Genomic DNA, 57,671 nt, shown 5'->3' on the forward strand with positions numbered 1-57,671 from the left:
ATTTTGATTGAACACTTCTATTGTCTGGTCTTTATAAGTAACATTCAATACTTTTTCACAAGTCACTTCACCGACAACATCAGCTTCAATGGAATATTTGGCCAAATATTCCTTGATATATTCGCATTTATCCTCAGATGCGGTGAATACAAATCCGGAACCGGGATATGACTTAAGCCAGTCATTCCAGGCCATGTTCTCATTTTTAGGAATGTCTTCAAGATTTACATCAGCACCTTTTCCGGAAGTTTCGAGAAGCATTTCAAGGGTTCCGAGAATTCCCGGATTTGAAATGTCCTTACCGGATTTTATATAGTCATGTTCTGCAAGGTACTGGACTGCTGTAATCTGGTCCTGCACCAGCTGGGCATCCTTGTCATATGTGGTATCCCAGTTAAGTGCAAACATTTCATGAGGCTTGCCGTCCAGATCAATAGCTACGATAACCTTATCGCCCACTTCAGCACCGAAACTGGTGATTATCTTATCTTTCTGTGCAATACCGACGATTGCCACACCTAATGAGTCGCATTCGGCATCGGGATGCAGGTGTCCTCCAACCATCGGAACTCCGAACTTGAGACATCCGTCCTTGATTCCGCTAAGCAGATCTTCGTATATCTCATCGTTGTTAATTGACATTATGTTGACCATTGCCAATGGTTTTCCTCCCATGGCCGCAATGTCATTGACATTTACAAGAACTGAACAGTAGCCTGCCCAATAGGGATTGACATTCATGATCTGACCCCATATTCCGTCTGCAGCCACTAAAATGACCTGATTGTTTCCGATGTCAATTGCAGATGCGTCATCACCGATGTCAATTATTACATCGCCTGAAACATTATAAGCGTCACTTAAAAGATTAACAACATTATCAATGGAGCTTTTACGTGAAACCCCTTCAAATTCCTGCACTTCTTTTATTAGTTTTTCAAAGTCTAAAATAAACTCCACATCCTTAAATCTTATTAATTGTATATTTAATATTTCTATTATTTATGATTTCGACTATTTTGCTTTCAACCTCATCGATTGAAGTGAAATTCTCGGATATCTTTTCATTATTGAACAGTTCCTTTTGAATAATATTGCCGATGATATCATCGTTTCCGCTTTCAACTTCGAAAATTACGGAATTCTTTGATTTGAAACCCTCTTCAACAACCTTATCCAGATCACCGTCAGTGATTCCTATGATTGGAATGTTGAATCTGTATAATATATCCGATGATATTAATGTCGTGTCGTCACCTATCGTTATGACCAGCGAAGAATCCCTGAACTGGTAGACGTCCTCCCCTGCATGGTCAAGAAAAGCCACCTTGAAGTTTTCGGATTTTGCGTTATCAAGCACTCTTGGAGTTACCTTTGCCTTTCTTAAAAGACCAGTCTTTACGATGGCCTCATTTAAATTGACATATCCCAGTTTTTCAACGCCATGAGGCTTTATCTCACCGCCGATGATTTCTGAGATATGATTGTCTTTAGAGACTAATGTTAACTTATCTGATGTGGCCCTGCCGATTACGACACTGTTGACCATTATATTTTCTCCGGGACTTACCCCGTGGATTGTACGTCTGGTCTGGCCCTTTTCATCATCTCTGATATGTTTTTCATAGATTTCATCAGGCGTTACCATATTTAAATTCAGATTATCAGCAAACTCTTCGGCCAGACTGCTTTTGACTGCCCAGTTAATGACGCTTCCGTCAGCCTCGCCGGGACGTTCAATCTGGATTATTGGTATGGAGTTTTGAGAAATCTTGTTTTTATAGTGACTGTAAACCTTATATCCGAAGACCTGACCAGTAGTGGATGATTTTCCATAATTCAGAAGAAATATGATATCCACTTTATCATCATGGAATATTTTAAGCGAATCGCTTGGAACCAGCTTTTTTGAAATGTCAATGATATTTTCTAAGGATTTGTCGATGACGGCAGTTCTGCCCATTGTTCCGCCAAGCCTTACGGAAACTTCCCCATATTCTCTGATTAGGTCAATAAGCTTTAATGCATGGCCTGAGTCTATGATGTTCGGGCCGTGAACCACAATTCCGATTTTCATCTTTCCACCCTGATTCTTTTTTTGAATATTTCAGATCCGCACACGTCACAGTCATCAAAAGGATATTCCTCGCCAAACTCCTTTTTGCAGCCCTGACAAACTTTCTTCCAGTTGTAGATTTCCTTAATTCCCTCTGTTATGATACCGGAATAGGGAATATCCATAATTTTTAAGGTATTCTGGATGGTGTAATCATCGCTTATGACCTTGACTGACTTTCCTTCATCTTTAAGCATCAGTGCAAGAGCGATTATCTTTTTATCCGGCACAGATAACCTTAAGACATCACCTGATTTTGAAATTGACTCTTCTGTTTTATCCAAATATTCCTTTGTTACATCCTGAACGATTAAAATTCCATCATCCACTGCACTGTCATAGGCAAGTCGGGATTCGAAATCCTTAATTTCAGCAGTGATTTCAGGAACAGTATAATTATTTTTAGATGTCGGTTTAAAGCCGTTGATGAATGCTGATGCATCTAAAATATAGTAAATTTCCATGAGTATACCTTTGATTTAGAAATTTAAAATACTTTTTGATGAATTTATTTTATTAAATACAACATCAATAATAGGAAAATATTAAGACATATCGCCATATACTTCCATTAATGCTTTTTGGTCTTCAGCAGATCCTCCACCAATTATCTTGCCTGTTGCACTATCATATTGAGTATCCCCAATCCAATAATATCCTTGACCGGAATTCCATTCATCCATATGTTGCTGAGCATATTCCCTTGAAACATATTTGCTATCACTACCAGATTGCTGTGAACCGCCATCATTATTTACAACATCTTCACTGTTTACTTTATCTACATCCACAGAGGAAGAAGTATTATTGATTTCAGTGACCGGCTTGTCATTATTTTGTTGACTTATTAACATGAACCCACCAATAGCAATAACAACAAATATTATTACTAAAGCAAGTATTATTTTATTATAATTCATAATCACACACCATGTTATTACATTGTGTATTATTTATATTTTCAACAAAATATATTATTTTCTGACATACTAAAATATGCCATAATTAATTTGATTATATTTATCAACTAGATTATGCATTAGAATTTCAAATGAACTCATAACTGAAACAAAGATTTAATATGCAGAAAAAATCATTATAATATTAATGGCCTATTTTAATAACAAAAAAGATAACAATAATATAATTTATTCATTAAATTTTCTAAAATTTTTAGCAGTTTTTGGAGTTATATGCATACATTGCAGCATATTTCCCACTGTACAGTACAAAGGTCTGGTCATTGACGCACTTGCAAGATTTTCAGTGCCTGCCTTTTTCCTTATATCCGGATTTTTTAGCTATTATGACGATAATTCCATTGCATTGCACAAATATAAAACAAGAATGGTCAAATTAATTAAATTATTTATTATTGCCAATATCGTGTATTTTCTCTTTGAATTTTATACCGTTTACTTTGGGAACTTAACCGCATTAATACTGGAGAAATTTACTTTATATGATATATTTTATTATTTTACTTATGACGTTTCACCATTTGGAACCCATCTGTGGTTCATATTCGCTTTAATCTATTGTTATCTGCTATTTTATATTTTGACTAAATTTTGCGTTAAACCTAAGATATTGTACAAATTTATCCCCATATTAATAGCTGCTACATTGTTTATGTCTGAGTTTTGTAAACTGATAGGAATGACATTTCCACTGGAATATTATAGAAACTTCCTATTTATGGGATTGCCTTTTTTCACAATAGGCTATTATATCCATGACAATGAAAGTAATTTAAATAAATTATCAAACACCTCGGCAATCATTCTGGCTTTTTCAGGTATTTTACTGACCATTTTAGAAGTGTCTTTTGTTGGAATGTCCGAGATATTTGTGGGAACAGTAATATTTATAACATTTGTATTTATATGGTGCGTTAAAAATCCGAACAGATTATATTTCAGAATTACTGATTTTATTGGCGGTAAACTGTTCACTTCAATGTATATTTTACATGTTTTGGTAATAATGATTCTGGCCGAAACGATTCAGACACCCTCATTCATCGCCTGCTCAGTATTGACTGTGTTAATATCAACTCTTATCTATCTCATTAATACTAAACTTAACATAAAGTTTTAAATTGGGTTGTCTAGTTGAAAAGTCTTCACCATCTACTGAATTTTTTATATTCAGATATTTTCCATCTTTTTAACTCTGTACAAAGAAAAAAACAACATTTTTCCTTTAAATTTTTTTTAATTGAAAATAAATTACCCAAATCACAACCACATCAAACCTGCACCAAAATAAACCCAATTAAAAAATCCAAAATAATTTTTGATGAATTTTCAGGAAATGTTAAGGGAAATTTCAGCAAATCTTCATGGAAATTATAGTGAATATTAAGTGAATCTTCAGCAAATATTCATGGAATATTCACCAAATTTTCAGTGAATATTCATAGAACTTTCAGGAAATATTAGGGCAATGTTCATGAAATTTTCATATATTTATTTAAACATTTGAAAAAAAATTATTTACATGAACATATTTCAATAACTCATGAAAAGTTATGGGACATAGAAAAATTTAATGCTGTGATGAAAATGATGATAGATGAAAACTACATTGACAAGGACATATTATTTATAGTAAATTCAGAAATCCGACTGCAGATATTAACGGAGCTTAAAAATGAACCCCAAACGGTAAGAGAGCTAGTTGACAGGACCAATATGGCATACAGTTCCGTATCAAATAACCTGAGCAAACTGGAGTACAAAAACCATGTGATTAAGGAGGACAGAATCTACACAATCAATCCGATGACCCGAATATACTTTGACCAGATTATGGAATTCAAGAAAAGCATAGACGTGGTACAAAATTTTAATAACTTCTGGTACAAACATGATATTACCTATATTAACATCAATTTAATAGAAGATATTACTAAGTTATACAAATCTAAACTAATAGAAACTAACCCGATTGACATATACAAGACACATAATAACATCAAAAAGAATCTGGAAAAATCCCGAAACGTTAAAGGAATTCTTCCATACATCCATCCGGAATATCCGAAATTAATGGAAAAGATTTTGAAAAGTAACGGCAAAATTGAGCTGATTATGGAAAAAAGCATATATCGGGGACTTATCTCACAGATAGATGAAAAAGTAAAAAGGCAGGCCAAGAAAGAGGGAAGATTGAAAATTCATGTTCTGAAAGAAAATTTAGAGATTTATCTGCTGATTTGTGATAATAAAATGAATCTGGGACTGTTTAAAAACGACGGAAGTTATGATCAAAACAGGATATTGACTTCAGATACGCATGAGTCCATCAATTGGGCTAATAGTCTGTTTGATACAATCAAAGAAAAAGTGATTTAAATGGCAGCCAAAAACATGAACGAAACACGGGAATTCAAAAACGTCAAGTATCTGCTGACCTCATCTATGCGCACTTTAATTCTGGTTGTACTCTATAACAACAACAAAACCCTCAATGAAATAAGAGACGAACTGCAAAAGCCTTCAGCAACAATATTGCATGGACTAAAAGAACTTGAGGAAAACAATCTGATTAAAAAGGACAAAAAGGAGTACTCTCTTACTTCAAACGGATATCTTCTTTCGACAAACATAATAAAACTGATAAACAACTGGTATTCCATTGAAACACACAAGGATTTCTGGAATAGCCACGACCTGAGTGGCATTCCAGAAGAATATCTGAATAAGCTGTATCTCTTGAAAGATGCTGAATTAGTTTCATCCACAACCAGTGACTTATCCAATGCATTCAATACATACATACAACTGCTCAGGACTTCAGCAAGCATTAAAATGATTCTGCCGATATACTCTGAAAATCATTTTAAATACATCATAAAGCTACTGAAAAGCGACAGCATACAACATCTGACAATACTGATTAACAAGAAAATACTTAGAACCATGAGAAAAAGCAGATATTTGAAAAAGACAATACTGAAAAACAGGAAAGTGACAGTGCTCGACATGGACAGGAATCCGAAAATATTTCTGACATATTCAGAGGAATTCATGACATTGACATTGTTTTTTAAGGATAAGCACTACGATGATTCCCAAATGATAGTTGACAGAAGCGAAAACTCTATACGATGGGCGAAAGGACTATTTAATTATTACATGGAAGATTCCAATGACAGACAATAACAATAAACTGAAAATACTATTATTTCAAAAGAAAGGCGGTAAAACTTCAGCAAGAATAATCGAACAGCTACTGATTAGGCCATATAATCCTAATCAGATTGCAGAATTGCTGGATATCAGCTACAACACAGCATACTATCATATGCAAATTCTGCAAAAATACCATTTCATTGAAAAAAAGAACGACGAATACGGTTCATTCTATGAAGCGACCGAAGCTTTATTAAAGGAAAGCGAATCCTTTTTTAAGTTGAAAGAACTTATATAAGAAACAATTAATAATGGATTTAACTTGGTGATTGAATGGAAAGTAAAACAACAAAAGAGCATCAGAGCGCATCTTCAAAAGACATAACTTGTGGAATCATTACATTAAGCGATAGCAGAAGCAAAAAGGAAGATTTATCCGGAGATTATCTTGAAGAGGAAATAAATAAAAGATATACCTTAAAATCAAGACTTGTAATCAAAGATGAAGCAGAGCCTTTGACAGAAGCTATTGAGAAAATGGTTGATGAAAATATTGATGTCATCCTAACTAATGGCGGTACAGGCCTTAGCATGAGAGATATTACAGTCGAAACCGTTGAAAAGTTATTTGACAAAAAAATCGATGGTTTTGGAGAAATATTCAGACATGAATCCTATCTAGAAATAGGTTCAGGTGCTCTTCTTTCACGGGCAACAGCAGGTGTCTATAAAAAGTGTTGCATATTTTCCATGCCAGGATCACCTAACGCAGTTAAAACCGCAACAAAAATAATAATTGATGAACTGCCACATATCGTTCATCATGCGCAAAAATAAAATTATTGATGGATTTATATCCATCATTTCTTTTTTTAATGAAATCAGAACTCATCAACTTTAATTAAAGGTTCTAAAGCAATACCTTCTTCTTCGAATGCTTCAATAGCCCCTTCCTGTCTGTCGACAACAACGAAAGCCCTTGTTACATTACCCCCATTATCCTGAATTGCCTTAATGGCTTTAAGAAGAGACCCTCCGGTGGTTGTTACGTCCTCAACGACAATTACATTGTCTCCGGAGTTCAGCTCACCTTCAATCAATTTAGATGTTCCGTATCCTTTCTTTTCCTTACGAATCATCAGCAATGGAGTTTTGCTTTCAAGAGAAACTGCTGTTGCGATAGGAACAGCACCCAGAGCCGGACCTGCAACCTTATCGATTCCGTCTTCGGCAATCATCTCAGTAATCAACTTGGCGATTGTAGATAGAATTTCAGGTTCCGTTATGGCCTTTTTCATGTTAATGTAGTAATCGCTCTTCTTACCTGAAGATAATGTGAAATCACCTTTAAGGAAAACCTCATTGTCCTTCAGCAGTTGAATCAAATAGTCTTTAGATGGCATTATATATCATCATCGCTTTTAAGTAATACTTTATCTCCAATAGCTTTTACAAGCTCTACCGGAATAACATTTTCACTGTCACGGATTTGCTCTGAAATTCCGGTTTTTTTAATTACCAAATCAGTAATTTCAAAACTGTCCTCATCAAAAATCAGTTCGGAAACTTTACCAATAATTTTTGCATTCGCATCAAGAATTTCCTTGTTAAATAATTCTTTAGTTCTCATAAAAAATCACCTTATGTTATCAGTATTATATTTGAATTTTGAATTTAAAAAAGTTTAGTTTTAAAAAATCAGGCTAAAAAGTCATTAATCCAGTAGGACAGTAACTTATCAACTGTGTTTCCGACACAATTTTTTAAAAGATTTGTTGATTGCGCATAAGCAATTTCCTTTTCGATAATGCCTTTATCAACATCATCCATCAGGTTAAGGATTGCTGATGTTACGGCAATATTTTCCTGAATTTTGGAATCAAATTTTAGCTGGCGAATGAAGTTATGTTTATCTTGATTTAAGCTATCATAAAATTCATTGATGTCCAACTTGTACCTGTTTAATAATACCAAAACATGAGATTGTGAACGTGGTGTAATCCAAACTTGTTTTTTAATTGCTACATGTATAGACTCAATGATAGTTTTAGCAATTACTTCACCTAACTTGGAATGTTTTCCGGCATTCCCAAGGATATTGTCCGAATCCATATTTGATGAGATTATCAGTCCGTCAGTGCCTGTTCCTGTTGCAAAAGAATTGGAAAACTGGGACGGAATCTTCAGTCTGTTCAGGGCAACGGTTTTGGCCTCACATGCAGTCATAAACGCCTCAACCAAAGTTGAATCATCAAGCTTTGAATTGATAAGCAAAATCGTGTTGATAGTTCCCGGATGAAACTCGCCGTTTTCCTCATAATATGATGCATCATCACCTGCACATGTTGCATTTACACGGACTCCCGCAGTGGTTAATGCAGTGACTTCAAGTTTTTTATATTTTTTTGTGACAATGGAAAGGTTTTTCATCCTTGCCAGCGTGACAATACCACTTGATTTGGCAGAATCAAACTTAAGTTGTCCGCATAGCTTTTCAAGATAGTCTTTCAGGTCATGATCTTCAAGATAATCAATATTTTCCTGTGAGAGATGATGATTGAATACGAATTTCAGGTCATTTCGAATCCCACCATTGAGAAGAGATGTGGAAATGGTGTTTCGATTATTATTAAATTTAACAAAAATAGAATCTTTCAGATAATAAACTTCATCTGAAGTTGAAGTCTTAAAAATAAGTCTGTTGTTGTACATAAAAAAGAGAAAAAAAGATGTAAATTAGATTTACATCATTGGAGGCATACCGCCCATACCTGGGTCCATAGCCATATCGTCTGCTCCACCAGTGGAAGCAATTACGTCATCGATTCTTAAAATCATTTCAGCTGCTTCGGATGCAGATTGGATAGCTTGTTTTTTGACACGTTTTGGTTCAATTACTCCAGCTTCTTTCATATCTGCTACTTCACCAGTGAATACATCTAATCCCATGTAAGCGCTGTCTTCTTGAGCAGCTCTTAAATCTACTAAGGAGTCGATGCTGTCTAAACCTGCGTTTTCAGCTAAGGTTTTAGGTACGATTTCTAAAGCTTCTGCAAATGCATTTACAGCTAATTGTTCTCTGCCAGAAATGGATTCTGCGTAATCTTTGAGTTTTTTAGCCATAGCGATTTCAGGAGCACCTCCACCAGCTACAACTTGGTCATCTTCTACAGTAGCTGCCACTACACCGATTGCGTCTTCAATAGCTCTTACGATTTCGTCAACGATGTGTTTGGTACTTCCTCTTACGAATAAGGTTACTGCTTTAGCTGAGTCACATTCTTCGACAAAGATCATGTCTTCACCGGAGATTTTTCTTTCTTCAACGATACCAGCATGACCTAAATCATCAGCGGATAAATCATCTAAGTTGGTTACTACAGTAGCACCGGTAGCTCTGGATAATTTTTCGATATCGGATTTTTTGACTCTTCTTACAGCCATAATGCCTGATTTAGCTAAGTAGTGTTGTGCTAAGTCATCAATACCTTTTTGTGCGAATAATACGTTAGCTCCAGCATCAGCAACTTTTTGAACCATTTCTTTAATCATGTTTTCTTCACGTTCAATGAAAGCTTGCATTTGAGCAGGATCAGTTATTCTGATTTCAGCATCAGTTTCAGTCTCTTTAACTTCTAAAGGAGAGTTAACGAGAGCGATTTTTGCATCATTAATTTCAGATGGCATACCTGGATGTACTTTTTCTTTGTCAATGATAACTCCTTCAACTAAGCTGGATTCTTCGACAACAGCACCGTCTTTTTTCTCGATTTTAATATTGTCAATGTCAACATCTTTGTCATCAGCAACTTTTTGAACAGCTTCAACGATTAATTTTGCTAATGGTTCACGTGCTGCTTCGGTTCCTTTACCAGTCATAGCAGTCATAGCTACTTTAGTTAAGGTTTCAGTGTCAATGTCATCGATTGCAATTTGGTCTAAGATTTCCTGAGCTTTTTCAGCTGCTTTTCTGTATCCCATTGCAATGATGGTTGGGTGAATGTCTGAGTCTAATAAGCTTTCTGATTTTTTCAATAATTCACCAGCAATGATAACTGCAGTAGTAGTTCCGTCTCCAACTTCGTCTTCTTGGGTTTTTGCTACTTCTACAAGCATTTTTGCTGCAGGATGTTCAATATCCATTTCTTTTAAAATAGTTACTCCATCGTTAGTTACAACAATGTCTCCGAGACCATCCACTAACATTTTGTCCATTCCTTTTGGACCTAAAGTAGTTCTCACAGTTTCAGCTAATACTTTACCAGCTAAAATGTTATTTCTTTGTGCGTCTCTACCGATGGATCTGTTAGTTCCTTCAGGTAAAATAAAAATTGGTTGTCCACCTTGTGCCATTTAATCACCTTTTATTAATTTTTATAAATAATTAGATCAGTTTAACAATCAACATGAAAATAAGTTATAGTGTTGAATAAACCTTTCTACATATAAAATGAGTTTGAGGTTATATAAATACTTTGCTATTTAGTGAATTTTTGTAAGAAAAAGATAGGCAATATTGAATTTGGATAAAATGGAATGGAAAAAAAGTAATAGATAATGAATTATCTATGTTCTTTTTTCTCAAATCTGAAAGGAGGTGTCCTTTCAATAGTTTCAAAGGATTCCTGTTCCTCCTGAAGCTCATTGAAGAATGCATTAATTTCTTCCAATCTTTTGATTTTATCGTTTTTACGGATTAACTCATTTTGGAGATTAATATATTCCTCACGGGAAACAGTCTGATCCCTCAGGTATTTGAGCTCATTGTCTTTTGCAACAATTTCATTCTGAAGCTGATTTTGCAAATCGACATATTCAGATTTAGGAACGCTTTGCTCTTTGAGATATTTCAATTCACTGTCACGTACGGAAATTTCACTTTCCAGGTAGTTCTGAAGACTTACATACTCTTCACGAGGAATTGAATTTTCTTTTAATGCATTGATTTCCTTGTCCATTGCAGCAACTTCATTTTCAAGCAATTCCTTAAGATTAAGGTAATCCTGTCTAGGGATGCTTTGCTGTTTCAATTGAGTGATTTGAGCATCCATAGCTGCAATTTCATTTTCAAATTGAGTCTGTAAATTTTCATAATCCTGTTTTGGGATAGTTTGCTGTTTTAACAGAATCATTTCATTATCAATAGCGGTTATCTCATTATCCTTTTGCTGGAGTTCTCTGTTTTTGAACTCGATTTGTTTTTCGAGCTCCATGATTTCCTGCTGAGCGCCAGCATCATTTTCTAATTTGATAACCTGAATCTTATAATCATCAATAGTTCTTGAAAGACTGTTGATTTGAGCATCTTTTTCAGCGATACTTCTGTATGACTGGTTTAATCTTTCGTTTACTTCAGACAACTCATTTTTCTTATAATCTCTTAACTGTTCTGCAAAATAAGTCTTAATTTCATCTAAAGAATTGTTAACGTAATCAAGCTCATAAATCCTGTCTTCCTGATTTTTGATTAACAGATCTTTTTCATCGAGTTGTCCCCGAAGCTGATTCAGTTCTTCTTCAGCTTTAAATTTAATAACAGAAACTTCTTTTTCTTTGTCAACAATATCCTGTTCAAGTTCTCGTATCCGTGAAGCAGAGTTATCGTTTGCTTTTTCTACTTCAAGCTGTGTTAAATCGAATTTAAGTTTATTGAGCTCTAATAAACAAGATCTGACTAAAGATTGTAAAGCATCTTTTTCAGCATCTATTCCATTTTCCATTTCTATCCCTTAACTTAAAATTTATCTCAATATTGAAATTTGCATATGATTAATTTTTAAATTTAAAAATTATGTTATACCATACACTATAATTATCTAATATTAAATATTGTTGTCATACTATTTAAATTAAACCCTTAAATTAACTAAAAATAGAAACAAAAAAGATATAGAAACCAGTAGAAAAATATAGAAAAAAATAGAAAAAATAAAAAAAATAAATGAGTTAAATCAGAGTATTTTCTCATTAATTAACTCTGCATTTAACACTGATGCTCCAGCAGCACCACGAATAGTATTATGTCCAACAAGAACATATTTTAAACTGTTATCAAAAGCTTGGTCTTTTCTTAATCTGCCAACACTAACGGACATACCATTACCGGCATTTCTATCCATTCTTGGCTGAGGCCTGTCCATTTCCTCTTTGATAATTACAGGATTTTCCGGAGCTGAGAATAAATTTAATTCTTGAGGCAATGCTTTGAAATTTGCCATTTTATCTTTCACATCAGCAATGTCAAAGTCATCATCCAACTCAATAAATACTGCCTCGGTATGGCCATCAATAACGGGAACCCTATGACATGAAGCACTTAATTTGAAATTTGCATCAGTAACTTTTTCACCGTCAAAAGAGCCCAATAAGTGTAAAGTTTCAGATTCCATCTTTTCTTCTTCACTGCCAATATAAGGAACAAGATTATCGACAATAGCCATTGAAGGAACACCATTATAGCCTGCACCAGATACTGCCTGCATGGTTGAAACCCTAATTGAATTAATATTGAAGTTATCGACAATAGGTTTCAATGTCAGGGTTAAAGCGATAGTTGAACAGTTAGGATTGGTTACAATGAATCCGTCCCAGTTATTCTCTTTCTGTTGAGCATCAATCATGTCCAAGTACTCAGGATTTACTTCAGGAATCACTAAAGGAATATTCTTTTTCATCCTGTGAGCACTAGCATTACTTGCAACAACATAATCTTTTGCAAAGTCCTTTTCCACTTTTGCTGCAAATTCAGTTGGAAGAGATGAAAATACAATGTCCACATCATTATCCATATCTTCAGGATTTGTTTCACATACAACAATATCTTTTACCTCTTCAGGCATTGCATCATTAAGATACCATGTAGTTGCATCCTCATACCTTTTGCCTGCAGAACGGCTTGATGCCGCAAGAGCAGTGATTTCAAAATCAGGATGATTGGCTAACAATTGGATGAATCTCTGACCAACCATACCTGTTGCACCAAGTACACCAACATTTACCATAAAAAACACCTATTCTAAACCTAAAACATCATTCATACTGCTGACAACACCTTTTTCAGCAGCAGGAGCATATCTGATAGCTCTGATTACACCGGCAATGAAAACTTCTCTTGTATGAGCCTGGTGTTTAACTTCCAGTCTTTCACCGTCACCAACAAACATTACAGTATGGTCACCGACAATATCTCCACCACGGATTGCGTGAACACCTATCTCTTCAGGAGTTCTTTTGCCGACAAGACCTTTTCTTCCATAGACCCCAACCTCTTCAGGATCACGGTTGAGAGACTCGGCAATCACTTCAAATGCAGTCATTGCAGTTCCGGACGGAGCATCTTTTTTCTGATTGTGGTGAGCTTCAATAATCTCAATATCAAAATCATATAATAAAGGAGCCAGTTTCTTTAAGGTGTTGAAAAATACGTTTACACCAATAGCCATGTTTGATGAAATGACTGCACCGACTTTATTGTCTTCAACGTTTTTAATGTTTGATGCCATCTGTTCGTCAGTGAATCCTGTGGTACCTACAACAATATTAACTCCACAGGAAGTGGCAGTTTTGATTGTTTCAACTGCAGCAGGAGCAATGGTAAAATCAACCAAAACATCAGGTTTTGCTGATTTTAAAGTTTCTTCCAAGTTTTCGGAACCGGTGATTTCAACACCTAATTCGCCTATGCCTGCCTGAATACCTGCATCTTTTCCAGCTAACGGAGTGTTTGGCATTTCAATGGCTGCTACAACTTCCATATCTTCTTGTTCTGTAACTTTTTTAATAATACCGGAGCCCATTCTTCCAGCAGCTCCAGTCACTGCTACTTTAATCATTTAAACACCTTAAATTAAATTTGAATCTTTTAAAGCTTTTTTAAGTATTTCTACATTTTCCTCTTTCATTGGAGCTAAAGGATCCCTTAATGGTCCTGAAGGAAGGCCCATGATATTCATTGCGGTTTTTACAGGAACAGGATTACTTTCAATGAATAATGCTCTGATTAATTCCAACATTTCATAGTGAAGCTCCAATGCACGGCCATAATCGTCATTTAAAATACTGTCAACCATTAAGACCATTCTTTTAGCGTCAACGTTAGCTGAAGCACTGATTACACCGGTTCCTCCGACAGCCATAATAGGCAGGGTCAGGGAGTCTTCACCGGATAATATGTTAAAGTCATCTTCAAGGCCTTCGTGTGTAAGAGCTCTGTAAATATCAGAAACTTTGTCAACACTTCCGCTTGCTTCTTTAACAGCATCAATATTGTCTATTTTTGCAAGTTCAACAATAGTTTCAACATCCATATTAACTCCGGTACGGGAAGGCACATTATAAGCAATAATCGGAATGTCTGCACTTTCAGCCAGAATTCTATAATGGTTAACCATACCGTGCTGCTGCGGTTTGTTATAATAAGGAGTGATGACCAAAGCAGCGTCACAGTCAACATCTGCAGCATATTTTGTCAAATCCAAAGCTTCAGATGTGGCATTACTGCCCGTACCTGCAATAGTTTCCACTCTACCGTCAACTTCATCAACTAAAATATCAATTATTCTTCTGTGGTCTTCATGAGATACTGTAGCTGATTCCCCAGTAGTTCCGGCACCAACCAAACCTGTTACGCCCTGATCAATCAGATAATTGATATTTGACCTAAAACCTTCTTCATCTATTTCCCTATTTTTATCGAAAGGAGTTACCATCGCAACGTAAGTTCCTTCAAAATTCATTCTAAAACCTCATTGAGTAAGTCATAAGCTTTTTTCGCATCTTTAACATCAACATAAATAACAATAGCTGTCTGGGATGAAGCTATTTCTATAATATTAATATTATTTATCCTTAACGGCTCCGTAATAGCCGAAATAATTCCAGGAGTTTCGTCGGTGAAATCCGGACTTACAATTGTAATCATTGAAGCATCGGAACCTAAGGATAGTGAACTGAAAACATCATCTTCAACCACTAAAGTGTGCAATATAGGATATGCTTTTTCAGAATCTTCTTTTTCTACAAATACCGTCATTGAGTTTTGCCCGGCCAAAATGCCAAGAATATTTATATTATTTTCTGCAAGGCATGAAGTCACTTTAGCCAAAAGACCTGCTTTTTTAAGCATTCCGTCTCCGACTATGGCTATAATAGAAATAGGATTCTTATGTAAAGATATGTGTTTTGTCATATCTCCTTCAAAAGGGCCTGTAATACGGGTACCTTTTGCATTTAAATCGCCGTGGGCAAAATTGATAATCTTAGCACTTATTAATGGATCTTTATATTTCAATGCATGAGGATGTAAAACCTGCGCTCCATGAGTAGCCAAATCCCTCATTTCCTCAACAGTGATTTCATCCAATAACTCTGCACTTTCTATTTTATTAGGATCTGTTGACATTACGCCGTCCACATCTGTAACGATAACTACATCACTGGCATCCAAACAGTGTCCGATTAAAAATGCTGATATGTCACTTCCGCCACGTCCCAGTGTAGTGATTTCACCGCTAGGTCCTTTTCCTAAAAATCCGCAGATAACAGGAATGATTCCTTGATTTAAAAGGTCCTGTATTCCGCTGAACTTCTCGTTTGTAGTGGCGAAGTCTATTTTTGCTTCCAAAGAATTGGAATCAGTCATGATTGGCCATATTGGGTTATATGGATCAATATATTCTGATTTAACACCTAAAGATTCAACAGTTGCTGAGAATAATCTTGCACTAGTTAATTCACCCATAGCCATTATTTCTGCCTTCTGCTTGTCAGTTAAAGTTTCGCCAATAGCTGCATTGGATAAATCAATTAATTCGTCGGTAGTCTTGTTTACTGCGGAAACTACAACTACTACCTGTTTGCCTTTCATATACTCATTTACTACGGACTGCGCCGCTTTTTTAATTCTGGAGCCATCTCCTACCGATGTGCCACCAAATTTTGCTACTATTAAATCCATTAATATTCACACCTATTTCTAAAGAATATTTTATATTTTCATTAAAATTTTTGATTATTCAAAAATACGATATATATCTTTATTAAAAGACATTAATAAACTTTTAAAAAGAATTGTAAAAAATTATTTTGAAAATTTATAAAAAATAGTTAAAAAAGAATAAGGAAAATTAATCTTATTCTTGAGTTTGTTCTAATCTGACAAGTCTGGTAACGTAACCAGCAATTTTATTTCTTAAATGTTTAGTACTTACAGTTGAGTATTCTGATACTAATTTTTTGTTTTCTTCAAAATCAGTAGTGAAAACACCTTTGTGAGTTTCTATAAGTTCTCTTGCTAAACGTTTAACAAATGAAGTTCTAATATTACCCATCAACATTCCTCCTCAATATTTCGTTTTGCTCATTTTTACTTAATATAGTTAGCATATTTACGATTTGATCAATAATTGTTGCGTCAATATCGTTTTCTTCAGACAACCTCTCGATTTTTGCATATATTGCATCTTCCCTTTTTTTATCATAAATTGGCATGCCCAAATAATCTTTTGCAAGTGCAATATCCTTTGCAATTGAAGTTCTCTGGCAAATTAAATTAAATATCTCATTATCAATCTCATCAATGCGATTTCTAGATTCTAATAAAAGATTTTCAGCATCTTCCTTATTTTCAAAAGAAATTATCTCATTTTCCTTAGTCAAAAAATCACCAAAATCTGATAATAATGATAATAATATAATTTATAATAATCATAGTATATAAACTATGGCATAAATCATGAAATAATGGAAATTTATAACATGTTATAAAAATAAACAGCCATCGTTATCAACATGGGTCTCTATTACATTTCCTTCCAATGTACTCCAAGCATCCTTAATGTCATCACATGATGATTCGTCACATACCGCCACAAAAGATGAACCGGTACCTGAAAGGCCTGATGCAATTGCACCTGACTGAAGCGCATCAATTGCAATGGCTGAATCAAAGCCTAAAGCTGATGCATAAATCAGACCGTTTAAATTAAGGGCTTTAAAATAATCCCTGTTTTTAGCAAAATCAAAAGCAGTTTCAACAAGAGGAGCCATAATGCGCATACGGTTGACATCACTGTCTCCGGATTTTGAATGGAAATTCGGCATGTAAACCAATATCTTATGGTCATCCATCTTTTCCCTGATGATAAACTCCCTGTTTTTATTGTCAGTCACGACAACGCCGCCGAAATAAGATGCTGTTGCATCGTCAAAAGATCCAGTTATGGTAACTCCTGCCTCGATTGAAGCATCAATTGCCAGATTAATTATTTCCATATCAGTCAAAGGATTTAAGTCAAATTCCTCACTGATTATTTTTGATGTGACGGCAACAATCGCATTGGAAGAGGCACTGCTGCTTGAAAGGCCTGAAGCCATAGGCAAGCTGGACTCGGTTGTTAATTTCAAACCGAAATCATTATTATCGACACCATATCTTTCAAAAACCTTATTTACACATAAATCCATCAAATCAGTGCTTGCCCCAACATCGTTAGAGCATTCAATTCCTTCACTTATCGTTTTGGCTTCGCATCTGATATCAAGTCCTATTCCGAATGCGGATCCGAAACCTGTTGCTATAGCATTAATTATTGTGGCTGAACCAGGACATCTAATTTTTTTAATCATTATTTTACCTCATCATAAGGAATTTCAACATTGCTGAAGTCAGCAGCTCTTTTTCTCGCATTTGAAGATAATTTCTGTCTAAATTCATCATCTCCAATGATCTTGTCAATGGATTGAGCCAAGCTGGAAGCGTCATTCGGGTCAATAAGCAATCCGACATCATCAGTTATGATTTCGGATATTCCTCCAACGTCACTTCCGATAACTGCCTTTTCACATGCCAATGCCTCAATCAGCACCAGGCCAAAGCTTTCTGAAAATGACGGCAGCACCAGCACGTCACATCCCGGAATGATATTTTCAACATCACTTCGAGACCCTAAAAATCGGACATCTGAAATATTTTCATTTGCAACCTTATTTTCCAGATCTTTTTTAAGCGGACCGTCACCGACAACAACCACTTCATAATCGGTTTTTGATAGTTTTTTTGCTTCCAAAATCAGATTGACATTTTTACGTTTGATAATATTTCCGACAAACAGAACAATAGGTTTTCCATTGCTTTCAAGCAGATTCTTATTTTCACCGGAAAACTTATCTATGTCGACGGAATTCCAGTAAAGCCTTGTTTTTGACTCGATTCCCTTGACACCTGTAGCCAATATTTCATTTTTCAGGGCGTTGCTGACTGCAAAAACAACATCCGCCTTTTTCAATACATTATTGATAAACGGCCTCATAAATGACTGTTTCTTATACATTTCAAACATGTCTGAACCGTGGGCAGTCACATATGTCTTTATCTTATGTTTTTTGCCGACATCACATGCCGCAGCACCTGCAGGAAATAGATAATGGCCATGTATGATGTCAATATCAACTTCCTTTACCAGCTTTTCAAGTGCTTTTCCGGCATTTCTTTTAAACATCAGCCCCCTGATTCCGGGAATGTTAAGACCTGTCGTTCCTATGACGTGAATTCCATCAATATCCGCCAAATCAGAATGGGGATAAGTGATTACATAAACCTCATGTCCCTGTCTGACAAGCTCCTTGGATAACGTATGAATATGAACACCTACACCTCCAACATGAGGTGGAAATTGACCAACCATAGCTATTTTCATATAAATCCTTCCATATTGTCATTCAAATAATTTCCTTCCATATCAACCAGAATAACGTCAAGTTCCAGTTCAAAACGCTGCTGGCAACGCTGCTTTATTGCAAGAGCAATGCTGTTTGCAACATCCTTTTGAAGATTGATTTCACTTAATATATCAAGCATATCATCAGTCGTTGCCGAATCATACAATGCAAGCAGAACATCCCTGTGGGCCCCGCAAAGAGCGGCATGAGTTATCATTATTTCGCGTCTGCCGTCAGCAACCGCATGTTTGGTGTTGAATATTCCTCCGGCGATTTTAATCAGCTTTCCGATGTGTCCGAAAAAGGTGAACCTGTCTATTCCACGTTTTTTGGCCTCTTCAAACATGAATCCCACATAGTTGCCTGTCTGAATGACCTGCTGCTTGGATATTGGCAGTCTCTTTAAGGCCAATTTTTCACCAATATTACCCGGAACAAAGACCAAATCATTCAGGTTTGAAGCAATTGCAACATCAATTTGAGTTACAATGGAATTCTTATATGCTTCGCTGGACATTGACCTTGCAATACCTGTAGTTCCCAAAACGGAAATACCGTCAACAATACCTAATTTGGGATTCATTGTCTTTTTGGCAATTTCACGACCTTTTGGGATTGAAATTGTGACCTTTGCAGACTTGCCTTCAGGAATTTTGTCTTGAAGGTTCTTTTTAATCATCTTGCGCGGAACGGGATTGATTGCATGCTGCCCGACAGGTATCTGAAGACCGGGTTTTGTAATTACTCCAACACCTTCCCCACCGGTGATTATAACCTTTTGCGAATCAAAATCAATCAGTTCGACATGAGCCACTATAGCCAGATTAACCGTTACGTCAGGATCATGATATGGATTTTTATGGGCAACGGCACAGGCGGAATTGGAAGATAACTTGCGACATTCATCTATTATAATGTCTAATGTTTTTTTAGGAGTTTCAACCTTAACACAGGCAATATCCGGTGAGTCCAAAATGGCGTCAATAGCAGCAAGAGAACAGGCTGTAGCTACAGTGCCTGTTGTGACACCAGTATAATTATCATCAGTCATTTTTACAAAAATAAAAAAAGAGAGAATCTATAATAAAGATTCTAATTTTTCGATTAATTCACTGTCACTAGGTGCACCAATAAATTCAACATTTCCGTCAATGACAACAGTTGGTACTGCCATAATCTGGTATTGTCTGGCTCTGTCGATGTTATCAGGATCATTAGCATTGACGATTTCAACATCAATCTGGTCACCTAATTTGGCTTTAGCACTTTCTGCAGCAGCAACTGCAGCAGGACAATGTGGACATGAATCTGTTTTAAAAACTTCTATTTTAATTGCCATATTATCAAACACCTATAATTATATTTTTGTGAATATTTTATATATTCATACTATTTAATTGTTAAGGTTACTGGTCAAATGCTCTCTCATAATATATTAATATATAAAAAAACAATATTTAATTGATTAAAATGGAAAATTTACCTGAAGATATTAAAAAAATAATTAACAGTGCTTACCCATACATAGAAGAGTTCAACCCGGCACAGAAAGCCGTCATTGAATCCGGATATCTTGATGACAAATCAAATTATATAATTTGTATTCCAACAGCAAGCGGTAAAACAGTTTTAGGAGTATTGCCTGCTTTAAAAACCATTTTAAACGGAGGAAAAGCAGTTTATGCCGCACCGTTACTATCCATTCAGAATGAGAAAGTGCAGGAATTCAAAGCTTTTGAAGAGCATGGAATCAGCGTTGGAAAACACCCGTCAAGCTCCGATTTGTCAGTGATGGTCTTTGAGTCATTTGATGCCCTAACACGTTTTTCATGGGACACTCTTCGTGACGTGGACACACTGATTATTGACGAGTTTCACATGATTGGTGAGTACAGCAGAGGACCAACACTTGAAGCGGCAATCACAAGAGCCAAAATAATCAATCCCTCAATGAGAATAATAGCCCTTTCCGCTACGCTGAGAAACATTGAAGAGATTGAAGGATGGCTTGAAGGAAAATGTGTGGAACACGATTACAGGCCGGTGCCACTGAACAAAGAGGTTCTGGACGCTGAAATGTTCAATACCAAAAACAAAAATGATGTTATCGTTAAAATTGTTGAAAAAGCAATGCAGGACAATTCACAGGCACTGTCATTTGTTTCAACCAGACGATTTACTGAAAGTCTGGCCACATATGTCGCTAAAAAGATTAACAAGAAGCTTTCAAAAGAACAGAAAAAGAGATTTAAGGAAGTTGCAAACCAGTTGCTTGAAGTTCCCAAAAAGAAAGGGTCACTTCCGACAACAACCTGTGTGAAACTGGCCGAAGCTGCGGAAAAGGGTGTTGCATTTCACCATGCAGGCCTTTTCAATGAGCAAAAGGAGATTATTGAAGATGAATTCAGAAAAGGAAACATACTGATGATTAGTGCAACTCCAAGTTTAATGTATGGAGTTAATCTACCTTCAAAATCCGTGGCAATAAGAGACACAACCCGCTGGACAAGCAACGGACCTCAGCCAATACCTGTTTTTGATTATGAGCAGATGTCCGGTCGTGCAGGAAGGCCTCAATATGACGATGTGGGCTATTCCTATCTTGTCGCCAAGACTTCGGATGAAGCCATTAACCTGCAGGACTATTACATTAATGGAGAAATCGAACTTACCAATTCCAAACTGATTGACAACAAGGACGCTATTCTAAAACAGATTATAGCTCAGATTGCATCAACACTATCCAGAGATTTGGATGAGCTGGTTGATTTCTTTGGAAAAACATTATACGGTTATCAGATGAGCAACAACCCGTCAATGTCACTGTTTGCAGCGGACAGCCTGAAATGGGAAATTGAACAGGATTTGCAATTCCTAATCCAAAACGGAATAATAAGGGCGACTCCGGAAGGACTTAAAACAACTGACTTCGGTAATCTTATAGCAAAATCAAATTATGCCGTAGAGACCGCAGTTAAAATCAAGGAATATATTTCAACATCAGACACTTTCAATATTCCGGAATTTATCTATGCATTAGCTCAGACTCCAGACCTGCCTTTAATATCATTTAAAGGAAGAAAAAGCAAGGATCCTGTGCGTGACAAAATGTCTGAAGTTGGCCTTTTTGCAGTTGACATCGGAAATGCCGAAGCCACAACAGTGTCACTGATTGAATGGATTGACGAGAGAAACGAGTTTGAAATTGAAAACAAGTACAGCGTTTATTCCGCATCAACCAGAAGATCCGCTTATGAGGCTTCAAGACTTATACGTTTCGCCAAAAATACATCCGAGATATTGGGAGACTATTCCAACCTGAAAGATTACGATTACCTATCAGCAAGATTGTATTATGGCGTTAAAGAAGACATTATTCCTCTTGTTGTCGGCGTTAAGCGTCTTGGAAGAAAACGTGCGAGAAACATTGTGGAAATCTTTGGCCATAATTTAAAATCAGTCAGCGAAAAAGAGCTGCAAAAAATCGATGGTATCGGTGAAACATTATCCAAAAAAATAAAACAGTTTACAGAGAATTATTGAAGAGGAGGATTATCCTCCACCTTCTGCAACATTGGAATCCATTTGCATGTTTTCCATATTTGCTGCTTTTTCTTTTAAATCCTCAATATCAAGTTCACGACCAGTTGGAGTGAATTTGACTTTGATATCTTTTTCATCTAAAACTTCAACTAATTTGGATTTGTACCATAAATTAGTCTTGTCAATTAAAACCCAACCGACTTCATCTTCAGTCTTGATGTCAAGAACTTTTCCGATAGTTCCTGTATCAACGTAACGGACATAATCATCGGTTGAAATTTCCTTATCACGAGCATCGAATGCCATGATATTACTCCTGAATCTATTCTTCTTCTACTTCGATGGTAACTTGTTCAGCTTCTTCAGCTTCTTCTTCTACTTCTTCTTCAATTTCAGTGTTTAAGAGAATGTAGTCACCAATGGTTTCAATGCTGTCGAAGTCAACTTCGATGGAATCGTTGGATAAGATACCTTTTTGTAATGAGATAATGAGAGTGGTAACTTTACCGGTTTCAACATCGATTTCTACATCGTCAACTTTACCTACAGCTTTTACTTTTTTATCTAATACGGTAATACCGAATAATTGTTTTGCACGCATTTTATCGCCTCAAAAAATTTAATTATAATAAATATTAATAACATCACGCATATATAAAATTAACTATTATATAATAAATATAGGTGAACAATAAATGAAAAATGCATGTCGAATTATTATCAATGATATTATTGAAGGTAGAATATCCACTCGACGTGATTTGGAAGTTAAAAAAAGGCAGCTTTGCCGTGAACTGAAATTATCAAGATTTATGAGCAACGCAGACATTCTTGAATATGCAACAGAAGAGGAAAAGGAGCTTGTTTCAGATACCCTGAAGAAAAAGCCGACAAGAACCAAATCCGGCGTTGCCATAGTTGCAGTGATGTGCCATCCCCACAAATGTCCTCATGGACGATGTCTGTACTGTCCTGAAAGCGACATAGCCCCTCCAAGCTATACTGGTGAAGAGCCAGCGGCATTGAGGGGAAGAATGTTTGAGTATCATCCTTATGTTCAATGTTTCAATAGACTGTCCCAGCTTAAAAAGATAGGTCATCCTATAGACAAGGTTGAACTGATTATCATGGGCGGAACATTTCCTTCAAGAGACTTATGTTATCAGGAATGGTTTGTATCACAGTGCCTTAAGGCAATGACCGATTTCGGACTGATTCTTGAAAACAATGCCGAATTTGAAATAGACAAACCTTTAATCAGAGAATTTGAAAAAGACATTCTTAAGACATATCCTCCAAGCGATTATGTTCTCATTGACGATGTTCAGCTTGCAAATGAAAATTCAAAAGTCAGATGCGTTGGAATGACTTTTGAGACACGTCCGGATTATTGTAAAAAAGATCATATCAACAGAATGCTTGATTTCGGAGTTACAAGAGTTGAACTGGGAGTTCAGACACTATCCGATGAATTATACACAAAAGTCAAAAGAGGACATACGATAGCGGACGTCATTGAATCAAATCAGCTGTTAAGAGATTCAGCAATCAAAGTGGCCATGCATATGATGCCCGGATTATTCGTGGGCCAGAAAGAGGATTTGAAAATGTTCAAACAGCTGTTCAGCGACGACAACTTCAAACCTGACATGCTCAAGATTTATCCGTGTCTTGTTACTGAAGGAAGCGAACTGTACGATATGTGGAAAGAGGGAATTTACAGTCCGTATACTGATGAGGAAGCCGTTGAGCTCATTGTTGAAATCAAAAAAATTCTTCCGAAATGGGTCAGGACAATGCGTATCCAAAGGGATATTCCTTCCACGCTGATTGAAGCGGGCGTTCAAAAGTCCAACCTCGGAGAGCTGGTCTACAATAAACTGGAAGAGCACAACATCAATTGCCAGTGCATACGCTGCCGTGAAATCGGACATAAAAAAACTTCAAGGAATTACACGCTGGAAGATTTCAAATTATTCAAGGAATCATACAATGCATGTGGTGGTGAAGAAACTTTCATTTCGATTGAGGATATAAATGAAGAAAGTATTGCAGGATTTTTAAGATTCAGAATACCTTCTGAAAATACATTCAGACCAGAAATTACCGATAAGACAGCTCTTATTCGTGAACTTCACGTTTACGGAAATATGATTCAGATAGGAGACAAGAATCCGTCAATAGGACAGCACACAGGCTTTGGTGAAAGACTGCTTAGAGAAGCTGAAAACTTGGCTATTGACAATGACAAAGATGAAATTGCCATTATCAGCGGTATCGGTTCAAGAAATTACTATCGTAAATTCGGATATGAAAGAAAAGGACCATATATGGCAAAAAAATTAATATAAAAATTCAAGACAAAAGTTATATATAGTTTCATTCGTATATTAACTAACAAATAAATAAATAGAGTGGTAATATGTACAGAGTAAAAAATTCAAAACACCTGGCAAGTGTTATTAATTATACAAATTTAAATAACATGATTAGTGAAGCTGAAATGAAGGAATTTCTGATGCAGGCTCGGGAAATGAACTTCAATGCAGTCACAATTAATCCCACATACGTTCCATTGGCCAGTGAAATATTGGCTGATTGCGATACGAAAGTGGGTAGTGTTGTTGGATTTCCATTAGGATGTGAAAATACAGAATCCAAAATTGCTGAAGCTACTTCATTGATTGAAAATGGAGCAGACGAAATCAACGCTGTAATCAACTTAAATCATGTTGCAAGCGAAAAATATGATTTGATAGAAGAGGAAACCAGATCATTGAAAGAAGCAATCGGAGATATAACATTAAAGATGATTATTGAAAGCAAAATCCTCGAGGATGAACAGAAGGCAAATATTGTCATAAGGCTTGAAAATGCAGGCGTTGACTATATCAAGACATCAACAGGATTTGTAACACCAAACCACATTTATGAAATAGTAAATGACATCAATATTTTCCTGAAATATGCTCCTAAAACAAAAATAGAAGTCTATGATGGTATTGACATTTGGAAATTAACCCATCAGGTATTAACTGCAGGTGCAGACATTGTCGCATCAAATAATGCTTATGAAATCGTTTCCAAATACAAAGAACTAAGAGAAAACACACAAATCAAACCAAAACCAATAACTCTAGGCAGATAAGTTGGAAAAAAACCGTCACCATATATTTTTTAAAAAATAATCTGATTTTAAAATAAGTTATGAAAAATAAGAAAATTAGTAATGCCATGGGCCGGACTTGAACCAGCGACATCTAGATCTTCAGTCTAGCGTTCTCCCATCTGAACTACCATGGCACATGGACCGAACGAGATTCGAACTCGTGATCTCCTCCACGTCAAAGAGGAATCATACCCCTAGACCACCGGTCCTGCACAACATAATATAATTTATTGAAAGTAATATATAAAACTTTGCAATAAGCAGAACCTAAAAAAATAAAAATAATTGACCAAGAAAATGGCCAATAGATTTTATATAACGAGTAAAAAGCCTATTTGATAGCTAATTTGATATCTTCAGCTTTTACAGTTTTTCTACCAGCGTGGCGTGCGAAATTAACTGCTTTTTTAGCGATTTCGTCACCTTTTTCTTCTAATGCTTCAGCTAATGCAATTTTAGCTTCATCACTAATTCTTTGAGCTCCAGCATTTTTTAAGATACGACCTACTGGTGCGATTGGTAATTCACTCATTATTTCACCTCCAATTAAAAGATAGTACAACATAATATATAAATGTTTTGATAAAAAGCCCTAATTTTCACTTATATATTAACCATAAAGCTATTAACAAATAGTTTTAAATTTACAAAAATATTACTATAAAAAATTAATCTTTAAAGACAAAAATTATATAAAAATATAGAAAAAAAGAATTTAGAAAAAACTAAAAAACAAACTATTCTACAATCCCCTTTAGATAAGTTGCCGTAGCATCAGTTATTTTTACACGAATAAACTCACCCAAATTAACATCATCAACAATAACTGGAATATATGAATCTGTTTTGGCTATAAATCCTCCTTTAGAACCTACTTCAACAACCAGCGCATTCTGATAGGAATTCAATAGTTCTTGGTTTTCAGACTGAGTTATTTCGCTCTTAATTTCGGATAAAAATTTTGAACGTTCTTTCATGACTTGGCGGGGAATTTCTTCAAGTGATGATGAGATAGCACCTTTCCTGTGCTGATATTTTGATAAATGAATAAGACTCGGTCCCACATTTTCAAGCAGTTCAACAGTTTTTGAAAAATCATCATCGGTTTCAGTCGGATAACCTACAATGATATCTGTTGCCAAAGTCAAACCAGGAATTTCACTTTTGAATTTATTTACTATTTCAAGATACTGATCTACGTTATGTCCACGTCTCATCTCTTTGAGTACCTTATCACTACCACTTTGTATCGGCAAATGAATGAAATCATATACCTTAGGTAATTTAATCGCATCGATTATATCATCAACATCACTTAAAATGTTTTTAGGATGCATCATTCCAACACGGACACGAAAATCTCCTTCCAGATTGGCCACTTCTTTAATTAAATCAGACAGTTTTTCACCAGTGTCCCGGCCGAAAGCTGCAGTGTCCTGTGCTGTGAGCTGAATTTCACATGCACCATTTTCAATAGCCTGCCTTGCTTCCTCAACGATATCAGCAATAGGATAGCTGTTTAAAGGACCACGGGCAAAACGAGTACAGCAAAATGTGCAGGCTCCCAAACAGCCTTCACAAATTTGAATGATATGGATTAGACTATCGTCAGTTACTTTTGCAACACCGACCTTGCTTTCTTTAGACAAACCGTATTCACGTACAATTTCACCACAGTAAGTCTGTTCTACAACATCAGCTGTTTTATTTAACTGATGAGGTCCGATCCAGCTGCAATTAGGCCCAATCTTATCTAGCTTTTCAGGATCTATTTCCACCATACATCCTCCGACAATAATTTTCTTCTCAGGGAATTTTTCCTGAAGCTGCTGGATTTTATATACGACCTTGTTTTCAGTCGGCAATTTAACATAACATGTGTTTACGATAATAACATCCGCCTCATCGATATTATCAACCAAATCAATGTTATTTTCATTTAAAACACCAGCCATTATCTGGCCATCTGCCTTGTTAAATGTGCATCCATATGATTCAATATATACTTTCATAAAATAAGTCTCACAAGTTTATGTTTTTTTGAAAATGTTTTTAGTTAAATCATAATCATAATTATTGAATTTAACAGGTTTTGAATAGACTCTTTTTATTACTCCAGCTTTAGCAAATCCTGAAGTGAGCTTTCTTTCGTTGGTTTTGATTACATGAACTTTAACAATATGATTTTCAATCTTTACTACATCGCCCGGAGCGATTTCAAAGTCCCTTTCCAAATCCAGCTTGTATGAATCAACTTTTCCATGCAAGTCAACTGAAAATCCGATACGGGCTGGAATTTCAACTGATGTTGCCCAGATTGTTTCAACATTTTCAAGCAGTGCCTTGTTTACTCTTGTATCATTCACTTCAATGCTTGTGACTTCAACCTGACCTAAATCGGACAGTAAAACATCACCTACTTTAAGTTCATCGCTTGGTGACAATTCAATTGAAGTTTTATGTGATTTGTTCTGTTCTGATATGATAAGTCTATAATCTTTAGGTTTTTGAGCGGAAACAACATCCTTAAAAACGTGACCACAGTCAAAACATTTTAAAAGATATTCTTCCATGAATTTCTTTTTTGATTCCTTCTGTTTTGAATTTAATATTTCAATTTCATCAGAACCGCAAATTGGACATTCCATATTATGCCTCCTTAAAAAAAATTTAGGGGTCTGAATTTTTGACCCTATTGAACTCAATGATTTGAGCTTATTTTTTTAATTTTTCATATAAATTTTGATTGCCTTTTGATAGTACAAAAGGATGTTTATTTTTATTAAAAATTAGAGTCAATATCATCGTAATATATAAATATTAGTTCATACATACATTATATTGGTGAAACAATGATGCATGGACTTAATTTTGATGAAACTGACTCTAATTATATATTATTGAATGAAATATTTAATATTATTGGTTCTCGTGAATCTAAACAAATAATGGCTAGAAATGGTCTTAAACCATTAAATAAAGTTATTTCTTTGTTTAAAACTGTTATTGTTGCTGCTTATTTTGAATGTAGTATTTCTTTTGTTGTTGATGAGTTGAAATGTAAATCTGAACTCAGAGAAGGTTTGAATTTTGATATTGTTTTGGAAGCACAGGAAATTTATGATAGATTATCTAGATTAAATCCAGAACAATTGGAAAATACTGTTAATAGTATTTTGAATAATCTTAGAAATGATTATCGTCGTGGTAGAAGAATTTTTATTATTGATGCTACTCCTGGAGACTTAAATATTAATTTTAGTGGTAAAAAAATTTCTAAAGAATCATTGGAAGAAAAAGATTATGCATGGGCTTGGGGAACATCAATTGGGTTTTATATAGGCTACAAAATCACATTAGTCCTGGATTACAGGACTAAAATGCCAGTTTACTTTATGATAGATAGAGGTTCACCAAATGACACTACCATGGTTAGTAAAATACTTCCAGTATTGCAAAGAAAAAGAATTATACGTAGAGGAGACTATATTTTGATGGATAGAGGTTATTACGCCTATGAAAACTATAAAATTGCATTGCAGAAATATCACATAATTCCATTAATTTTAACAAGATCCAAATTCAACAAAGAAAAGCTTAAAAGCATGTTAAACTATCCACTACATTTATTCCATGCAAAATCCAACTTAAAAAAAGTTAAAAAAGCATATTATAAATTAATAACTGAATTTTTAGAAAAAATAGATGAAAGAAAGAAAATTAAATATCATCGAGGATTCATTGAAGATTTCTTCAAATTACTCAAAGAAGGATTGGGATTTAAACAATTAAACAGATATACATTAGATTCAATGTCAAAATACACCTCAATAGTTGTACTATTAGCAGGCATAATCACATATTTGAGAATTAATTCAAAAACCGATTTTCAGAAGTTCTCAGAAGGGAAATTTTTCTAGACCCCTAAAAAATTATTCTTTGAGATAATGATTTACCAAACCACCATCTTCCAAAATGTTTAACATGAATTCTTTGAATGGTTCGAAACTTGCCTCTTCTCCTGAAGTTTCATTGACTAAACGTCCTTCAGATAAGTCAATTTTAATAATATCTCCATCTTTAGCTTCAATATCACTTACAATAACAGGCAAACCTATGTTAATTGAATTCCTATAGAAAATTCTTGCAAATGACTTAGCTATGATTGCACTTACTCCCGCAGTTTTAATGGCGACAGGTGCCTGTTCACGGGAAGACCCGCATCCGAAATTGTCACCTGCAACTATAACATCACCTTTTTGAACATTTTTGGTGAAATCCGGCCTTTCCCCTTCAAGAACATGGTCCGCCAAATCCTGAGGATTGAATGTTCTTAAGTATCTGCCGGGAATTATAACATCAGTATCTATATTTTCACCGAAAGTCCAAGTTTTTCCAGAAATAATATCCATAATAATCACTATTTTTTAAGAATATGGCCATGATTTTGAGCTTTGGTTGTGATAACTATCCCATCATCGCCAACATAATCTTTAATTTCATCAACTATATGTTTGTTGGTTTCATCATAGAATGAATAAACAGTCGGTCCGAAAGAACTCATTCCCACAGCATATGCTCCTATTTCAGTTAGTTTAGCCATTAATTTTTTAATGTTATCTGATTGTAGTTTAACTTCAATGTTTTTAAATCCAATTGTTTGTATCTTGTTTATTATGTTTCCAAAGCAAGGTAAATCTTTTTCCAATAAAAACGGAATCATATTCATAAATATCAAATGAGAATAAAGTTCCACTTCCTTTTTGTCAATCGGACAATACTCCTGGAAAATATTGACTTCTTTCTGTCCGTTTACACTGACATCAGACTTTAATATAACTAATAATACACCCCATTCTTCAGGGAATTCATAACGGCCAAATAGCTGAGGAGGACTGGCTTTTGAAGCAGAAGAAGGTAAAAAAGAGGATTTTTCTTTTCTGCTGTGCCCACCATCAACAATAAAACCTCCATGGTCAAAGGCAAATACGCCGATACCGGATGTTCCTCCACGGCCGGTGATTTTTCCTAATGAAATACCATTGGATTCCTGACCGATATGTTCAGTGATAAGTTTTCCTGTGGATAAGGCTATCTGAGTTCCTGACCCCAAACCTGAATGGGGAAGATATGCCCTGTCAACCCTGAAATAAAATCCTTCATCCACATCATAATAATCAATGACCTTTTGGGCTGCAGAGGTGATTTTCTTTATGCATTCGTTTCTTATAGTATCATTGAAGTTAAAGTTTTCATTAAAGTCAATTGTTATTCCTTTTTCAGCGCTTTCACCATATAACAGAAAGTTTGGATCTTTTATAGTGAGCCCAATTCCTCCATCTAACCTACCATATGAACCGTTCATATCAATAAGTCCCAAATGGAGTCTTGAAGGTGATTTGATGTACATAAAGTTAACCTCTAAGAAATGAATTATTCTTTAGATTTTTTTAATGCAGTTGAGAATTCCTCTTCAACGCCTTCACGATACATTGAATTGTATGTACAGAACGGGATGATTCTGCCGTCCGGGGTTGCATAATGAATAACACATTTTTTAACCCTGTCTTCATCGAAATTAAATGGATCCATGAAGTGCATGCATGAAATAAGCATTGAATCTTTTGAAAAGTCACCTAATGCATCATATGATCTTTTAGTAAATACGTTGAGCAAAATTTTCTTAATATCCAAATTTTCAGGAGTCTCATTAGTGTCAACCAATTTAGGAAGAGCTTTGGTTGCGCTGGCAATGACTCTTTTTCTGATTCCAAAACCGCCTTCATTCAATCTGTCTGTCAATTCGGTTAATTTTTCAAATAATCCGTCAACATCAATGAATCTGGTAATTGGAATTAACTTGTCTTTTCCAGGCCCTTCAGTTTTGTCCCTGAATACGTAAGTAGCTATACCACAATGCTGGTGGCAGTTAAGGGTAACACTTGGCTTTTCACCATCAAGTGCACCGATAAAATTAGCGATAGGTTCAACTGAAGATGGAGGATAGAAATCAGAGGTTTTAACTTCACCGTCAGTCTGCTCTTCAATGATTTTGACAAAATCCGGAATGGTAATTCTCTGGTCTTCCACCTGATCGGCAGGTGTTCTTCCTGCAAATGAAACCGGCTGGAAGTTGACTCCATAAATATTTTCATTATGGTCAAATGCAAACTTGATTATTTCTCCGACTTGGTGGTCATTAACTCCTTTGATTAATGTAGGAACCAATACAACACCCAAATCAGCTTTTCTACAGTTTTCAATTGCATCCAATTTATATTTGAGCAAATCTCTTCCTCTATTGTTGATATATGGTTCCGGAGTGACACCGTCAAATGCAAGATAGACTGTGTTTAAACCGGCATCCTTCAATTCTTGAGCCAGATTCTCTTTCATTGCTAACTTTAAACCGTTTGTAGCAATTTGAACATGGGTGAAACCTTCTTCCTTAGCCATTTTAACTAATTCTACAATGTCTTTTCTTACAGTAGGCTCTCCACCTGCATATTGAATAGCTGGAGTTGGATTAGGTTTCAAGTTTCTTAAGTTTTTAAGCATTTGCCTTATTTCATCTTGAGTAGGTTCGAATAAGCGTCCTGAGGCTGCTGCGTTTGCAAAACAAACCGGACATCTTAAATTACACCTATTGGTTACATCAATTAATCCTAATACAGTAGATGTTTCATGCTTGGAACAAAGTCCACAGTTAGATGGACAGGCAGCAACGCCATCCACGCAAGGATTTTCTACTGAAGTAATTGACGGTTCATAATTATTTACTCTATTATAAATTTCATCATCACTCCAATAAGTATTGATAAACTCCCCATGCTCGTCGCAGGTTTTCTTAATGAAAACTTTTCCCTCTTCATCATAGACTTCCGCATCGAGAGGTTTACCGCACTCTGGACATAAACTTTTTGTATCTTTTATTTTCAAAAAATCACCTTACTAACATACTACATTAGTACAAACAAAAACATAATATAATTATTATAGTTAATTTAATATTTAAAGTTATTTAAAATATATATACTTTAATGATTATAGACTATATTAATAAGAAATTAAAATGGAGCAAAAATTAAATGAATCTTGACTTTTCGATGCTAGCTATAATGTGTGTCACAATCCTGTACTTCCTGCTTCCAGCATATATATCCAACAGTGGCGGATTAATATTCGGCGGCGGTATTCCTGTTGATTTCGGGAAAAGCGATTCAAACGGGAACAGATGGATTGGAGACGGTGTAACATGGAGAGGTCTGATTGGAGGAACTCTTTTAGGAACATTAGTTGGTGCAATACAGGGATACTTCGGACCTGACTTATTAACATTATACGGAGAATATATCGTTACTCCTATTGCTGTTGGTGTTTTAAACGGTGTCTTAATCGGATTTTTACTTGCCTTCGGAGCACTGGTCGGTGATGCTGCAGGCAGTTTCATAAAAAGAAGACTGGGAATCGGACGTGGAAAACCAGCACCAATACTTGATCAGATTGATTTTTTAGTGGTTGCACTGCTATTTGCTTCATTAGTCGTTAATTTTACATTAGAATTTATAGTGATAGCTATTATATTAACAATGATAATTCATTTGATAGCCAATACCGGAGCATATCTGCTTGGAATAAAAGACGTGTGGTATTAGGCATGCCCGGATTTTCCACCTAACAAATCATCATCTTTACCGCTATATCCTACTGTTTTTTGAGACTTGAAAGCTTCACTTTTAGCAGAAACTGCAAGTTCATCTGCCATATTATTGAATCTGTCTGATGAATGGCCTTTGACTTTAATGAAATTGAGAATGCATGACTTATTTTTAATTTCAGACATTAATTTCCAGATTGCTTTGATGATTTCAAGGTTTTCAATTGGCTTGTTTCCTTTTCTTTTCCACCCGTTTTTCTGCCAATTGATACCCCATTTAGTAAATATATCAATGCAGTAAGATGAATCTGAGCATATTTCAATGACATCTTCGGCATTTGCTTTTGACAGAAAATCCTTCATGGAAGCATATATTGCATATAGCTCCATTTCATTGTTTGTTGTTAGGGGACATCCTCCTGATTGATTTAAGCTTTTTTTGCCATCAATCAGCAAAACGAAAGCCCAACCACCAGCTTCACGAAGATATTTGCCGTTTTTGTGAATCATAGTGGCTGCGCCATCAGTATAATAAGTGAATTTTGACATATTAATCCAGGTATTTTTCCATCATTACAGCTGTTCCGACAGCAGGCGCTACAACACATTCCTCATCAGTCAGAATATCACCCATAGACTTAACTTCCAAACCCAAAAGTTCAGCTGCAGGTTTATCCAGAATGTCTTTTCCTAAACCTGTTGTTACAATCAAATCAAGGTTCTGGGTTTCATGAACCTGTTTCAGGCTATCTGCAATCTGTTCGATTTGTTTTTGATGAATGAATTCAGACATCTCAACAATATCTTCTTCTGATAACATTTCCAAATCAGCGCAGACGACACGTGCAATACGTTTGGCGCAATCTGTCTTGGATTTGGACTCTCCGTCGAAAGTGTCGCAGACATAATCATCTTGTGAAATCAAGTCAAGAACTGTGTAAACATCAGCTGTCTGTGCGAACAGTTCGCTGGCCACGCGATACTCTTTACCGTTTAGCTCAACCTTATCCAAAAAGCTGGCCAGATTGGTTCTCAATGTTCCTGTATATACCAGTTCACCTGTTGCTGATCTGTCAAAGTCTGATTTGCCGATAGCACATTCCTTTCCATCTTTAATAGGAATAATGTCTGTTGTTGTACTTCCGGTATCAATGAAAATGCAATTGTCAGAAATCAATGTTGCAATTTGGGCTGTAGCTATCCAATTTGCCGCAGCTGCCTTTAAAGGAGTCTCTTCTATTTCGCTTTTAGACATCATTCCATCAATACCGACATATGCTATCGGGCATGAAAAAGTGTCCTCACATTTTTTAACAACATCCAAAACTCCGTCTTTTTTGGTGTCATAAGCGTCGACAAGCTCGGCGGTCATTGATATTCCCATAGCATCGATTTCAGATACCTGGCAGATGTTTTCAATCAATTCAACCAGAACCCGTGACAAGTCATCGTTATTACTCCACATAGGAAGGTATGCAAAGTCAACTTCAATATTTTTAATTTCACCGTCTTCAAAATCAATTACCGCCAAATCGGTATTTGCTCCACCTATGTCAAAACCTGCAATTTTCATTTAAATTCTCCTAATATCCAGATTGTTTCCCTGTTTTTTAAATTCCACTTCACCGTCAAGAGAAACATCAATTTCTTCAATGTTTCCTTCAATAATCGTTTTTGCTATGTTGAAATTAGCTATTTTCCTAAGTCCCACATAAGGAGTCGTGAATCTTGAGTTAACTTCAAGCAAATAAACAGGATGTATATCCTTTTCATCGGAACTGATTATCAAATCAACACCTACAAAACCGTTTAAGCCTTCAACAGATTCACATGCTTTTTTAGCAATTTCAAATGCATCTCGCTTATATTCACTTTTAAAAGGAAGTTTTCCACCAATATATGTTCCCTTATCATTTTTAAGTTCAACGAACTGTTTGTTTAGGCTGATTGGAGTTGCTTTGCCGTTATGACAAATCAGACTGACGCTGACATCACTTCCTTCAATGAATTCCTGAACTATTATTCTGGATTCCGGTGGAAATATCTCTTCCAAATCATAGCTTAAATCATTAATGTCTTCGATTATGACAATATCTTCACAGTCCACACCGATTAATGGCTTTATTATTAACTTGAGTGGAGTCAACGGATCTTCTGCCTGCCATTTTTCATGCAGGTTTGTGATAGCCCTTTTCCAGTATCCTTTTGAGTCTATTTTAAAGCGGAAAGTTCTTGGTTGGGGAACATCATTTGAAATACTTTCATATGTTAATGATTTATCGGACGAAATGAGGCACGCTTCGCTTGATGAAGTGTAAATGAAGACATTATTTTCCTCTAAAATTTTAGTGATATTATATAAATTATTGTTATTTTCCGCTGCAATGAAAATAGCCTTATCAAAATTGCAGGCGTTATCCTTTAACCAGGAAATAATGTCAGTTTCAATCAATATAGGATTAACATTATCATATTTAGACACAATACTTCCATAGGATTCATTCAAAACAACATCAAGATTGTAATCGCTTAAGTCTTCAATTAATCCAAACAGCATTGCTTCCGCTTCTGAAATTATGCATTTATCCTTTTCACCGGAAGCAGTGAAATATTCAAATAACAAAATTGAATCATTCGTAGACATCATAAGTAACACACATCTCGTTTAAGTTTAAATCATCTGCAGGGAAGCGCATTTTTTCTCCATCAAACACCATATGAATTAATGCATTGTTTTTGTCTTCAAAGTCTTTGACTGTTATATCCTCATCAATTAATGCCATTTTTCTTTCAAATGACGTCATGATGTCTTCCGGAGCTTCAATGTTGAGAAGTCCTTTATCATAGTAATCCTGGATTGCATCGACAGTCTGTTCTGCAGAGTTTCCCTGTCCATAAGGGTTTGGTGCATTTCTCATTTTTTCAGCGAATTCATCATCATTCAATATTTTGTTTGCATTTTCCAAAATTACATCCTTATCTGAACCGACAAGTATGTTTCCCCCTGCAGTTACGGTTTCCGGCCTTTCAGTATTGTATCTTAATGTCAATGCAGGAACATCCAGGGTAATCGCTTCTTCCTGAAGACCTCCGGAATCAGTTAAAATCAAGGTTGATTTAGCAGTCAGCTGCAAGAAATCCAGATAGCCTAAAGGCTTAATGATATGAACGTGATCCAAGTCATTGAGCTCATCAAAGAGGCCAAAGTTCTGTAATGTGTTTTTGGTTCTCGGATGTATCGGGAAGATAATATTCATCTGGTTAAGCTCTTTTAAAGCTTCGATGATGTTAGTTACACGGGTTTTATCATCAACATTTTCGGCCCTGTGCATTGTTAATGTTAAGATATTGTCCATATTGTCAATGTCTAAGTTAGCAAGAGATTCTTCTTCAAATCCTCTTTTTTTAGCTATTTCCAAATGTCTGAAACATGCATCGACAACAGTGTTTCCTGTAATGAACAGGTTTTTTCTTGAAAATCCCTCAGCCAAAAGATTTATAGCTGATTCTTCTGTTGGGATAAAATACATTGTGGATGTCACATCGCAGGCTCTGCGGTTAACCTCTTCAGGCATTGTCATGTCAAATGATCTGAGTCCGGCTTCAACATGTCCAACAGCAATGTGGAGTTTGGAAGCAACAAGTGCTCCTGCAAGAACAGCATTGGTATCTCCCTGAACTAAAACGATATCAGGTTTTTCATCCATTAATACTTCTTCAATACCTTTCATCATCAGTCCAGTCTGTTTACCATGAGAACCTGACCCTACATGAATGTTATAATCCGGAGCAGGAATTTCAAGATCTCTAAAGAAGTTATCAGACATTTCCTTATCATAATGCTGACCAGTGTGAAGAAGACACAAATCAATATCACGATTGACAATTTCATCTATTATTGGGGCCATCTTAATAATTTCCGGCCTCGTTCCAAGTACAACAGCTATCTTCATAATATCACTTAACTATAATATTTCATATTTCAAATAATTAAAAATTTTTGTTGAAAAACAAATTATTATAAAAATATATTTATTTATGATGAATTCATTAACTAAAAACAAGTGATTTACATGAAATTAATTGCAATCAATGGAAGTCCGCGTAAGAACTGGAACACAGATAGTCTTTTAAAGGAAGTGATTGATGGAGCATCATCTGCAGGTGCTGAAACAGAAATGATTTATTTATATAACCTTGATTTTAAAGGATGCAAAGGATGTATGGCATGTAAAATCAAGAACGGGAAAAGTTTAGGAAGATGCAATAAAAAGGATGATTTGAAAGAGGTTTTGGATAAGGTTCATGAAGCAGATGTTTTGGTTTTAGGCTCTCCAATCTACTGGCATGACGTGACCGGCGTGATGCGTTGCTTTATTGAGAGATTATTTTTCCAATATCTCAATTATGATGATCATGATTCCCCACTAAGCACTCCAAAAAGAACGGCAATGATTTATACCATGAATATGCCTTCTGAATTACATGAAGAGAATAAATATGAGACATTGATATTTAAAAAATATGAAAACCTGATGAAAGAATTTTTCGGGCACTGCGAGACATTATACACCACACAGACATTATTTGTCAAAAACTATGAAAAATACCATTTAGGCGTCTTTGATGAAGAATTTATGAAAGAAAGACATGAAACTCATTTTTCAAAGATAACAGAAAAAGCCTATGAGTTAGGTGTTAACCTAATAGAAATGAGTGATAGGAAGTAAAAACAAACCTGTCAGGCATATTATAATAAATGTGAAAATGTAGATTTCATCAATTTCTATTTCTTTAATTTTTGTATTGATTATTAAAGGCAGTAAAGCTATTATCGGAAGGAAATATCTTGATTGGACACCTAAAATAGTGCTGCTTCCCAGCGGACTCCATGTCAGGTAGAAAATAATATTAATTCCGACATACGTTATTAAAAATATCAGCGCTAAAATAATTCTTTCTTTTTTTCTTAATTCGATGTCTATTTTATAGAATAGTGAAAATACCAAATAAAATATTACATACATGAAGTTAATCAGTTTTATTCCTTTATATCCGGTATAATGGAAAAAATTGGCTTTCAGCAGGAACAAATCAGGAATTGAAACCACCATGTCCTTGATTAATGTGAATATTATCAAAGGATTGGAGAATATGAATCTGGTCTGGCCAACAAATGACACATTAGTCGTGGATGACGTGTTATACGTCTGAATGGCCGTTGTTGTAAATAATGATGAAAACAGTGACCCCACGCTCAATACCGCCAATACAACCATTGCAATTATAGCCACAATACTTATCTTTTTAAGTTTTTCATCTTCAAAAGGAAGAACGAACACCAGAAATGCAAGTATTATGTAAGGCTGCTTTATCAGACTAATCAGCAATACGGAAATGAAAAATATAGCCAGATTCTTTCCATTAACCTCACCCAGATACATCTTGATGAAATAGGTTAAGATAACCAGTGTAAAAGTCAGTATGAATGCATCATAGCTTGAAAAAGACGCCTGTGATATGCATAAGGGTATCGTTGAGAAAACAAGCAGATGAAGCTTATACTTCGGAATAATCTTAATCATAAAATAAGCAACTACCCCATAAAATAGCAGATTGGCAATTCTGGACAGGTATAAAGCCCATATTGTAGTCAGATTCAACATTTTTGCAATCAATATTCCCAATGCGGAAAGAAGATATGAATAGAATGGAGATGATGTTGTCCACTCCCAATATCCTTTATGGTCAGTTATCGGGTCATTATAGCTGCCGTTATCAAGGATTGTGGTTCCGTAATATGACTGCTGCAGACCGAAATAATAGCTGTCAACATAGATTCCCTTGTCCGTGATTTCAGGATACAGCTGTCCTTCCGTTATCAGTTCAGCTCTTGTAAAATGAGCGGATTCATCCGGAAAACTCATTGGTGGTGTGAAAAATATCATCAATAAACCGAAAACAATTATCAGCACCAGCGCAACATTGTGCAGTTTCAGCTTATTTTTATATGAAACATATATTGAAAAAAGCCCTAAAACAGTCACCAATAATATAAACATTACTTCATTTTGGGAATCTGCAAAGTTTTCGGGCGTAAACATTACAAAAATAAATACAAATATGAATGCAATAAAAACAAGCATGCATTTTCTGTAGTCCGTGAAGTAATTTTTTATATTCATTATTAAATATTTTTTAAGTAATAGAATAAATATTTTAAGATATTAAAAATCCAACTGTTCTGCAATGCACATTTTACAGACTGCATTTGGAGATTCGAGATTTGCCTCTTTAACCGGACAGTAAAAGACGCCGTCTTTTTCTTCCACTTTTAATGAACCGGGAAATGGAGTGCCTACAGGATGGATTGGTTCCTCCAAAACAAAAGTAGTGTACAATGATACGATTGCATAAATCAGAGGAAACTTTGTTTTAGAGGTGATGGATTCATTTTCATGATATGTCTTCAATGTGGCCACTGCATCAATGAATTCCTCCTTATTGACATCATTATCATAATAATTGTCATCATTGCGTATCTCACGGATGCGTCCTAAAAAATATTTGGCATATACTGCATGGCTTTTATCCTTATAATTTTCCTGAACGTATTTGCTTTCCTCAATCATTTCTGCATTGACCGCCATTAAATCAAAAACGGAAATCGTACCGGAATAATCCTTCAATACCTCCAGAATAGCCTGTGGAGATACCTTTTCTTCCCCAACAGCAATATTTGAAAAGTCATCATATAAACCCATATTCTCCCTCACAATTCAATGAAATACGGACAGATATTTTCATATGTCCCATCCTTCAGCCTAAATCCGTTAGGTATCGTTCCCAACTGTTTAAATCCTAAACTTTCATATAAGTGCCTTGCAGAAGCGTTGCTTTCAACAACAGCATTGAACTGAAGTATCTTAAAATTTAATTCACGAGCCCTTTCAATAGAATCCAAAACAAGACTTTTGCCAATATGCTTTCCACGTACACCTGCATCAACCGCATAGCTCGCATTTGCGATATGTGAACAGCGCCCGACATTATTGGGATGCAATATATAAAGCCCAACAATCTGACCGTCAATGACGGCGACTCCAGTAAAGCTCTGATAACTAAAAAACTCAAATCCGCTTTCCAAATTTAAAATATCTTCCTGAGGAAATGCATTGCCTTCGCTTACAATATCATTCCATATTTTAATCATCTGATTTAAATCTGATTTATCGAATTTACGAATTAACATCATATCAAAAAAAAGTTATTAGAATAATAATCCGTTATCCGGAATATAATTACCAATATATAATGATCCGCCTACAAATCCGAATCCGAAACATACTGCAGTCATAGCCAGGTTAAGAAGATATGCTTCAACGAGCTGCGCTATAGAAATCTCCTCTGAGTCTTTGACTTTGGAATAAACTGCAACACCAATCGGTATCAGTGTTATGATAAAGGCAAAAATAATTACAAAAATAGTTCCCATAACCCATAACTGGGAATCATTATGGTGAACAGCCATATAAAAACCGGCAATGAACCCGACAATTATATCAATGATGCAATATTTATCAAAAACACTATAAATTTTTCCCATTATTATACCTCATAATTAAATATCTTATTAATCATTTATAACTATTTGTGTAATTACAATGTGAAATACTTTGCACTTCAAAAGATAACTTTTTTAATATAATTGACATATAAATATTAATATCAAAATTTTAAGTTTTGATGAGAGGATTATATGTTAGACAATTTTTTTAATTTTAAGGAAAATGGTACAGATTTTAAAACAGAAATAATCGCAGGGATTACTACTTTTCTAGCCATGGCATACATTTTAGGTGTAAACCCTACAATGTTGGCTGACGGTGGAATGCCTGCAACAGGAGTCTTTTTCGCAACAGCACTTGCATCCGGTATCGCTTGTATCATAATGGGTCTTGTTTCCAAGTACCCTGTTGGTCTTGCTCCGGGAATGGGACTTAACGCACTATTTACATATACAATTATCTTAACTATGGGAAATACATGGGAAGCAGCTCTTGCAGCAGTATTCATTTCAAGCATAATCTTTTTATTAATCACAATATCAGGATTAAGGGAAGCTATCTTAAATATCATCCCTGTTGACTTGAAATTAGCTATCGGTGCAGGTATCGGTATGTTCCTTGCATTTATCGGACTTAAAGGAGCAGGAATAATCGTTGATGACCCATCAACATTAATTGCTATGGGATCACTTACTGCAGCACCAGCATTACTCGCATTAATAGGTGTTTTAATCACTTTAATATTATTTGTCAGAAAAGTGCCTGCAGCAGTATTTTTAGGTTTAGTCATAACCGCTATCTTAGGTTTAATATTTACCGCATTCGGATACGGCACTGGAGACATGCTAATGCCTTCACTACCTGCAGAAGTAATATCCACAAACATTGATACATCATTATTCTTCGGATTTGCATCCGGATTCGGACAGCTGTTCTCAAACATTCCTAACTTAATAATGATGGTGTTCTCATTAGTCTTTGTTACTTTCTTCGATACTACAGGAACTTTAATTTCCTTAGGCAGACAATGCGGCTTCATCGATGAAGATGGAAAAGCACAAAACATCGAAAAAGCATTCTTAAGTGACGCTGTAGGTGGAATCATCGGTTCCATGATCGGTACAAGTACCGTAACAGCTTATGTAGAAAGTGCAACAGGTATCGGTTTAGGCGGAAGAACTGGTTTGACTGCTATTGTAACCGGTATATTATTCATTTTATCCATATTCTTCGCACCTTTAGTTTTATCATTATTTACTTCACCAGTAACTGCAGCTGCATTAGTTATTGTTGGTATCTTAATGATTGTTCAACTTAAAGATGTTGACTGGGATAATATAGTTGTTGTGGCACCTGTCTTCATGACAATAATAATGATGCTTTTAACCTATTCAATCTCATTAGGTATTGCATGGGGATTCGTAACCTACGCTGTTGCTACAATTGCTACCGGCAAATGGAAAGAAATGAGCTGGGGAATCTGGGTTCTTGTTATTGTATTTTTAATCTACCTGTTCTTCGGTTTATAGTTGTATGATCAATTCATACAACTTCTTATTTTTTTAAAGTGATAATTATGATTAAAAATATTTCACTGATTTTAATAATTCTGATTTTTGCGACTAATTTTGCTTTTGCATCACAGAACATCAATGATTTGGAAATTCCGAGTGATTTTTCTGAGAAAAAAGCCGACGGATACTTTTTCATGCCAAAAGCATACGATAATCCAAGATTCATAATCTCAGAATATAATGAAAGCAGCCATAATTTTGAAAACTCATCACTATACGGATTCTGGTCAAGTACAGAAGAAAACATATATTTCTTTTCCAATCATCAGGCAAGCGATATGGGAGCTGTTGAACTGATTGAACTGGATGGAAAAAAATACACCGTTTCAGTATTATATGCAAGCACTCTGATAGATGAGGATTATTTGGAGGATTCTCTGGAATACATTAAAGAATTCAATTCCGAAAACAATATTGTTCCAATTTCACCTTAGATTTCATTACCTTTTAAGAAATCTATAATATTCATATGTTTTATACCATCACGAGACATATCCTCATCATCCATACTTAAAACATAAGCATCATATTTATCTGGAATACTTAATAATGGACCAAATTCTCTATTAATTGTATCTTCACGTTCCATCAGATAAGAAACTTGAATATATATTCGTTTATCAACTTTTTGACAAACAAAATCTATTTCTTTTTTATTGATTATGCCAACATCGACTTCATATCCTCTTCTTAAAAGTTCGACAAAGACTATGTTTTCCAGTACTCGAGGAATTCTCTTTTGATTACTTTCAACAATTGCATGATGAAAACCATGATCCATTGCATAATATTTTTCTTGAAACTTCAGTAATTTCTTACCTATTAAGTCTTGACGCCTACATTTTATCAAGAAAAAGGATTGTTGAAGAAACTCATTGTATTTTAACAGAGTATCCTGTGTTGTATGAATATTTTTATCCTTTAAATAATTTTTAATACTGTTTGATGAGAATGTCTGACCTACAGTATTCATCATATACCTAACAAAACGATTAAACAAATCGATTTTTTTAATGCTAAATCTATTAACAACATCATTTAGAATTATGGTGTTGAAAATATCCCTCAAAGCAGATTTTCTAAACTCATCGGTGTTGAATGCTAAAATACTGGGCATACCCCCATAGTTTATATAATAATTATTAAATAATTTACGTTCATCAGCTTCGGATAAATCAATTTTTTCGATTTGTTTTTTATATTGCAGTAATTCTTTAAATGAAAATGGATAAACTTTTATTTCAAGATATCGTCCAGATATCAAAGTTGATAACTCATTAGACAATAATTTTGAATTTGAACCAGTTATATAGATATCACAATCCAACTTAACTCTATAACCATTGATACTTTTTTCCCACTTGTCAACTTCCTGAATTTCATCAAAAAATAGGTAAATCTTTCCAGAGATGTCTTTTACCTTTTCATATACAAGTTTATCCAAATCTTTAAAATTTTCAACCAAATAATAATCTGGGTCTTCAAAGGAGATGAAAATAATATTATCATCATTAATTCCCTTGTTTTTTAGCTCATCAATAATGCTATAAAGTATACTTGTTTTACCGCAACGTCTAATTCCGGTAAAAACTTTGATAAAATCTGAATCTACATATTCATCAAAATATTTTAAATAATCCATTCGTTTGATTAAATTTTTAGCCATATTAACAACCCAAATTATAAAGTTTTTATTTTACTTTATACTGTTAATATGATATAAATATTTCTAGTATACTATGATAAATTTAAAAAAATAGAAAACTACCCTAGTATACTCGAAAGAAAATAGAAAAATAAAAAACTATCATAGTATACTCTATAGTCTATAAAAAACAAGTTAATCCAATAAATCATTCAAACTGAATATCATCGATTCTCTAATTGCATATTTTTTCTGCAAATTATCCAAAGAATCAACTAAATTTCTCTTAAACCTCTCACAGGCATAATCATCATATTTAAATTTAATACCGTCATACTGAATATCCATTAAAATCAAATAATCCGGTTCCGTTACCTTAATGCTTGCTCTTGGTGAATTTTCAGGAGGGTTCAACAGTTCACGAACATCATCCAGAGTCATCTTATCATTTGCAACGTCAATAAAAACTCGCATCATCTTTCTGACCATATTCCATAAAAAGGATTCTCCGTAAATATCAACGAATATTGGAGATAATGTATCATGCAGATTAGGAAACTCCCTTTTGTGATAGTCATCCAATCCCACTTTAGAGATTTTAATGTCATCAATTGTTCTTGTGGTGGTCTTCTGATATCTTTTTGTAAAATTAGTGAAGTTATGAGTTCCCTTAAATACTTCAGCAACTTCATTTAGCTTATCCATGTCAAGATCCTGAAACAACAGATATCTGTATTGTCTCATCTGAGCATATCTTGGCTTGAATGCATAGCGAACAGGAGCTTTTGCAAGAATTTGGATATCATCAGGCAGGCTGTTGTTGATTTCATTTACCTGAACTTCCTTTTCAGACTGGAAACTGATAACATTACCCAAACTATGGACACCCGCATCGGTTCTTCCAGCAATTCTGAATCTGGACTTTTTTAAATCATCAATATAGCCCAATTTACGCAAATGATAAATCAGTTCCTCTTCAACAGTCCTTAAATCAGGCTGTCTTTGAAAACCATGAAAATTAGTTCCTATATATCCAATTTTTAGTGCTGTTCTTTTCATTAATAATAATTTTAACTTCAATATAAAAAAATATATCTATAAAATGATAATTACAAATTTTTTACCATATGGCTGGTTTCGTCATAATCATCTTCTTCAACAGTTATTTCATAACCTAAAGATTTCCAGAATGACAAAGCTGCATCAAGATATCTATGTGTATGCAGATACATTTTATCATACGATTGAGACCTTGCAAAATCTTCCATTCTGCTTACAATATTTCGTGCAAGACCATGTCTTCTATACGTTTCATCGACCATCAGTCTCCATATGCTTGCAGTATTTTCTTTGGAATAAATGCCCTTAAACATTTCATAATCCTTATCATATGCCCTTACAGCACCTGTTGCAACTATTTTATCCCCATCCCAGGCTATAAAAAAGTTATTTCTTTCAGGTAAAATATAATACTCTCCAATTCCATCGATATCATAATGAAACTTAGGATTCGGACCAATACCATATTCTTTCATGATTTGGTCATATAAAAAGTCCTGAACAAGACGAATCTCATTTTCATTATCATTAATTTCTCTAATTTCAATATTCATAGTATCCCCATATTTTAAAAAAAGATTTGAAGAGAAATGAAGAATTTCTCTTAACATGATTTTTATTCCTGTGCAGTTTCAGGATTAAGTAATTTTTCAACATTTTCTCCAATCAAATCGAACAATAAAACAACTATCAACAAGGACATACCAGGATAGAATGCTAACCACCAATATCCTGATGATAAATAATTCATTGATTCAGACAATATTACTCCAATTGCAGGTTCATGAGGAGGCAAACCAAAGCCTAAGAAAGTAATTGCTGCTTCGTGCATAATAGCATGAGGAAACATCAGAATTACACCAACAATAATTTGAGATACGATTAATGGGAAAATGTGTTTAAGAGCAATCCAAAATCTGCTCCTGCCCAGATTTTCAGCTAAAGAAATATATTCTTTAGTTTTAATTTCCTTTACTTCAGATCTAAGAACTCTTGCAAGTGGTGTCCAGTGCGTTAAACCTACACCCATAATAACACCATATACGCCCCCACCAAACATTATTGAAACAATAATGATTAAAAGAATATGGGGAATAGAACCAAATAAATCAATAATTCCGGCAACACATTCATCAGCAAATTTGTTGAAACTGGAAAACAATCCCAAAACAATAGAAATGCATGTACTAACAGCAGATGCGATGAAACCTACCATCAGACTTAATCCAAGACCTGCAATGGTCCGCTGAAACATGTCTCTTCCCATCCAGTCAGTTCCGAAAAGATGTTCTAAAGAGGGCATCTGATTAGCATTTACAAAACTGGTTGGGATATCCCTTATAAAATAACCGGAAACAAAAATGCTTATGATAACCAATGCAGAAATACCAATAATTACAAAGGTCTTTACCCTAAGATTTGCAGAGTATAAAAACCATTGCCTTTTATCATCAGTCTTTTTCTTAATCATTGAACTCATTCTCCTTAATTCTTGGATCTATGAAATAATATGAAATATCTGCAAGCAGGTTTCCAACAAATACAAATATTGCACTAATTACTACAATTCCTAAAAACAATGGCACATCATTTTGAAGACCTGCAGCTACTGCCGTTTGACCAATACCCGGATAGGAAAATACCTGTTCCACCATAACTGCACCACCAAATAATTCACTGAATGATAAGAATTGCAATGTGATTGCAGGCAATAATATATTTCTTATTCCATGATTTTTAATTAAATCCCAGCCTTTTTCTCCTCTAGATTTTGCGAATAATACATAATCAGAAGATAAAACTTGAACTAATTCATTACGTGTATACATTGCAATTGGCGCCAAACCAACTAAACTCAAAGTCAATGTAGGAAGAACCAGCCTTGATGCCCATTCCATAAATGTCGCATCCGTACTTTTTACACCTATTGGAACTCCAAACCCTATTGGGAACCAACCTAAATAGACTGAAAATACCATTAAAACAAGCATTCCAACCCAAAAAGATGGAGCTGATTGAATTGCATAGCAATATACTTTTATAGCCTTATCAATCCATGAACCTTTATTTTTACCAGCGACTACCCCAAATACAAAACCGAGAATTCCACTTAATACCCAAGAGATAGCCATTAAAACTACAGAAGCAGAAAACTTATCTATAATTACATCCATGACAGGGGCACGATATATCAATGAAGTACCAAGATTGCCTTGAATTAAATCTAAAAGCCAATGATATATTTTTGTCGTTAACGGAACATTAGTACCAAAATACTGCTCTAAAATTTGGCGTTGTGCTTCTGATACCGCAGCACCTTTTAAATAAGCATTAACTGGATCAATAGGGGATAAATCTAATAATACAAAACTAAAAATTGCAACAGCAATCATCAATATTATAAAACGAATTAACTTATAACCAAAATATTTTGCTATTTTTTGTTTATTCAATGAAATAAACCCCCTTGAAAAACTTTAAAAAAAAAATAAAAAAAGGAAATGATTAAGCGGAGTTGGTTCTGGTCCACTCACAGATATTAATCAAAACATCATTTCCTAAACCATCAGGTTGATTTCCGATATCAATACCGTTTTTAATGAAATAATTGTAGTCGTAGTTTACAAGCCATGCAAATGGAGCATCACCAGCAGGACCCCATCCTCCGCCGTTAACAAGAGCAGATTGTGCCCATAAAGTGTTAGCAGTAGATAAATCATTGGAGTGCATTGCCTCTTCCATCAATTTATCAGAATCAGAGTTATTGTATAAGTTTGGATTCATATAGAAATCATCTGCTTCTTTACTGTGATATTGTTGATAAATTGATTTGTATGGGTCTGGAGAAGTCTGTTGCATTACTGCTGCTGAACTGTACATATTTGCATAAATGGTATCCCAGTCAGCACCTACGAGTTTTACTTCTATACCTAATTCTTTAGCTTGTTCAGCAAATACTGTTGCGAGAGATTGTCTGTCAAGATAATCTGGCTGGTAGTATAAATCAAATGATGCTTTTGTTCCGTTTTTCTCCACGATTCCATCACCATCAGTATCTTCCCATCCTCCATCTTTCAGGATTTGTTTTGCTTCATCAACATTAGCATCTTGGACTTTAGCATCAGGATTTGCATAGTCTCTTGTATCTACACTTGTGAATTCAGGAGTAGCATGACCAGAAAATATTTCATCACACATTTTTTGACGGTCAATACCAACATTTAATGCTTCCCTAATTGCTTTATCAGCAGTTACATTGTTACCTATTTTGGAACCTGCCGGACTTACAGCACCGGTATCTTCAAGATATGGTAAGGATATACCCTGTGCTCTTCCTGCAGATACTTCATAGAACTGATAACCATCCACAGTTTGGTTTAATGCTGAAGTTGCAACTGGTACAACATCAACTTGACCTGATTTAGCGAGTTCTAACCAAGTAGCTTCATCAGGGAATAATAATGTAACTTGAGTAAAGTATGGTTTATCTCCGTAATAATTATCATTTATTTTGAAGATTGCTTGTTGACCTTTATCCCAGTGGTCCAATACATATGGTCCAGTACCAACAGGATTTTGGCCATAAGTGGAATTATCATATTCTTCAGGTACAATACCAAGATATCTTAAATCATAAATAAAAGTTGATCTTGGTTCTACTAATTGAAATTCAACACATGTAGCGTTTTTAGCAACAGCTTTATCAAGATTGGTTAAATCCAAGTCTGATTCAGTTTCTTTTGCTTTGTTAAATGTGAATGCAACATCATTTGCGTCAAATGTTGAATTGTCTGAGAATTTAACATCATCTCTTACATTTACAGTCCATGTTAAACCATCTTCACTGATTGAATAATCAGTAGCTAAATCTGGAACAATAGTTCCATTTGCATCTGTTTTGAATAAACAGCTTTGTACTAATGGATTGTAGTTCTGGTGTCCGCATCCCCAACCGGTAAGTGGGTCAAAACCAGATTCAGGTTCTTTAATATTACTGTGTGCTGCAACAGTTAAATGAGTAGGATCAGTATCTGTTGAACCCCCCATAAACATAGCGGCAGCAGCAATAATAGCCACAAGAACCACAGCTCCACCGATTAATATTTTTTTATCCATAAATATTCTCCACAATATAATTGAAAAAGATATATTAAAATCAAAGTATTACTTTTTATTGAAAAATTCTTCAATAAGTAATACTTTTTTTTATTATTTTAATATGATTATTAGTTTATGATGAAACCATATAAAAATATATTTATTACTATTAAACAAAATTTGATAGATAAACATTTTTTAATAATTAGTCCATTAAATAAACAGTTTCTAAATTTTAAAATAAATAAAATATAATAGATAAATAGTTTTATAATATAAAAATTGTACAAATTAAATATATCCTACCTAATGAAAAGTAATACAAAAATTAAATTTAAATAATATCTCATTTAAATATTTGCCCATGACCTTATCTTCAAAACTTAAAAAATTTCTAATTAATAACGGTGCAAACGAAGTAGGTTTTGCAGACATCACCAATTTTACACCAAAAAAAAGACTGAATACAGGAGTAGTTTTTTACATCACATATCCAAAAGAAATCATCAAAAATATGCAAAATGCACCGACACAAGAATATCTTGAGGAATTAATAAGTTTGAATACAAGATTAGACGCACTTGGAATGAAATGTGAAGATTTTCTCATTAATAAAGGATATGAAGCCTATGCTCAAACAAAAAAAAGATTAGGATCAGATTTTGGTGAAAATAACGGGTTTGAATTACCACATAAAACAATAGCTACCCGTTCAGGTCTTGGATGGATCGGCAAATCAGCATTATTTACCACATTCAAATATGGGTCTGCTTTAAGATTATCATCCGTATTAACTAATGCACCATTAACTATTGGAAAACCCATACTTAAATCAAAATGCGGAAAATGTGAAATTTGTAAGGACGCCTGTCCTGGAGAAGCCATAACCGGGAAAGAATGGAACTATAAACTTAAAAGAAACGATTTTTATGATGATAAAAAATGTGAAAAATACGCCCTTATCATTTCTAAGGAAAATTTAGGAAAAGCAGATACCGTATGTGGAAAATGTATCTTTGCTTGCCCACATACTCAGAAGTATATTAAAAAATCATAATTTTACAGCATATCTAAAATCAGTTGCTTGAGAATTAATTTTCAATTCATGAATTTGCTTATCCATATGAACAGTTTGAAGCTCATCCTCCGAATCCAGCGCAACAACAAATCCCATTTTTGTCCAGAATTCAATAGCTCCATCTAAATTTTTATGCGTATGCAAATAAATATCTTTAAAACCCACCTCATTTGCAAATCTTTCAGCAATACAAAACATTTTAGACGCCAAACCACAACGCCTACATCTTCTATCTACAAATAATCTCCATATGCTTGATGTTATATCTTTAGAGTATAAATGTCTAAATTCTGGAAAATCTTTATCGTAAGCCCTTATTCCAATTGTTGCTATTATTTCACCGGTTTCTTCTGCATATGCTACAAAAAAATTGTTTCTTTCAGAATTAATATAATATTCATCCATATGTACAATATCCTGATGCCATTCAGGAACATAATCATATCCAAATTCAATTTTAATCATTTTAAATAAAAATTCCTGAACATCATGAATTTGTTTTGGATTATTTCCTAATTCTTTAATTACAACATTCATCATAACACCCAATTGAAAACTTATTACTTTATAGTTAAAAATTATGTTATAAGTAATACTTTTTTATTGATTTTGAATAACTTTAATATTGATAAAGTACAAAATAGTATTTAAAAGTTATCATTTATTATCAAAAAGGTGATTTAATGGAAAAATTATTAGATGTTGAAAATGTTTCAATTTCATTCATCCAATATACTAAAGGATTAAATCAGCGCGATTTAAAAGTTATCACTGATTTAACATTAGATATATCTGAAGGAGAAATTTTGGCAGTATTGGGTTCAAGCGGTTCTGGAAAAAGCCTACTTGCACATGCAATATTTGGAATACTTCCAGAAAATGCAAATTTAAATGGAAAAATCAAATTTAAAGGAAAAGAATTATCCCAAAAAGATAAAGAAGAAATAAGAGGTAAAGACATAGTTTTAGTACCTCAATCAGTAAACTTTTTAGACCCATTAATGAAAATTTCAGATCAAGCTATTGGACATACCGAAAGTGACAGTGAAAAAGCCGAAAAGAAATTGAAACAGAGAGAAATCTTTGAACATTATAATTTAGGCCCCGAAGTAGATGATATGTACCCATTCCAATTATCCGGAGGAATGGCTAGAAGAGTGCTGGTTTCAACCGCATTGCTGTCAGATCCGAAACTCGTTGTAGCAGATGAACCAACGCCAGGACTTGATGAAAAAACTGTAGAAGAAACATTAAATCATTTTAAACATATGAAAGAAGATGGTATTGGAGTGCTTCTAATCACACATGACATTCATGCAGCATTGGATGTTGCAGACAGAATCGGAATATTCTATTCAGGTTATGTGATAGAAATCGCTGAAACAAAAGACTTCTCCGGAGATGGAGAAAACCTGCTTCACCCATACACAAAGGCATTATACAAGGCACTGCCTGCAAACGGATTTGAACTGACAAAAGGACATCAGCCACTACACGGAGAAATCCCTGAAGGATGTCCATATTACGACAGATGCGAAATGGCATTTGACAGATGCAAAAAAGAAAGACCTCAGCTAATAAGCCTTGGAAACAAAAAAGTCAGATGCTTTAAATATGAAGAAGGTGAAATAAATGAAGCTTAAGGCAGAAAATATCTCATTCAAATATCCGTCCGCCAAAGACTATATTTTAAAAGACATCAATCTGGAATTGGATAACAAAAAAATCATCGGACTGATTGGAGACAGCGGAAGCGGAAAATCAACATTATGCAAAATACTTTCAGGTCATATTCAGAAATATGAAGGTGAAGTGAAATTCAATGATGAAAAACTTCCAAACAAAGGTTTCAAACCGGTTCAATTAATATATCAACATCCTGAAAAGGTAATGAATCCCAAATGGAAAATGGATAAAGTGCTGTCTGAATCATGGGATGTAGATGATGCAACATTATCAGAATTCGGTATTCAAAAATCCTGGCTGACACGTTTCCCACAGGAGCTGTCCGGCGGAGAACTTCAAAGATTTTCAGTTCTAAGAGCAGTGAATCCGAAAACACAGTTCCTGATAGCTGATGAGATGACAACGATGCTTGATGCGATAACACAAGTTCAAATCTTAGATTCAGTGATAAAAATAGTGAAACAGAGAGATATGGGATTTTTACTTGTAAGTCACGATATGGATTTAGTAGACACCATATGTGATGATAAAATCTATTTCAAAGATATTAATGGTATCTAACCATAATATCAATTAATTTTTTTAATGATAACCTGAAAACCTTTTTAATTTAAGCAGTTTATCAACAAACAATACCAGCAGCCATGTACCTAAAACTACCATTATAGAAAGCAGAATTACTGAAAGTAAAGTTTGTGTACCTGTTGATGAAAGAGATTTGAAAATCTGAGATATTGGAATTAATATTGCCATATGAGCAAGATACATACCATAACTAGCCCTGCTTACTGAAGTTATAAAACGTTTTATTATAGATCTGTCCAATATAATATAATTCAAATTCTTAAAAAGCAGGAATACAGCTGAAGCTTGAATTATCTCTAAAAAGCTAATATCATAACCGGAACTCAGATAGATTGCATCATTTACAAAAAATATCGTTGAATCATGAAAAGTTAACTTTAAAAGGGTTGATATTGAAAACAACATAATTGAAACCAGAATTATTTTATTTCTAGATATTTTAAATTCATAATTGGCTAAAAAATAGCCAAGAACAACATAAGATATTGGCAAGACAAAAAATCTTAAATCAAAAAATGTCCCATATCCCAAAATCACACAGACTGAATAAAAGACACTTGCAAACATCATTAGAATAATCATATATTTACATGCTTCAAAACCTTTATTTAAAATAAACTCATTGACAACAGGAATGATGAAATAAACTCCCATTATCATCCAAAAATACCAATTCCAACTTGCATTAAAAAATTGATCAATTATTACAAACGGATAATCCTGAATCAATGTCCCTGAAATAAATAAAAAAGTGATTATTGTTATAATAATCCAGAAGATATATGGAAATACTATTCTGGAAAACCTTTTCTTTAAGAACTGACTGATTGAAATATCCTTATTCAAAAGCAACGTTCCAGTTATCATTAAAAAGACAGGAACAGCAAAACGAAAGATTTCAGACAGATAGGATATTCGAAAATTCAATATTTCACTGTGGCCCGTGAAACCACACAGATGAATAAATATAACTCCAAATATTGCGATAAATTTTAATAAATCAATGTAATAAATTCTATCATTTTTATACATTGATATATATTTTAACTGTCAAAATATATAAGCTTATTAATACATGAATTAGCCCAAATCAATGTAACATTATTTGATACAACCTCACCAAGGACAATACCCATCCAGGCACCCCAAACACCCCATCCAAATACTAAAGTGAACAATAAGGCAAAGCACAACGTGAAACCTGTTTCTCTTAAAATTGTCTGAAACATCGCAGTTATTCCACGTCCGACACCCTGGAAAACATAAGTTGAAGCTACCCCTACAGCCATTGTCGGATAGTAAAGCACAATCCACATCAGAAAGCTTGTTAACTCACTTGATATTCTTGCACTGCTTCCGGAAGCAAATACTGATGCGATTTGGGGAGCAAAAACAATCGTTAAAATCATCACGATAACTGCAAAAATCATTGATATTTTCATTGAGTATCTGTGAGCGATTCTGATATTTTCGTAATTGCGGGCACCATAATTAGCTGCAATAACTGATACCAGAGCGGTTCCGATAGCCAAAATCGGAGTTGTTCCTATTGTAACAACTCTCCAGCCTGTGGAATATACTGCAACGGAATCTGTTGATGATATGAATGCAAGAAGCGCTGAAAATACTGCTGCAAAAAATGCATTGTTGAGAAGCTGCAGGCTTGCCGGAAGCCCTACTTTTATGATATCAAATGTTATCTCTTTTTTAAACTTGAAATTAGCTAAATTTGGCTTTAAATAAGTGTCCTTTTTAATGTAAAACCAGTAACTTAAGACAAGTATCACAAACAATGATGAAATCAGAGTTGCAACAGCCGCACCCGTTACTCCCAAGCCCAATGTGTAAATAAATATGGGATCCAATATAATATTCAAAACGGCAGATGCAATCATTGCATACATCGGTCTTGATGAGTCACCTTCGCCTCTGAAAATTCCGTATAATGCATTGGACAATATTACAAATACTGAACCTGTGACAATAACAGCACCATAGTCCATTGCGAAGTCAACAGTCTGGCCGGCACCCATCAGAATCAGAATATCTTTTAAGAACACTAACAAAATAATAGTTAAAATAATTGAAATGACAATTGTGATTAATATCGAATGTATTGAACCGTTGTCCGCTTTCTGTTTGTTTTTCTCACCGATATATTTGGATAATGCAAAAGCGGAACCTGCACCAAGCCCGTTACCGAATCCTATTAAAATCATGAATATTGGAGTTACAAATCCGACGCCTGCAAGGGCATCCGCTCCAAGCGAAGACACCCACATCGCATCAATGAGATTGTATAAACTTGATATTAATAGCGATATAATTAAAGGTATTGACATGCTTAACAGTGCCTTTTTAGGGTTTCCAAGCAATACATCAACATTATTTTCACTAAACATCAATAATAATATGTCAGAAAAGTAAATAAAATTTTTTGATAAATGGTTAAAAAAAAGTTATGAAATGAAGAAAGATTATTCTTCTTCATCTTCAGATACGTAGATTTCTTTTTTGACTTCAGAGTTTGCATCGACAACAATGTCTTCAGCGTTTTCTCTCATGTCCTGGAATGCTTCTTCAGCGTCCCTTTTAGCAGACATAACTGCAGCCATTCCTTTGGTGGTTGCTTCTTTAACTGCTTCAGATTCCAATACTTTTTTACCTACGATAGCTGTTGCAACACCTGCTGCAAAGATTAATACATGCTTGTGTTTTAAAGCTTCATCAACATATCTTCTTACCATATTTTTCATCTCCCAAATGTCAAATTTTCAAATATAAAAATTAAGTAATATTACTTAAATATAGGTTAGTACATTTTAGTATATAAATTATTCGATTTTTAGAGCTTTTTTAGGCTAAACAAATAATTAAATTTAGTTATATCAAAATTAGGCTTGTCTAAATTATTTAAATTTTTAGTAATGCCAAAAAATGAAAAAGTAAAATTAGAATAGTGGATCTTTCACCATTCCAATTCTAAATGAATTCAGGATAACCAAAAGGGTTAATCCCAAGTCTCCGAAACCTACAGACATCATCAATGTGATTATTCCCAGAATAGCCAATACTACACAGAGTAACTTAACTGCAATAGCTACTGTAATGTTCTGTTTGATGATGCTCATTGTCTTATGGCTTAAAGAGAACAGGTAAGGCAATTTGGAAATATCATCCTGCATTAATGCAACATCAGCTGTTTCAATAGCAACATCAGATCCTGCAGCACCCATAGCAATACCGATATTAGCTCTCGCAAGTGCCGGTGCATCGTTAATACCGTCACCAACCATAGCAACATCACCGAATTTATTTCTGATTGTATCCAGGATATTCAATTTGTCTTCAGGCATCAGATTTGAATAAACATATTTTATTCCAATCTCATCTGCAACCTTGTGAGCGGCAATCTTGTTATCACCTGTCAACATTACTGTCTGTACTCCCTGTTTATTTAAATCAGCAATGACTTCTGATGCGTTGTCCCTGATTTTATCGGATACTGTAATTAATGCCAAAACATTTTGTGAGTTTCCGACAAATACCACAGTTTTTCCTTCTGCAGAGTATTTGTTGACATCATCATGTGAAATTTCAAAGCTGCTGCCTTCAATCAGTGATTCGTTGGCTGCGTAATACTGTTCGCCATCAATGAATCCCACAATTCCTTTACCAGGAACGTTTTTGAAATCGCTTATTTCTTCAAATTCTATGTCATTTAATGTAGCATAATTTACAATAGCCTGTGCAATAGGGTGTGAAGACTGGTTTTCCAGAGACGCTGCAATTTTAACAGCATCATCTTTTGAGATTGAATCATCTAAAACTTCAATTTCACTTAATTCCAATTTACCTTCTGTTAATGTACCTGTTTTATCAAATATGACTGCTTTTATCCCTTTCATTTCCTCAACATATGTACTTCCCTTAATCAAAACACCGTTTCTGGTAGCGGAAGTAATAGCAGACACCATACCGACAGGTGTTGAAATCAGGAATGCACAAGGACATGAAATTACCAGAAGTGAAAGTGCCTTATAAATCCAGTCAATCAAATTCTGACCGAATAACAATGGAGGAATGAATGCGACACAAGCTGCAGCAACCATCATGACAGGAGTATAATATTTAGCAACTTTTTCAACTAAAGACTCTGTTTCAGATCTGTTGAGCTGTGATCTTTTGACTAAAGTTACAATCTTGGAAATTACAGAATCCTTTGCCTTTTTAGTTACAACCATTTCAAAGTATCCATCTTCGTTAACAGTTCCTGAAAATACCTCATCACCAACTTCCTTAAGGACAGGAACACTTTCACCAGTAATTGAAGCCTGATTGACTGAAGATGAACCTGAAATAACATTACCGTCCAATGGAACTTTATCTCCAGGTTTAACAATTACAATATCGCCGATGTTTACGTCATCAACATTTTTCAGCTCTTCGGAATCCCCCACTTTAACTCTAGCGGTTTCAGGAGCGATTTCGACTAAGGATTTGATTGAACGTTTAGCTCTGTGTTCAGCATAGTCTTCAAGGAATTCTGCAATATAGTAAAGGAATGTTACAGCAGCACCTTCTTCAGGGTGTCCAATGATAAATGAAGCAACACAAGCAATACACATAAGCATTGCCGGACCGACAGTGTGCCTTTTAACCAATGACCTGTAAGCCATTCCTGCAATTTCATAACCTGCAATTATAGCTGCAATCATGAAAATGATTGTGACAACAGTTGAATTGAATGATAAGAATTCTAAAATGTGGCCTGCTGCAAACATGATTCCGCTTGCAACGATGATTTGGATAGGTCTGTTAGCTATTAAAGGTTTTCCTTCAGCTAAAAGTTCCTCTTCCTCATGTCCGTGATCATGGTCATGGTCATCATCTGCACAGTCAGGACAACCGCAAATGCTTATTTCCACATCATCGTCATCGTGGTCATGGCAGGAACAATCCGGGTCTGAACAGGTATCCTTTTCTTCATGTTCATGGTCGTGGTCATGACAATCACAATCCGGGTCACTACAGGAA

Annotated in this window: 62 protein-coding genes and 2 tRNA genes (1 of these 64 running past the window's edge); 16 read left to right on the plus strand and 48 right to left on the minus strand. The window is 34.8% G+C overall.

Going from position 1 to position 57,671, the window contains the following annotated elements; genetic code table 11:
* The 4 genes from IJQ68_RS04280 to IJQ68_RS04295 form a co-directional block, all read right to left on the minus strand.
* On the minus strand, positions 1-960 hold a 960-nt coding region (locus tag IJQ68_RS04280), incomplete at its 3' end, for a methanogenesis marker 2 protein (RefSeq protein ID WP_292797409.1).
* Between the two features lie 4 nt (positions 961-964).
* A complete protein-coding gene (locus IJQ68_RS04285; RefSeq protein WP_292797411.1) occupies positions 965-2,077 on the minus strand; it encodes a DUF2117 domain-containing protein in 1,113 nt (370 codons plus the stop codon).
* Positions 2,074-2,580 carry a ribonuclease VapC gene (locus IJQ68_RS04290; protein ID WP_292797413.1) on the minus strand — a complete coding sequence of 169 codons (507 nt, stop codon included), beginning with the start codon at positions 2,578-2,580 and terminating at the stop codon, positions 2,074-2,076. The genes IJQ68_RS04285 and IJQ68_RS04290 overlap by 4 nt, the downstream gene beginning before the upstream one ends.
* 81 nt (positions 2,581-2,661) lie before the next feature.
* On the minus strand, positions 2,662-3,036 hold the full coding sequence (locus IJQ68_RS04295; RefSeq protein ID WP_292797416.1) for a hypothetical protein: 375 nt from the start codon (positions 3,034-3,036) through the stop codon (positions 2,662-2,664).
* 187 nt (positions 3,037-3,223) lie between these two features.
* Here IJQ68_RS04295 and IJQ68_RS04300 point away from each other — a divergent pair, with 187 nt between their 5' ends.
* From IJQ68_RS04300 to IJQ68_RS04320, 5 genes are all read left to right on the plus strand, one after another.
* Positions 3,224-4,216, plus strand: a complete 993-nt coding sequence (locus IJQ68_RS04300; RefSeq protein WP_292797418.1) for an acyltransferase — start codon at positions 3,224-3,226, stop codon at positions 4,214-4,216.
* Positions 4,217-4,683: 467 nt separating this feature from the next.
* The gene (locus IJQ68_RS04305) at positions 4,684-5,475 is read left to right on the plus strand and encodes a winged helix-turn-helix domain-containing protein (RefSeq protein WP_292797422.1); all 792 of its coding nucleotides are present in this window, start codon (positions 4,684-4,686) and stop codon (positions 5,473-5,475) included.
* Positions 5,476-6,285 (plus strand): winged helix-turn-helix domain-containing protein, encoded by an 810-nt coding sequence (locus IJQ68_RS04310; RefSeq protein ID WP_292797425.1) that lies wholly within the window; start codon positions 5,476-5,478, stop codon positions 6,283-6,285.
* Positions 6,272-6,553, plus strand: coding sequence for a winged helix-turn-helix domain-containing protein (locus IJQ68_RS04315; RefSeq protein ID WP_292797427.1), 282 nt, complete (start codon positions 6,272-6,274; stop codon positions 6,551-6,553). The genes IJQ68_RS04310 and IJQ68_RS04315 overlap by 14 nt, the downstream gene beginning before the upstream one ends.
* 35 nt (positions 6,554-6,588) lie before the next feature.
* A complete protein-coding gene (locus tag IJQ68_RS04320; RefSeq protein ID WP_292797430.1) occupies positions 6,589-7,092 on the plus strand; it encodes a molybdenum cofactor biosynthesis protein B in 504 nt (167 codons plus the stop codon).
* Between the two features lie 44 nt (positions 7,093-7,136).
* Here the strand turns inward: IJQ68_RS04320 and pyrE are convergent, their stop codons facing one another.
* From pyrE to IJQ68_RS04395, 15 genes are all read right to left on the minus strand, one after another.
* Complete coding sequence (gene pyrE / locus IJQ68_RS04325) at positions 7,137-7,658, minus strand: orotate phosphoribosyltransferase (RefSeq protein WP_292797432.1); 522 nt, start codon at positions 7,656-7,658, stop codon at positions 7,137-7,139.
* The gene (locus IJQ68_RS04330; protein ID WP_292797434.1) at positions 7,658-7,885 is read right to left on the minus strand and encodes a PRC-barrel domain-containing protein; all 228 of its coding nucleotides are present in this window, start codon (positions 7,883-7,885) and stop codon (positions 7,658-7,660) included. The genes pyrE and IJQ68_RS04330 overlap by 1 nt, the downstream gene beginning before the upstream one ends.
* Positions 7,886-7,953: 68 nt before the next feature.
* Complete coding sequence (locus IJQ68_RS04335) at positions 7,954-8,967, minus strand: adenosylcobinamide amidohydrolase (RefSeq protein ID WP_292797436.1); 1,014 nt, start codon at positions 8,965-8,967, stop codon at positions 7,954-7,956.
* A gap of 30 nt (positions 8,968-8,997) precedes the next feature.
* A complete protein-coding gene (thsA, locus tag IJQ68_RS04340) occupies positions 8,998-10,608 on the minus strand; it encodes a thermosome subunit alpha (protein WP_292797438.1) in 1,611 nt (536 codons plus the stop codon).
* 209 nt (positions 10,609-10,817) lie between these two features.
* Positions 10,818-11,975 (minus strand): hypothetical protein, encoded by a 1,158-nt coding sequence (locus IJQ68_RS04345; RefSeq protein ID WP_292797441.1) that lies wholly within the window; start codon positions 11,973-11,975, stop codon positions 10,818-10,820.
* 231 nt (positions 11,976-12,206) lie between these two features.
* Positions 12,207-13,256, minus strand: coding sequence for an aspartate-semialdehyde dehydrogenase (asd, locus tag IJQ68_RS04350; protein WP_292797444.1), 1,050 nt, complete (start codon positions 13,254-13,256; stop codon positions 12,207-12,209).
* Between the two features lie 9 nt (positions 13,257-13,265).
* On the minus strand, positions 13,266-14,087 hold the full coding sequence (dapB, locus tag IJQ68_RS04355; protein WP_292797447.1) for a 4-hydroxy-tetrahydrodipicolinate reductase: 822 nt from the start codon (positions 14,085-14,087) through the stop codon (positions 13,266-13,268).
* Between the two features lie 9 nt (positions 14,088-14,096).
* Complete coding sequence (dapA, locus tag IJQ68_RS04360) at positions 14,097-14,990, minus strand: 4-hydroxy-tetrahydrodipicolinate synthase (protein ID WP_292797450.1); 894 nt, start codon at positions 14,988-14,990, stop codon at positions 14,097-14,099.
* Positions 14,987-16,210: an aspartate kinase gene (locus IJQ68_RS04365; RefSeq protein WP_292797452.1), complete on the minus strand. Its 1,224-nt coding sequence runs from the start codon at positions 16,208-16,210 to the stop codon at positions 14,987-14,989. Before IJQ68_RS04365 ends, dapA begins: the two co-directional genes overlap by 4 nt.
* A 175-nt stretch (positions 16,211-16,385) precedes the next feature.
* Positions 16,386-16,583 (minus strand): 30S ribosomal protein S17e, encoded by a 198-nt coding sequence (locus IJQ68_RS04370; RefSeq protein ID WP_292797455.1) that lies wholly within the window; start codon positions 16,581-16,583, stop codon positions 16,386-16,388.
* Entirely contained in the window at positions 16,576-16,911 is a 336-nt protein-coding gene (locus IJQ68_RS04375; RefSeq protein WP_292797457.1) for a chorismate mutase, read from the minus strand. The genes IJQ68_RS04370 and IJQ68_RS04375 overlap by 8 nt, the downstream gene beginning before the upstream one ends.
* A 102-nt stretch (positions 16,912-17,013) precedes the next feature.
* A complete protein-coding gene (locus IJQ68_RS04380) occupies positions 17,014-17,880 on the minus strand; it encodes a shikimate kinase (protein WP_292797460.1) in 867 nt (288 codons plus the stop codon).
* Positions 17,880-18,950, minus strand: a complete 1,071-nt coding sequence (locus IJQ68_RS04385) for a glycosyltransferase family 4 protein (RefSeq protein ID WP_292797463.1) — start codon at positions 18,948-18,950, stop codon at positions 17,880-17,882. The genes IJQ68_RS04380 and IJQ68_RS04385 overlap by 1 nt, the downstream gene beginning before the upstream one ends.
* Positions 18,947-20,023 carry a cobalt-precorrin-5B (C(1))-methyltransferase CbiD gene (gene cbiD / locus IJQ68_RS04390; protein ID WP_292797465.1) on the minus strand — a complete coding sequence of 359 codons (1,077 nt, stop codon included), beginning with the start codon at positions 20,021-20,023 and terminating at the stop codon, positions 18,947-18,949. The genes IJQ68_RS04385 and cbiD overlap by 4 nt, the downstream gene beginning before the upstream one ends.
* A gap of 27 nt (positions 20,024-20,050) precedes the next feature.
* Positions 20,051-20,311, minus strand: coding sequence for a thioredoxin family protein (locus IJQ68_RS04395; protein ID WP_292797467.1), 261 nt, complete (start codon positions 20,309-20,311; stop codon positions 20,051-20,053).
* A gap of 122 nt (positions 20,312-20,433) precedes the next feature.
* Between IJQ68_RS04395 and IJQ68_RS04400 the strand changes: the two genes are divergently transcribed.
* Positions 20,434-22,515: a DEAD/DEAH box helicase gene (locus IJQ68_RS04400; RefSeq protein WP_292797470.1), complete on the plus strand. Its 2,082-nt coding sequence runs from the start codon at positions 20,434-20,436 to the stop codon at positions 22,513-22,515.
* A 9-nt stretch (positions 22,516-22,524) separates the two neighbouring features.
* Here the strand turns inward: IJQ68_RS04400 and IJQ68_RS04405 are convergent, their stop codons facing one another.
* Both IJQ68_RS04405 and IJQ68_RS04410 read right to left on the minus strand, forming a co-directional pair.
* Complete coding sequence (locus tag IJQ68_RS04405) at positions 22,525-22,821, minus strand: DUF2098 domain-containing protein (RefSeq protein ID WP_292797472.1); 297 nt, start codon at positions 22,819-22,821, stop codon at positions 22,525-22,527.
* Positions 22,822-22,837: 16 nt separating this feature from the next.
* Positions 22,838-23,116: a PRC-barrel domain-containing protein gene (locus IJQ68_RS04410; protein WP_292797474.1), complete on the minus strand. Its 279-nt coding sequence runs from the start codon at positions 23,114-23,116 to the stop codon at positions 22,838-22,840.
* A 94-nt stretch (positions 23,117-23,210) separates the two neighbouring features.
* On the opposite strand from IJQ68_RS04410, the gene IJQ68_RS04415 reads away from it, so the two are divergent.
* Positions 23,211-24,866 (plus strand): tRNA uridine(34) 5-carboxymethylaminomethyl modification radical SAM/GNAT enzyme Elp3, encoded by a 1,656-nt coding sequence (locus tag IJQ68_RS04415; protein WP_292797477.1) that lies wholly within the window; start codon positions 23,211-23,213, stop codon positions 24,864-24,866.
* A 71-nt stretch (positions 24,867-24,937) separates the two neighbouring features.
* The gene (gene deoC / locus IJQ68_RS04420; protein WP_292797479.1) at positions 24,938-25,663 is read left to right on the plus strand and encodes a deoxyribose-phosphate aldolase; all 726 of its coding nucleotides are present in this window, start codon (positions 24,938-24,940) and stop codon (positions 25,661-25,663) included.
* A gap of 82 nt (positions 25,664-25,745) precedes the next feature.
* On the opposite strand, the gene IJQ68_RS04425 is transcribed toward deoC, so the two are convergent.
* The 5 genes from IJQ68_RS04425 to IJQ68_RS04445 all read right to left on the minus strand — a co-directional run bounded on the left by IJQ68_RS04425 (position 25,746) and on the right by IJQ68_RS04445 (position 28,332).
* Positions 25,746-25,818 (minus strand) — tRNA-Phe (locus tag IJQ68_RS04425).
* 3 nt (positions 25,819-25,821) lie between these two features.
* A tRNA-Val gene (locus IJQ68_RS04430) sits at positions 25,822-25,893 on the minus strand.
* A 122-nt stretch (positions 25,894-26,015) separates the two neighbouring features.
* Positions 26,016-26,216: a histone family protein gene (locus IJQ68_RS04435; protein ID WP_292797481.1), complete on the minus strand. Its 201-nt coding sequence runs from the start codon at positions 26,214-26,216 to the stop codon at positions 26,016-26,018.
* Positions 26,217-26,421: 205 nt separating this feature from the next.
* Entirely contained in the window at positions 26,422-27,696 is a 1,275-nt protein-coding gene (locus IJQ68_RS04440; protein WP_292797483.1) for a tRNA (N(6)-L-threonylcarbamoyladenosine(37)-C(2))-methylthiotransferase, read from the minus strand.
* 18 nt (positions 27,697-27,714) lie between these two features.
* Positions 27,715-28,332 carry an HVO_0476 family zinc finger protein gene (locus tag IJQ68_RS04445; RefSeq protein ID WP_292797485.1) on the minus strand — a complete coding sequence of 206 codons (618 nt, stop codon included), beginning with the start codon at positions 28,330-28,332 and terminating at the stop codon, positions 27,715-27,717.
* A 204-nt stretch (positions 28,333-28,536) separates the two neighbouring features.
* Here IJQ68_RS04445 and IJQ68_RS04450 point away from each other — a divergent pair, with 204 nt between their 5' ends.
* Positions 28,537-29,604, plus strand: coding sequence for a transposase (locus tag IJQ68_RS04450; RefSeq protein WP_292797487.1), 1,068 nt, complete (start codon positions 28,537-28,539; stop codon positions 29,602-29,604).
* Positions 29,605-29,616: 12 nt separating this feature from the next.
* On the opposite strand, the gene hacB is transcribed toward IJQ68_RS04450, so the two are convergent.
* The 3 genes from hacB to tes are packed head-to-tail and all read right to left on the minus strand — an operon-like array spanning position 29,617 to position 32,623.
* A complete protein-coding gene (gene hacB / locus IJQ68_RS04455; RefSeq protein WP_292797490.1) occupies positions 29,617-30,096 on the minus strand; it encodes a homoaconitase small subunit in 480 nt (159 codons plus the stop codon).
* Positions 30,097-30,104: 8 nt separating this feature from the next.
* Entirely contained in the window at positions 30,105-31,094 is a 990-nt protein-coding gene (locus IJQ68_RS04460; RefSeq protein ID WP_292797492.1) for a beta-ribofuranosylaminobenzene 5'-phosphate synthase, read from the minus strand.
* A 23-nt stretch (positions 31,095-31,117) separates the two neighbouring features.
* Entirely contained in the window at positions 31,118-32,623 is a 1,506-nt protein-coding gene (gene tes / locus IJQ68_RS04465) for a tetraether lipid synthase Tes (protein WP_292797494.1), read from the minus strand.
* A gap of 149 nt (positions 32,624-32,772) precedes the next feature.
* Between tes and IJQ68_RS04470 the strand changes: the two genes are divergently transcribed.
* A complete protein-coding gene (locus IJQ68_RS04470; protein WP_292797496.1) occupies positions 32,773-33,339 on the plus strand; it encodes a CDP-2,3-bis-(O-geranylgeranyl)-sn-glycerol synthase in 567 nt (188 codons plus the stop codon).
* On the opposite strand, the gene IJQ68_RS04475 is transcribed toward IJQ68_RS04470, so the two are convergent.
* Genes IJQ68_RS04475 through wecB form a run of 4 tightly spaced genes read right to left on the minus strand, consistent with a single transcriptional unit; the run spans position 33,336 to position 37,294 of the window.
* A complete protein-coding gene (locus IJQ68_RS04475; protein WP_292797499.1) occupies positions 33,336-33,890 on the minus strand; it encodes a ribonuclease H in 555 nt (184 codons plus the stop codon). The two genes, IJQ68_RS04470 and IJQ68_RS04475, sit on opposite strands and share 4 nt — an antisense overlap.
* Before the next feature lies 1 nt (position 33,891).
* Positions 33,892-34,914 (minus strand): hydantoinase/oxoprolinase family protein, encoded by a 1,023-nt coding sequence (locus IJQ68_RS04480; RefSeq protein WP_292797501.1) that lies wholly within the window; start codon positions 34,912-34,914, stop codon positions 33,892-33,894.
* Positions 34,915-35,985, minus strand: a complete 1,071-nt coding sequence (locus IJQ68_RS04485) for an ATP-grasp domain-containing protein (RefSeq protein ID WP_292797504.1) — start codon at positions 35,983-35,985, stop codon at positions 34,915-34,917.
* Positions 35,972-37,294, minus strand: coding sequence for a non-hydrolyzing UDP-N-acetylglucosamine 2-epimerase (gene wecB / locus IJQ68_RS04490; RefSeq protein ID WP_292797506.1), 1,323 nt, complete (start codon positions 37,292-37,294; stop codon positions 35,972-35,974). The genes IJQ68_RS04485 and wecB overlap by 14 nt, the downstream gene beginning before the upstream one ends.
* Before the next feature lie 120 nt (positions 37,295-37,414).
* Here wecB and IJQ68_RS04495 point away from each other — a divergent pair, with 120 nt between their 5' ends.
* On the plus strand, positions 37,415-38,071 hold the full coding sequence (locus IJQ68_RS04495; RefSeq protein ID WP_292797509.1) for a flavodoxin family protein: 657 nt from the start codon (positions 37,415-37,417) through the stop codon (positions 38,069-38,071).
* Here IJQ68_RS04495 and IJQ68_RS04500 read toward each other — a convergent pair.
* From IJQ68_RS04500 to IJQ68_RS04515, 4 genes are read right to left on the minus strand one after another with little or no spacing between them, the layout of a single operon-like run.
* Positions 38,045-39,526, minus strand: a complete 1,482-nt coding sequence (locus IJQ68_RS04500; RefSeq protein WP_292797511.1) for a DUF2142 domain-containing protein — start codon at positions 39,524-39,526, stop codon at positions 38,045-38,047. The genes IJQ68_RS04495 and IJQ68_RS04500 overlap by 27 nt on opposite strands.
* Before the next feature lie 42 nt (positions 39,527-39,568).
* Entirely contained in the window at positions 39,569-40,105 is a 537-nt protein-coding gene (locus tag IJQ68_RS04505) for a DUF2115 domain-containing protein (RefSeq protein WP_292797513.1), read from the minus strand.
* An 8-nt stretch (positions 40,106-40,113) separates the two neighbouring features.
* Positions 40,114-40,593, minus strand: coding sequence for a GNAT family N-acetyltransferase (locus IJQ68_RS04510; protein ID WP_292797515.1), 480 nt, complete (start codon positions 40,591-40,593; stop codon positions 40,114-40,116).
* Between the two features lie 18 nt (positions 40,594-40,611).
* On the minus strand, positions 40,612-40,947 hold the full coding sequence (locus IJQ68_RS04515) for a hypothetical protein (RefSeq protein WP_292797518.1): 336 nt from the start codon (positions 40,945-40,947) through the stop codon (positions 40,612-40,614).
* Between the two features lie 153 nt (positions 40,948-41,100).
* On the opposite strand from IJQ68_RS04515, the gene IJQ68_RS04520 reads away from it, so the two are divergent.
* Both IJQ68_RS04520 and IJQ68_RS04525 read left to right on the plus strand, forming a co-directional pair.
* A complete protein-coding gene (locus IJQ68_RS04520; protein WP_292797520.1) occupies positions 41,101-42,438 on the plus strand; it encodes an NCS2 family permease in 1,338 nt (445 codons plus the stop codon).
* Positions 42,439-42,485: 47 nt separating this feature from the next.
* Complete coding sequence (locus IJQ68_RS04525; protein ID WP_292797521.1) at positions 42,486-42,917, plus strand: hypothetical protein; 432 nt, start codon at positions 42,486-42,488, stop codon at positions 42,915-42,917.
* Here the strand turns inward: IJQ68_RS04525 and IJQ68_RS04530 are convergent.
* From IJQ68_RS04530 to IJQ68_RS04555, 6 genes are all read right to left on the minus strand, one after another.
* Positions 42,914-44,149: an ATP-binding protein gene (locus IJQ68_RS04530; RefSeq protein WP_292797525.1), complete on the minus strand. Its 1,236-nt coding sequence runs from the start codon at positions 44,147-44,149 to the stop codon at positions 42,914-42,916. The genes IJQ68_RS04525 and IJQ68_RS04530 overlap by 4 nt on opposite strands.
* 174 nt (positions 44,150-44,323) lie before the next feature.
* Complete coding sequence (truA, locus tag IJQ68_RS04535; protein WP_292797528.1) at positions 44,324-45,187, minus strand: tRNA pseudouridine(38-40) synthase TruA; 864 nt, start codon at positions 45,185-45,187, stop codon at positions 44,324-44,326.
* Positions 45,188-45,237: 50 nt separating this feature from the next.
* A complete protein-coding gene (locus IJQ68_RS04540) occupies positions 45,238-45,741 on the minus strand; it encodes a GNAT family N-acetyltransferase (RefSeq protein WP_292797531.1) in 504 nt (167 codons plus the stop codon).
* Positions 45,742-45,803: 62 nt separating this feature from the next.
* Positions 45,804-46,658 (minus strand): ABC transporter permease, encoded by an 855-nt coding sequence (locus tag IJQ68_RS04545; protein WP_292797533.1) that lies wholly within the window; start codon positions 46,656-46,658, stop codon positions 45,804-45,806.
* Complete coding sequence (locus tag IJQ68_RS04550; protein WP_292797568.1) at positions 46,651-47,580, minus strand: ABC transporter permease; 930 nt, start codon at positions 47,578-47,580, stop codon at positions 46,651-46,653. The genes IJQ68_RS04545 and IJQ68_RS04550 overlap by 8 nt, the downstream gene beginning before the upstream one ends.
* A 112-nt stretch (positions 47,581-47,692) precedes the next feature.
* Positions 47,693-49,303 (minus strand): ABC transporter substrate-binding protein, encoded by a 1,611-nt coding sequence (locus IJQ68_RS04555; protein ID WP_292797535.1) that lies wholly within the window; start codon positions 49,301-49,303, stop codon positions 47,693-47,695.
* 346 nt (positions 49,304-49,649) lie between these two features.
* On the opposite strand from IJQ68_RS04555, the gene IJQ68_RS04560 reads away from it, so the two are divergent.
* Positions 49,650-50,342 carry a 4Fe-4S double cluster binding domain-containing protein gene (locus IJQ68_RS04560; protein WP_292797537.1) on the plus strand — a complete coding sequence of 231 codons (693 nt, stop codon included), beginning with the start codon at positions 49,650-49,652 and terminating at the stop codon, positions 50,340-50,342.
* On the opposite strand, the gene IJQ68_RS04565 is transcribed toward IJQ68_RS04560, so the two are convergent.
* The gene (locus tag IJQ68_RS04565; protein WP_292797540.1) at positions 50,337-50,900 is read right to left on the minus strand and encodes a GNAT family N-acetyltransferase; all 564 of its coding nucleotides are present in this window, start codon (positions 50,898-50,900) and stop codon (positions 50,337-50,339) included. The genes IJQ68_RS04560 and IJQ68_RS04565 overlap by 6 nt on opposite strands.
* Positions 50,901-51,046: 146 nt before the next feature.
* Between IJQ68_RS04565 and IJQ68_RS04570 the strand changes: the two genes are divergently transcribed.
* On the plus strand, positions 51,047-52,006 hold the full coding sequence (locus IJQ68_RS04570; RefSeq protein ID WP_292797542.1) for an ABC transporter ATP-binding protein: 960 nt from the start codon (positions 51,047-51,049) through the stop codon (positions 52,004-52,006).
* Positions 51,996-52,610, plus strand: coding sequence for an ABC transporter ATP-binding protein (locus tag IJQ68_RS04575; RefSeq protein ID WP_292797544.1), 615 nt, complete (start codon positions 51,996-51,998; stop codon positions 52,608-52,610). Before IJQ68_RS04570 ends, IJQ68_RS04575 begins: the two co-directional genes overlap by 11 nt.
* Before the next feature lie 21 nt (positions 52,611-52,631).
* Here IJQ68_RS04575 and IJQ68_RS04580 read toward each other — a convergent pair whose 3' ends face one another.
* The 4 genes from IJQ68_RS04580 to IJQ68_RS04595 all read right to left on the minus strand — a co-directional run.
* Positions 52,632-53,666 carry an acyltransferase gene (locus tag IJQ68_RS04580; RefSeq protein WP_292797546.1) on the minus strand — a complete coding sequence of 345 codons (1,035 nt, stop codon included), beginning with the start codon at positions 53,664-53,666 and terminating at the stop codon, positions 52,632-52,634.
* Positions 53,667-53,677: 11 nt separating this feature from the next.
* Complete coding sequence (locus tag IJQ68_RS04585; RefSeq protein WP_292797548.1) at positions 53,678-55,036, minus strand: MATE family efflux transporter; 1,359 nt, start codon at positions 55,034-55,036, stop codon at positions 53,678-53,680.
* Positions 55,037-55,111: 75 nt separating this feature from the next.
* A complete protein-coding gene (locus IJQ68_RS04590) occupies positions 55,112-55,381 on the minus strand; it encodes a DUF6110 family protein (RefSeq protein WP_292797550.1) in 270 nt (89 codons plus the stop codon).
* Between the two features lie 204 nt (positions 55,382-55,585).
* Positions 55,586-57,671, minus strand: partial view of a cation-translocating P-type ATPase gene (locus IJQ68_RS04595; protein WP_292797552.1) — the 3' portion only. The gene runs 503 nt beyond the window's last position; 2,086 of the gene's 2,589 nt are visible here — the last part of the coding sequence; the start codon falls outside the window, past its right edge; the stop codon is at positions 55,586-55,588.

Origin of the sequence: Methanobrevibacter sp. (assembly GCF_017447225.1) — an archaeon.
Taxonomy (GTDB): Archaea; Methanobacteriota; Methanobacteria; order Methanobacteriales; family Methanobacteriaceae; genus Methanocatella.

Coding starts and splice junctions, on each gene's coding strand:
- IJQ68_RS04285 (WP_292797411.1), bottom strand. CDS start 2,077: ATGAAAATCGGAATTGTGGTTCACGGCCCGAACATCATAGACTCAGGC.
- IJQ68_RS04290 (WP_292797413.1), bottom strand. CDS start 2,580: ATGGAAATTTACTATATTTTAGATGCATCAGCATTCATCAACGGCTTT.
- IJQ68_RS04295 (WP_292797416.1), bottom strand. CDS start 3,036: ATGAATTATAATAAAATAATACTTGCTTTAGTAATAATATTTGTTGTT.
- IJQ68_RS04300 (WP_292797418.1), top strand. CDS start 3,224: ATGGCCTATTTTAATAACAAAAAAGATAACAATAATATAATTTATTCA.
- IJQ68_RS04305 (WP_292797422.1), top strand. CDS start 4,684: ATGATGATAGATGAAAACTACATTGACAAGGACATATTATTTATAGTA.
- IJQ68_RS04310 (WP_292797425.1), top strand. CDS start 5,476: ATGGCAGCCAAAAACATGAACGAAACACGGGAATTCAAAAACGTCAAG.
- IJQ68_RS04315 (WP_292797427.1), top strand. CDS start 6,272: ATGACAGACAATAACAATAAACTGAAAATACTATTATTTCAAAAGAAA.
- IJQ68_RS04320 (WP_292797430.1), top strand. CDS start 6,589: ATGGAAAGTAAAACAACAAAAGAGCATCAGAGCGCATCTTCAAAAGAC.
- pyrE (WP_292797432.1), bottom strand. CDS start 7,658: ATGCCATCTAAAGACTATTTGATTCAACTGCTGAAGGACAATGAGGTT.
- IJQ68_RS04330 (WP_292797434.1), bottom strand. CDS start 7,885: ATGAGAACTAAAGAATTATTTAACAAGGAAATTCTTGATGCGAATGCA.
- IJQ68_RS04335 (WP_292797436.1), bottom strand. CDS start 8,967: ATGTACAACAACAGACTTATTTTTAAGACTTCAACTTCAGATGAAGTT.
- thsA (WP_292797438.1), bottom strand. CDS start 10,608: ATGGCACAAGGTGGACAACCAATTTTTATTTTACCTGAAGGAACTAAC.
- IJQ68_RS04345 (WP_292797441.1), bottom strand. CDS start 11,975: ATGGAAAATGGAATAGATGCTGAAAAAGATGCTTTACAATCTTTAGTC.
- asd (WP_292797444.1), bottom strand. CDS start 13,256: ATGGTAAATGTTGGTGTACTTGGTGCAACAGGTATGGTTGGTCAGAGA.
- dapB (WP_292797447.1), bottom strand. CDS start 14,087: ATGATTAAAGTAGCAGTGACTGGAGCTGCTGGAAGAATGGGCTCCGGT.
- dapA (WP_292797450.1), bottom strand. CDS start 14,990: ATGAATTTTGAAGGAACTTACGTTGCGATGGTAACTCCTTTCGATAAA.
- IJQ68_RS04365 (WP_292797452.1), bottom strand. CDS start 16,210: ATGGATTTAATAGTAGCAAAATTTGGTGGCACATCGGTAGGAGATGGC.
- IJQ68_RS04370 (WP_292797455.1), bottom strand. CDS start 16,583: ATGGGTAATATTAGAACTTCATTTGTTAAACGTTTAGCAAGAGAACTT.
- IJQ68_RS04380 (WP_292797460.1), bottom strand. CDS start 17,880: ATGATTAAAAAAATTAGATGTCCTGGTTCAGCCACAATAATTAATGCT.
- IJQ68_RS04385 (WP_292797463.1), bottom strand. CDS start 18,950: ATGAAAATAGCTATGGTTGGTCAATTTCCACCTCATGTTGGAGGTGTA.
- cbiD (WP_292797465.1), bottom strand. CDS start 20,023: ATGACTGATGATAATTATACTGGTGTCACAACAGGCACTGTAGCTACA.
- IJQ68_RS04395 (WP_292797467.1), bottom strand. CDS start 20,311: ATGGCAATTAAAATAGAAGTTTTTAAAACAGATTCATGTCCACATTGT.
- IJQ68_RS04405 (WP_292797472.1), bottom strand. CDS start 22,821: ATGGCATTCGATGCTCGTGATAAGGAAATTTCAACCGATGATTATGTC.
- IJQ68_RS04410 (WP_292797474.1), bottom strand. CDS start 23,116: ATGCGTGCAAAACAATTATTCGGTATTACCGTATTAGATAAAAAAGTA.
- IJQ68_RS04415 (WP_292797477.1), top strand. CDS start 23,211: ATGAAAAATGCATGTCGAATTATTATCAATGATATTATTGAAGGTAGA.
- deoC (WP_292797479.1), top strand. CDS start 24,938: ATGTACAGAGTAAAAAATTCAAAACACCTGGCAAGTGTTATTAATTAT.
- IJQ68_RS04435 (WP_292797481.1), bottom strand. CDS start 26,216: ATGAGTGAATTACCAATCGCACCAGTAGGTCGTATCTTAAAAAATGCT.
- IJQ68_RS04440 (WP_292797483.1), bottom strand. CDS start 27,696: ATGAAAGTATATATTGAATCATATGGATGCACATTTAACAAGGCAGAT.
- IJQ68_RS04445 (WP_292797485.1), bottom strand. CDS start 28,332: ATGGAATGTCCAATTTGCGGTTCTGATGAAATTGAAATATTAAATTCA.
- IJQ68_RS04450 (WP_292797487.1), top strand. CDS start 28,537: ATGATGCATGGACTTAATTTTGATGAAACTGACTCTAATTATATATTA.
- hacB (WP_292797490.1), bottom strand. CDS start 30,096: ATGGATATTATTTCTGGAAAAACTTGGACTTTCGGTGAAAATATAGAT.
- IJQ68_RS04460 (WP_292797492.1), bottom strand. CDS start 31,094: ATGTACATCAAATCACCTTCAAGACTCCATTTGGGACTTATTGATATG.
- IJQ68_RS04470 (WP_292797496.1), top strand. CDS start 32,773: ATGAATCTTGACTTTTCGATGCTAGCTATAATGTGTGTCACAATCCTG.
- IJQ68_RS04475 (WP_292797499.1), bottom strand. CDS start 33,890: ATGTCAAAATTCACTTATTATACTGATGGCGCAGCCACTATGATTCAC.
- IJQ68_RS04480 (WP_292797501.1), bottom strand. CDS start 34,914: ATGAAAATTGCAGGTTTTGACATAGGTGGAGCAAATACCGATTTGGCG.
- IJQ68_RS04485 (WP_292797504.1), bottom strand. CDS start 35,985: ATGTCTACGAATGATTCAATTTTGTTATTTGAATATTTCACTGCTTCC.
- wecB (WP_292797506.1), bottom strand. CDS start 37,294: ATGAAGATAGCTGTTGTACTTGGAACGAGGCCGGAAATTATTAAGATG.
- IJQ68_RS04495 (WP_292797509.1), top strand. CDS start 37,415: ATGAAATTAATTGCAATCAATGGAAGTCCGCGTAAGAACTGGAACACA.
- IJQ68_RS04500 (WP_292797511.1), bottom strand. CDS start 39,526: ATGAATATAAAAAATTACTTCACGGACTACAGAAAATGCATGCTTGTT.
- IJQ68_RS04505 (WP_292797513.1), bottom strand. CDS start 40,105: ATGGGTTTATATGATGACTTTTCAAATATTGCTGTTGGGGAAGAAAAG.
- IJQ68_RS04510 (WP_292797515.1), bottom strand. CDS start 40,593: ATGTTAATTCGTAAATTCGATAAATCAGATTTAAATCAGATGATTAAA.
- IJQ68_RS04515 (WP_292797518.1), bottom strand. CDS start 40,947: ATGGGAAAAATTTATAGTGTTTTTGATAAATATTGCATCATTGATATA.
- IJQ68_RS04520 (WP_292797520.1), top strand. CDS start 41,101: ATGTTAGACAATTTTTTTAATTTTAAGGAAAATGGTACAGATTTTAAA.
- IJQ68_RS04525 (WP_292797521.1), top strand. CDS start 42,486: ATGATTAAAAATATTTCACTGATTTTAATAATTCTGATTTTTGCGACT.
- IJQ68_RS04530 (WP_292797525.1), bottom strand. CDS start 44,149: ATGGCTAAAAATTTAATCAAACGAATGGATTATTTAAAATATTTTGAT.
- truA (WP_292797528.1), bottom strand. CDS start 45,187: ATGAAAAGAACAGCACTAAAAATTGGATATATAGGAACTAATTTTCAT.
- IJQ68_RS04540 (WP_292797531.1), bottom strand. CDS start 45,741: ATGAATATTGAAATTAGAGAAATTAATGATAATGAAAATGAGATTCGT.
- IJQ68_RS04545 (WP_292797533.1), bottom strand. CDS start 46,658: ATGATTAAGAAAAAGACTGATGATAAAAGGCAATGGTTTTTATACTCT.
- IJQ68_RS04550 (WP_292797568.1), bottom strand. CDS start 47,580: ATGATTGCTGTTGCAATTTTTAGTTTTGTATTATTAGATTTATCCCCT.
- IJQ68_RS04555 (WP_292797535.1), bottom strand. CDS start 49,303: ATGGATAAAAAAATATTAATCGGTGGAGCTGTGGTTCTTGTGGCTATT.
- IJQ68_RS04560 (WP_292797537.1), top strand. CDS start 49,650: ATGACCTTATCTTCAAAACTTAAAAAATTTCTAATTAATAACGGTGCA.
- IJQ68_RS04565 (WP_292797540.1), bottom strand. CDS start 50,900: ATGAATGTTGTAATTAAAGAATTAGGAAATAATCCAAAACAAATTCAT.
- IJQ68_RS04570 (WP_292797542.1), top strand. CDS start 51,047: ATGGAAAAATTATTAGATGTTGAAAATGTTTCAATTTCATTCATCCAA.
- IJQ68_RS04575 (WP_292797544.1), top strand. CDS start 51,996: ATGAAGCTTAAGGCAGAAAATATCTCATTCAAATATCCGTCCGCCAAA.
- IJQ68_RS04580 (WP_292797546.1), bottom strand. CDS start 53,666: ATGTATAAAAATGATAGAATTTATTACATTGATTTATTAAAATTTATC.
- IJQ68_RS04585 (WP_292797548.1), bottom strand. CDS start 55,036: ATGTTTAGTGAAAATAATGTTGATGTATTGCTTGGAAACCCTAAAAAG.
- IJQ68_RS04590 (WP_292797550.1), bottom strand. CDS start 55,381: ATGGTAAGAAGATATGTTGATGAAGCTTTAAAACACAAGCATGTATTA.